Annotated in this window: 48 protein-coding genes (2 of these 48 only partly in view); 17 read left to right on the forward strand and 31 right to left on the reverse strand. The window is 61.1% G+C overall.

Going from position 1 to position 57,671, the window contains the following annotated elements:
- The 4 genes from PH603_RS15545 to PH603_RS15560 form a co-directional block, all read right to left on the reverse strand.
- Positions 1–563: the 5' portion of an efflux RND transporter periplasmic adaptor subunit gene (locus PH603_RS15545; protein WP_289503672.1), read on the reverse strand. The gene continues 508 nt to the left of window position 1, outside the view; only the first 563 of its 1,071 coding nucleotides appear in the window; its start codon is at positions 561–563; its stop codon lies beyond the left edge, outside the window.
- Between the two features lie 59 nt (positions 564–622).
- The gene (locus tag PH603_RS15550; protein WP_289503673.1) at positions 623–3,721 is read right to left on the reverse strand and encodes an efflux RND transporter permease subunit; all 3,099 of its coding nucleotides are present in this window, start codon (positions 3,719–3,721) and stop codon (positions 623–625) included.
- Between the two features lie 152 nt (positions 3,722–3,873).
- Positions 3,874–4,362, reverse strand: a complete 489-nt coding sequence (locus tag PH603_RS15555) for a hypothetical protein (protein ID WP_289503674.1) — start codon at positions 4,360–4,362, stop codon at positions 3,874–3,876.
- An 85-nt stretch (positions 4,363–4,447) separates the two neighbouring features.
- Positions 4,448–5,170 (reverse strand): hypothetical protein, encoded by a 723-nt coding sequence (locus PH603_RS15560; protein ID WP_289503675.1) that lies wholly within the window; start codon positions 5,168–5,170, stop codon positions 4,448–4,450.
- Between PH603_RS15560 and PH603_RS15565 the strand changes: the two genes are divergently transcribed.
- The gene (locus PH603_RS15565) at positions 5,129–5,719 is read left to right on the forward strand and encodes a PAS domain-containing protein (protein WP_289503676.1); all 591 of its coding nucleotides are present in this window, start codon (positions 5,129–5,131) and stop codon (positions 5,717–5,719) included. The two genes, PH603_RS15560 and PH603_RS15565, sit on opposite strands and share 42 nt — an antisense overlap.
- A 57-nt stretch (positions 5,720–5,776) precedes the next feature.
- On the opposite strand, the gene PH603_RS15570 is transcribed toward PH603_RS15565, so the two are convergent.
- The 3 genes from PH603_RS15570 to PH603_RS15580 are packed head-to-tail and all read right to left on the reverse strand — an operon-like array spanning position 5,777 to position 8,647.
- A complete protein-coding gene (locus PH603_RS15570) occupies positions 5,777–7,192 on the reverse strand; it encodes an NAD(P)(+) transhydrogenase (Re/Si-specific) subunit beta (protein ID WP_289503677.1) in 1,416 nt (471 codons plus the stop codon).
- Between the two features lie 13 nt (positions 7,193–7,205).
- Entirely contained in the window at positions 7,206–7,505 is a 300-nt protein-coding gene (locus tag PH603_RS15575; RefSeq protein ID WP_289503678.1) for an NAD(P) transhydrogenase subunit alpha part 2, read from the reverse strand.
- An 11-nt stretch (positions 7,506–7,516) separates the two neighbouring features.
- On the reverse strand, positions 7,517–8,647 hold the full coding sequence (locus PH603_RS15580) for a Re/Si-specific NAD(P)(+) transhydrogenase subunit alpha (RefSeq protein WP_289503679.1): 1,131 nt from the start codon (positions 8,645–8,647) through the stop codon (positions 7,517–7,519).
- 247 nt (positions 8,648–8,894) lie between these two features.
- On the opposite strand from PH603_RS15580, the gene PH603_RS15585 reads away from it, so the two are divergent.
- The 6 genes from PH603_RS15585 (at position 8,895) to PH603_RS15610 (ending at position 18,945) form a co-directional block, all read left to right on the forward strand.
- Positions 8,895–10,349 (forward strand): sigma-54-dependent transcriptional regulator, encoded by a 1,455-nt coding sequence (locus PH603_RS15585; protein ID WP_289503680.1) that lies wholly within the window; start codon positions 8,895–8,897, stop codon positions 10,347–10,349.
- A gap of 177 nt (positions 10,350–10,526) precedes the next feature.
- Entirely contained in the window at positions 10,527–13,628 is a 3,102-nt protein-coding gene (locus tag PH603_RS15590) for an autotransporter outer membrane beta-barrel domain-containing protein (protein ID WP_289503681.1), read from the forward strand.
- 121 nt (positions 13,629–13,749) lie between these two features.
- On the forward strand, positions 13,750–14,679 hold the full coding sequence (locus PH603_RS15595) for a DMT family transporter (protein WP_289503682.1): 930 nt from the start codon (positions 13,750–13,752) through the stop codon (positions 14,677–14,679).
- Positions 14,680–14,730: 51 nt separating this feature from the next.
- The gene (locus PH603_RS15600) at positions 14,731–15,603 is read left to right on the forward strand and encodes a glutamate racemase (protein WP_289503683.1); all 873 of its coding nucleotides are present in this window, start codon (positions 14,731–14,733) and stop codon (positions 15,601–15,603) included.
- 172 nt (positions 15,604–15,775) lie between these two features.
- Positions 15,776–17,899 (forward strand): TonB-dependent receptor, encoded by a 2,124-nt coding sequence (locus PH603_RS15605; protein WP_289503684.1) that lies wholly within the window; start codon positions 15,776–15,778, stop codon positions 17,897–17,899.
- A gap of 23 nt (positions 17,900–17,922) precedes the next feature.
- Positions 17,923–18,945, forward strand: coding sequence for a PepSY-associated TM helix domain-containing protein (locus PH603_RS15610; RefSeq protein WP_289503685.1), 1,023 nt, complete (start codon positions 17,923–17,925; stop codon positions 18,943–18,945).
- A gap of 5 nt (positions 18,946–18,950) precedes the next feature.
- On the opposite strand, the gene PH603_RS15615 is transcribed toward PH603_RS15610, so the two are convergent.
- Both PH603_RS15615 and PH603_RS15620 read right to left on the reverse strand, forming a co-directional pair.
- Positions 18,951–19,583: a hypothetical protein gene (locus PH603_RS15615; protein WP_289503686.1), complete on the reverse strand. Its 633-nt coding sequence runs from the start codon at positions 19,581–19,583 to the stop codon at positions 18,951–18,953.
- Between the two features lie 263 nt (positions 19,584–19,846).
- Entirely contained in the window at positions 19,847–20,434 is a 588-nt protein-coding gene (locus PH603_RS15620) for a TetR/AcrR family transcriptional regulator (RefSeq protein ID WP_289503687.1), read from the reverse strand.
- A gap of 145 nt (positions 20,435–20,579) precedes the next feature.
- On the opposite strand from PH603_RS15620, the gene PH603_RS15625 reads away from it, so the two are divergent.
- Both PH603_RS15625 and PH603_RS15630 read left to right on the forward strand, forming a co-directional pair.
- A complete protein-coding gene (locus tag PH603_RS15625; protein ID WP_289503688.1) occupies positions 20,580–21,128 on the forward strand; it encodes a carboxymuconolactone decarboxylase family protein in 549 nt (182 codons plus the stop codon).
- Between the two features lie 221 nt (positions 21,129–21,349).
- A complete protein-coding gene (locus tag PH603_RS15630; protein ID WP_289503689.1) occupies positions 21,350–23,509 on the forward strand; it encodes a TonB-dependent siderophore receptor in 2,160 nt (719 codons plus the stop codon).
- Between the two features lie 74 nt (positions 23,510–23,583).
- Here PH603_RS15630 and PH603_RS15635 read toward each other — a convergent pair whose 3' ends face one another.
- The 6 genes from PH603_RS15635 to PH603_RS15660 form a co-directional block, all read right to left on the reverse strand.
- Positions 23,584–23,859 carry a DUF3325 domain-containing protein gene (locus PH603_RS15635; protein WP_289503690.1) on the reverse strand — a complete coding sequence of 92 codons (276 nt, stop codon included), beginning with the start codon at positions 23,857–23,859 and terminating at the stop codon, positions 23,584–23,586.
- The gene (locus PH603_RS15640; protein WP_289503691.1) at positions 23,856–25,415 is read right to left on the reverse strand and encodes a PepSY-associated TM helix domain-containing protein; all 1,560 of its coding nucleotides are present in this window, start codon (positions 25,413–25,415) and stop codon (positions 23,856–23,858) included. The genes PH603_RS15635 and PH603_RS15640 overlap by 4 nt, the downstream gene beginning before the upstream one ends.
- Positions 25,412–25,738, reverse strand: coding sequence for a hypothetical protein (locus PH603_RS15645; protein WP_289503692.1), 327 nt, complete (start codon positions 25,736–25,738; stop codon positions 25,412–25,414). The genes PH603_RS15640 and PH603_RS15645 overlap by 4 nt, the downstream gene beginning before the upstream one ends.
- 155 nt (positions 25,739–25,893) lie before the next feature.
- Positions 25,894–26,205 carry a DUF2312 domain-containing protein gene (locus PH603_RS15650; RefSeq protein WP_289503693.1) on the reverse strand — a complete coding sequence of 104 codons (312 nt, stop codon included), beginning with the start codon at positions 26,203–26,205 and terminating at the stop codon, positions 25,894–25,896.
- 177 nt (positions 26,206–26,382) lie between these two features.
- Positions 26,383–26,706 (reverse strand): DUF1244 domain-containing protein, encoded by a 324-nt coding sequence (locus tag PH603_RS15655; protein WP_289503694.1) that lies wholly within the window; start codon positions 26,704–26,706, stop codon positions 26,383–26,385.
- Complete coding sequence (locus PH603_RS15660; protein ID WP_289503695.1) at positions 26,703–27,473, reverse strand: N-formylglutamate amidohydrolase; 771 nt, start codon at positions 27,471–27,473, stop codon at positions 26,703–26,705. Before PH603_RS15660 ends, PH603_RS15655 begins: the two co-directional genes overlap by 4 nt.
- 166 nt (positions 27,474–27,639) lie before the next feature.
- On the opposite strand from PH603_RS15660, the gene pyk reads away from it, so the two are divergent.
- On the forward strand, positions 27,640–29,103 hold the full coding sequence (pyk, locus tag PH603_RS15665) for a pyruvate kinase (RefSeq protein WP_289503696.1): 1,464 nt from the start codon (positions 27,640–27,642) through the stop codon (positions 29,101–29,103).
- A 20-nt stretch (positions 29,104–29,123) separates the two neighbouring features.
- Complete coding sequence (locus PH603_RS15670; RefSeq protein ID WP_289503697.1) at positions 29,124–29,888, forward strand: sulfotransferase domain-containing protein; 765 nt, start codon at positions 29,124–29,126, stop codon at positions 29,886–29,888.
- A gap of 5 nt (positions 29,889–29,893) precedes the next feature.
- Here PH603_RS15670 and PH603_RS15675 read toward each other — a convergent pair whose 3' ends face one another.
- Together PH603_RS15675 and ykgO are read right to left on the reverse strand one after the other, a co-directional pair.
- Positions 29,894–30,499 (reverse strand): HAD family hydrolase, encoded by a 606-nt coding sequence (locus PH603_RS15675; protein ID WP_289503698.1) that lies wholly within the window; start codon positions 30,497–30,499, stop codon positions 29,894–29,896.
- Positions 30,500–30,588: 89 nt separating this feature from the next.
- Entirely contained in the window at positions 30,589–30,714 is a 126-nt protein-coding gene (gene ykgO / locus PH603_RS15680) for a type B 50S ribosomal protein L36 (protein ID WP_121938607.1), read from the reverse strand.
- A gap of 425 nt (positions 30,715–31,139) precedes the next feature.
- On the opposite strand from ykgO, the gene PH603_RS15685 reads away from it, so the two are divergent.
- Positions 31,140–32,264 (forward strand): M14 family metallopeptidase, encoded by a 1,125-nt coding sequence (locus PH603_RS15685; protein WP_289503699.1) that lies wholly within the window; start codon positions 31,140–31,142, stop codon positions 32,262–32,264.
- Here PH603_RS15685 and PH603_RS15690 read toward each other — a convergent pair whose 3' ends face one another.
- From PH603_RS15690 to PH603_RS15735, 10 genes are all read right to left on the reverse strand, one after another.
- The gene (locus PH603_RS15690) at positions 32,265–32,921 is read right to left on the reverse strand and encodes an aquaporin (protein ID WP_289503700.1); all 657 of its coding nucleotides are present in this window, start codon (positions 32,919–32,921) and stop codon (positions 32,265–32,267) included.
- A gap of 4 nt (positions 32,922–32,925) precedes the next feature.
- Positions 32,926–33,423 (reverse strand): arsenate reductase ArsC, encoded by a 498-nt coding sequence (locus PH603_RS15695; RefSeq protein WP_289503701.1) that lies wholly within the window; start codon positions 33,421–33,423, stop codon positions 32,926–32,928.
- Between the two features lie 10 nt (positions 33,424–33,433).
- Positions 33,434–33,769 carry an ArsR/SmtB family transcription factor gene (locus tag PH603_RS15700; protein WP_289503702.1) on the reverse strand — a complete coding sequence of 112 codons (336 nt, stop codon included), beginning with the start codon at positions 33,767–33,769 and terminating at the stop codon, positions 33,434–33,436.
- Positions 33,770–33,851: 82 nt separating this feature from the next.
- Positions 33,852–34,841 carry a DUF2336 domain-containing protein gene (locus PH603_RS15705; protein WP_289503703.1) on the reverse strand — a complete coding sequence of 330 codons (990 nt, stop codon included), beginning with the start codon at positions 34,839–34,841 and terminating at the stop codon, positions 33,852–33,854.
- A gap of 179 nt (positions 34,842–35,020) precedes the next feature.
- Positions 35,021–37,543, reverse strand: coding sequence for an ABC transporter permease (locus PH603_RS15710; RefSeq protein ID WP_289503704.1), 2,523 nt, complete (start codon positions 37,541–37,543; stop codon positions 35,021–35,023).
- 30 nt (positions 37,544–37,573) lie between these two features.
- Positions 37,574–40,006: an ABC transporter permease gene (locus tag PH603_RS15715; protein WP_289503705.1), complete on the reverse strand. Its 2,433-nt coding sequence runs from the start codon at positions 40,004–40,006 to the stop codon at positions 37,574–37,576.
- Between the two features lie 13 nt (positions 40,007–40,019).
- Positions 40,020–42,452 (reverse strand): ABC transporter permease, encoded by a 2,433-nt coding sequence (locus tag PH603_RS15720; protein WP_289503706.1) that lies wholly within the window; start codon positions 42,450–42,452, stop codon positions 40,020–40,022.
- Positions 42,453–42,518: 66 nt separating this feature from the next.
- Positions 42,519–44,999: an ABC transporter permease gene (locus tag PH603_RS15725; protein ID WP_289503707.1), complete on the reverse strand. Its 2,481-nt coding sequence runs from the start codon at positions 44,997–44,999 to the stop codon at positions 42,519–42,521.
- A 60-nt stretch (positions 45,000–45,059) separates the two neighbouring features.
- Positions 45,060–45,740, reverse strand: coding sequence for an ABC transporter ATP-binding protein (locus PH603_RS15730; protein ID WP_289503708.1), 681 nt, complete (start codon positions 45,738–45,740; stop codon positions 45,060–45,062).
- Between the two features lie 68 nt (positions 45,741–45,808).
- On the reverse strand, positions 45,809–47,167 hold the full coding sequence (locus PH603_RS15735) for an efflux RND transporter periplasmic adaptor subunit (protein WP_289503709.1): 1,359 nt from the start codon (positions 47,165–47,167) through the stop codon (positions 45,809–45,811).
- A 207-nt stretch (positions 47,168–47,374) separates the two neighbouring features.
- Between PH603_RS15735 and PH603_RS15740 the strand changes: the two genes are divergently transcribed.
- A complete protein-coding gene (locus PH603_RS15740; protein ID WP_289503710.1) occupies positions 47,375–48,772 on the forward strand; it encodes a sigma-54-dependent transcriptional regulator in 1,398 nt (465 codons plus the stop codon).
- Positions 48,762–50,126 carry a sensor histidine kinase gene (locus PH603_RS15745; protein WP_289503711.1) on the forward strand — a complete coding sequence of 455 codons (1,365 nt, stop codon included), beginning with the start codon at positions 48,762–48,764 and terminating at the stop codon, positions 50,124–50,126. The genes PH603_RS15740 and PH603_RS15745 overlap by 11 nt, the downstream gene beginning before the upstream one ends.
- Here the strand turns inward: PH603_RS15745 and PH603_RS15750 are convergent, their stop codons facing one another.
- The 3 genes from PH603_RS15750 to PH603_RS15760 form a co-directional block, all read right to left on the reverse strand.
- On the reverse strand, positions 50,127–50,897 hold the full coding sequence (locus PH603_RS15750) for an isocitrate lyase/PEP mutase family protein (RefSeq protein WP_289503712.1): 771 nt from the start codon (positions 50,895–50,897) through the stop codon (positions 50,127–50,129).
- A 124-nt stretch (positions 50,898–51,021) separates the two neighbouring features.
- Positions 51,022–51,519, reverse strand: a complete 498-nt coding sequence (locus tag PH603_RS15755) for a glutathione peroxidase (protein ID WP_289503713.1) — start codon at positions 51,517–51,519, stop codon at positions 51,022–51,024.
- 319 nt (positions 51,520–51,838) lie between these two features.
- Positions 51,839–52,279: an Lrp/AsnC family transcriptional regulator gene (locus PH603_RS15760; protein ID WP_289503714.1), complete on the reverse strand. Its 441-nt coding sequence runs from the start codon at positions 52,277–52,279 to the stop codon at positions 51,839–51,841.
- 159 nt (positions 52,280–52,438) lie between these two features.
- On the opposite strand from PH603_RS15760, the gene PH603_RS15765 reads away from it, so the two are divergent.
- The 3 genes from PH603_RS15765 to amaB are packed head-to-tail and all read left to right on the forward strand — an operon-like array spanning position 52,439 to position 56,779.
- The gene (locus PH603_RS15765) at positions 52,439–53,533 is read left to right on the forward strand and encodes a saccharopine dehydrogenase family protein (protein ID WP_289503715.1); all 1,095 of its coding nucleotides are present in this window, start codon (positions 52,439–52,441) and stop codon (positions 53,531–53,533) included.
- A 32-nt stretch (positions 53,534–53,565) separates the two neighbouring features.
- A complete protein-coding gene (locus PH603_RS15770) occupies positions 53,566–55,245 on the forward strand; it encodes a thiamine pyrophosphate-binding protein (RefSeq protein ID WP_434783330.1) in 1,680 nt (559 codons plus the stop codon).
- A gap of 22 nt (positions 55,246–55,267) precedes the next feature.
- Positions 55,268–56,779, forward strand: coding sequence for an L-piperidine-6-carboxylate dehydrogenase (amaB, locus tag PH603_RS15775; protein ID WP_289503717.1), 1,512 nt, complete (start codon positions 55,268–55,270; stop codon positions 56,777–56,779).
- A 63-nt stretch (positions 56,780–56,842) separates the two neighbouring features.
- On the opposite strand, the gene PH603_RS15780 is transcribed toward amaB, so the two are convergent.
- A protein-coding gene (locus tag PH603_RS15780) for an MATE family efflux transporter (RefSeq protein WP_289503718.1) crosses the window boundary here: on the reverse strand, positions 56,843–57,671 show its 3' portion. The gene runs 572 nt beyond the window's last position; the window shows 829 of its 1,401 coding nt (coding positions 573–1,401); its start codon lies beyond the right edge, outside the window; it ends in the stop codon at positions 56,843–56,845.

Here is a 57,671-nt window from a genome sequence, read left to right on the forward strand (position 1 = left end):
GGGGTCGCATATTCGCCAACCTGGGCAAGGCGCGTCACCACCCGACCGGGGAACGGGGCGCGCACGCGGGTGCGGTCAAGGTCCACCTTCGTCTGGTCGCGCACGATCCGCGCTTCAGCCAGTTCCTGCTCCACCATCGCAAGGTTGCTGGTCGCTTCCTCGACCCGGCTTGTCGGCGTGTGGTTGGTGGTTGCCAGTTCGTGCAGACGGGCGAGATCAAGCTTCAGGTAGCCAAGGCGGGCTTCCAGCCGTTTCACCTGCGCCTCGTTGCGGCCAAGGGTGAGCGACAGGTTGCGGTCGTCGATGCGGGCAACCTCGTCACCCTTTTTCACGAGCGTGCCTTCAGGCGCCACCCAGGTGACCTTGCCGCTGATTTCGGCAGCGATGCGACTGTCACCAAGGCTGACGACCGTGCCCGGCACCGTGATCACCGGGGCCATCCGTTCCTCGGTCGCCGGGGCGACCTCGACAAGGGCGGGCGGCGGGCCGTTTTGCGCCATTGCGGCGGTCGGCACCAGGGCATGCATCAGTCCCACGATCAGGGGAATCCGGAAGTTGCGCATTTGTTTGTTCCTCGCTGTAGTCATTTCTGTGTCTGTTCTTTTTTGGGTGGGGATGCCGATCACTCGGCAGCCCCGTATGCTTCGCTGCGGCGGAACAGCCGCTTCAGGTTTCCGAGCCCTTCGAGCTTCAGGAGGCACGGCAACAGCACGAGCGTGAAGATCGCCGAGACCGCCATACCGCCCACAATCGTGGTGGCCATACCGCGGTAGATGGCACTGCCGGCACCGGGGAACAGCACGAGCGGCAGCATGCCCATGATGGTCGTCGAAGTGCTCATGAAGATAGGCCGCAGGCGCAGGGCAACCGCCTGCTCCACCGCTTCAACACGCGAAAGCCCTTCGGCCTCGCCCCGGCGGGTGCGGTCGACGAGCAGGATCGCGTTGTTCACGACAAGCCCCAGAAGGATGATGAAGCCGATCATGGTGAGAAGATCGAGGGGCGTGAAGGTGACGAGGTTCATCAGCTGCAGGGCCGCCACACCGCCGACGGTGGCGAGCGGAATGGTGATCACCACCATCACCGCATCCTTCGGCGAGCGGAAAAGACCGGCGAGGATCATGAACAGGAGGCCCAGCGCCAGCACGAAGTTCATGCTGAGCGAGGTCACCGCACGTTCCAGCGCGTCGGCACTGCCGCCATAGGTGATGGTTGCATCCGGCGGCAGGTAGGTCCGCAGGGCGGGCTCAACCTTGGTTTTCAGGATGTCGACCATGTCCTCAAGCGCCATACCGTCGGGCTGGCTGATGTTGAAGCTGACGCTGCGGCGGCCTTCGATCCGCTGGATGAAGGTGGGGCCGACACCGCGCTCGATATTCACCAGTTCGCCAAGGGGCACGGTGCCACCAAGCGGGGTGACAAGCGGGATGCTCATCAGGTCTTCGGGGCTCAGCTCATGGTCCGCTTTCAGGATCATGTCGACGCGTTTGTCGCCGTCGAAATGCTCGCCAAGCCACAGGCCGTCACCCAGTGCACGCACGATGGCGGCAAGATCATCCCGGCGCATGCCAACCTCGGCGAGGCGACGGTCGTTGGGCGATACTTTCAGCTCCGGCGTCACCACGTTCGGATCGGGGTTCGGCTGGGTTTGGGCACCCGGCAGATGTTCACTGATCAGCGCCATCGCCTGCGTGGTGGCTTCGCGGAGGCCATCGAGGTTACGGGACTGGATCGCCAGTTCCACCGCCCCGTCGCCACCGAAGCCGCCAAAAAGGTTACCCTGCTGGGCGAAGGCGAAGATATCCGGGAAGCCCGCGAGGATTTCGTTCTGCACGATTTCCTGCAGTTCCTTCACCTTGTTCTGGTCCTTGGCGCGCACACCAAGGGTGCCACCCTGCCCGTTCGGGAAGGTGATGATGTAATAATTACGCAGTGCCGGTTCTTTCTCGCCCTTCATATAGGGGTCGAGCCGCTCGACGATCACATCCACCACTTCCTTCTCGATCATTTCCTGATTGGCCCCGGAGGGGAACAGGATGAAGGCATCAACCGCATCGCGCTTGATCGGCGGCAGATAGTTGAGGTTCGGCAGCATCACCCATGAAAGGCCGAGTGATCCACCGATAAGGCCGACGATCACCACACCGCGGCGCAGCGGCGTGGACGAAAGCTTCATCAGCCGGTGCGAAAAGCGCTCTGCACGGGCCGAGCGTTCATCCGCCGGCGGCATTTTCTTGAGCCAGCGTTCAGCTGCAACCGGCAGCACGGTGACGGCAACGATAAGCGACAGGCCGACGCCGATGGCGATGGTGATGGCGAGGTCAGCGAAAAGCTGGCCTTCCACATCCTTCAGGAACAGGATCGGCACGAAGATCGCAACGGTGGTGGCAGTGGAGGCCAGCAGCGCCCCCCAAACCTGCTGGGCACCCAACAGCGAAGCAGCGGTCGGCTTCTCGCCTTTCTCGCGCAGCCGCACGATATTTTCGAGCACCACAATAGCGGCGTCCACCACCATGCCGGAGGCAAAGGCGAGGCCTGCAAGCGAGATCACATTCACCGACCGGCCAAAGAGGCCAAGCACGATCATGGTGGCCAGAAGACAGATCGGGATCGTCATGGCGATCACAAGTGTGGCGCGGATCTGGCGCAGGAACAGCCACAGGATGCCGATGGCCAGCATCGAGCCGACAAACAGGTTACCGCTGAGGAGATTGATCGCGCGGTTGATGAAGACGGACGGATCGAAGGACTTGGCAATCGTGATGCCTCTCTCCTTCAGCGGCCCGGCATTCATCTGGTCGAGCTTTTCGGTGAGCTTGTCGATGGTCGCGAGCACATTGGCGCCGGATTCACGGATGATCCGCATGCCGATGGCCGGGCGGCCGTTCTGGTAAACAACCTGGTTGGTGGGCGCCGGACCGGTTTTGACCGTGGCGATATCGCCAAGCCGCACCGGGCTGCCATCACGCCAGTCAAGGATAAGGGCGCGCAGTTCCTCGGGCTCATAGCGACCCTGGAAGTTGATCATATAGCGGCGACGGCCCACATCCATGAAACCGCCCGAGCTGTCAACCGTACGGCCAACGCGGGCCGCGATATTGCGGATATCGATACCAAGGGCAGCAGCGCGCTCGGGATCAAACTCGATCTGCAGCTGCTCGCCGAAGCCGGCGCCCGCTTCCACGGAAACGTTCGACACGCCTTCGACCGACACCAGTTCCGGCACCACATATTCATCGATGAAGCGGGTGTACTCGTCCGGCTTCAGGGTGCTTTCGTCGCTGAACTGGGTGAAAAGATAGATCAGCGTTTCGCCCGAGGGGTCACCGCCATTCATCAGCACTTGCGGGCGGTCGGCATCGGCCGGCAGCGGGGGCAAACGGTTGATGCGGCTGATCACTTCGATCAGCGCGCGGTCCATGTCGGCCTCCAGCGTGAAGGTCAGCGACACGAAGCCGAAGGTATTGTTGGAGAAGGTCCGCATTTCATCCAGCCCCGGCATGCCCTGCATGACGTCCTCGATCGGCTCGATGATTTCGGATTCGATTTCCGCCGGGCTCGCCCCGCGCCAGAAAACCTGAACGCCAAGCTGCGGCTGTTCGATATTCGGAAACAGCTGCACAGGCAACCGTGTCAGCATCAGGACGCCAAGGGCGGCAACCATTGCTGTGATCACGGCCAGAATGGCCGGATTCTTGAGACTCTTCTCCGTCAGATTCATAACGTTTCCCCTCGCTGCCCATGTCTCGGGCTTATGCGATGGGGTATGCGCGCAATGTGACGGGGATTACAGCCGATTGCGACAAAATGCTCGGCAGGTGCGACGGGCCGCCCCGTCGTGGAGCGGCGCGTTTAAAGGCTTATATCTGCGGTTTATTCGCTGGCGCTGCCTGTATCAACGCTGTCACCGGAATCCACCGTGCCATCCTCGGCCGGGGTTTCGCGGCGCTTCATCACCTGGAAATCTGCAAGACCGCAACTTGCCCAGTCGCGACCGAAACTGTCGATCACCGTGATGATGTCATGCGAACACAGCGAACCAAGCGAGGTCTTGTAGGCGAACCGTTCCTCGAACGCGAGGCGCGGGCAACGATTGTTCATTTCCACAAGATAGCCACGGGCATTGTTGGTGCGGAAGAAGATCGTTTTCTCGTCAAGGATCGACGACGACCGGAGTTCGCGCAGCGGTACGCAGCGCTTCACCTCTCCCGTCCGCTCATACTTTTCCATCACGGCCGCCTTGCGCTTTTCGAGCCGGGTCGGCGTGTTGTCATCATCAGCGCTCATCACGGGAGCAGTCATGGCAAAAGCGAGGGCCGACAGGGTGAACAGTCCAGTCACATTGCGGAACATTCGTTTCATCGGGAACAATCCTCTATAGCGAAGCTTGCACACAGATTATCGGGCCGCTCCTGAACCGTGGCTGAACATAATTGCAACATAATGATTAACAGACTTCCGATGTTAGCATGCGATCTGCCGCCGCATCCCGGCAAGCACGAAGTGCATTTTCGAGAAACGCGAGGGCCCGCCGCTCGCTCTCGCCAATCATGCTTGGCGCCCCCTCGAAGGCAAGTCCATGCACCTGCGCCAGCTGCACAAGATAGGCGATATAGGCGTCGCTGCGCGCTTCGATAATCCAGCGCGCTGACCGGCAGGACACGCTTTCTTTACGGCAGGCCGCAATGAACCGGCTGTAAAGCTCCGGCAGGAGGCTCGCACCCACATGGCGCAGGCCAGCGCAGAAAGCCTCGAAGGGTGGCATCGCGTCATTGGCCGCAGAAAGGCGAGGCTCGTCCTGCTGACAGGAGGCGATACGTTCCAGCTCACCGACCATTTCAACGAGCACGGCATCCATCTCTGCCGCCAGCCGCCCGGCCGAATCAGCATCGATCCCGCTTTCCATATCCATGGCATGGCTGGACGCGGCCTGCTTTTCCAGCCGCCGGGCTATCAGATCGATGATGTTGTCGGTTTCTTTCATCTGCTTCCTGTCCATGGAGAATCGCAGCATGCCCGGAACCGGCGCCGCTGAAAAGACCCCAAGCACGTTATAGTGCATCGCAATCGCTTGACCCGCCCCGGTAGCACTGTCACATTTTTCTACGTACGAATTGGGGAATTCGATTTGGAAATCGTCAGACGCGCGCCTGAGGATATCTTTGACCATTTTCTGAACGCCTGGCATGCATGGCCCAAGGCGCCGGAAAGTGGCGTTGCGTTTCGCTCTGCCCTCAATCCGATGCGACACAAGGATTACATCCCCTTTGTCAACCTGTGCGACTATGAAGGCGGCGGCTGCGTCCGCCTGCGCCTCGTTGGCACCGCCAATGTCGAATTCCTTGGCAGCGATCCGACAGGCACCTCGACCGCAGATCAGATCGTGGTAGGAAACCCGCAGGTCGCGCTGCATCGCAAGGTGGTCGCCAACATTTTCGACCATGGCTGTGGTGTCCACATGGTGCGACGGGTGCCCAACCAGTTTGCCCGCGAATGGATCTACGAAACGCTTTCCTTGCCGCTCGCGGACAAGGAAGGCTGCACCAATATGGTGATGATCGCCGCCCAGATCCGCACAACGGACGGCCAGCCCCACGAATATCTGCCCGGCTCCTTCCGGCTGAACGAGTCCCGCATCTGCAGCATCGATTATATCGATCTCGGTGCGGGGACACCTCCGCCCGAGGTCCTGCCGGCCGAGACCGAGGATGCTGCATAAGAAAAAAGGCCCGGCAGATCGCACCACCGGGCCTTTTGTTTTTGCTACGTCGAAGCCTCAGAGCGACTTGACGATTTCCTCGACCATCTTCTTGGCATCCGCAAACAGCATCATCGTGTTGTCGCGGAAGAAGAGCTCGTTTTCGACCCCGGCATAGCCCGAGCCCATCGAACGCTTGATGAAGAGAACGGTCTTGGCCTTCTCAACGTCCAGAACCGGCATGCCGAAGATCGGGCTGGCTGGATCGGTCTTGGCCGACGGGTTCGTCACATCGTTCGCGCCGATCACGAAGGCAACGTCGGCCTGCGCAAACTCGCTGTTGATGTCTTCAAGCTCGAAGACCTCGTCATAGGGCACGTTCGCCTCGGCCAGCAGCACGTTCATATGCCCGGGCATACGACCGGCCACCGGGTGAATGGCGTATTTGACCTCGACGCCTTCCTTTTTCAGCTCTTCGGCCATTTCCTTCAGCGCGTGCTGGGCCTGCGCCACCGCCATGCCGTAACCGGGCACGATGATGACCTTGGCCGCATTCTTCATGATGAAGGCCGCGTCCTCGGCCGAGCCCTGCTTCACCGGGCGGTCTTCGACCACACCGCCGGCGGCTGCCGCCGTGTCGCCGCCGAAGCCGCCAAGGATGACCGAGATGAAGCTGCGGTTCATGCCCTTGCACATGATGTAGGAAAGGATCGCCCCCGACGAGCCGACAAGCGCACCGGTTACAATAAGCGCGGTATTGGCAAGCGTGAAGCCGATGCCCGCCGCCGCCCAGCCGGAATAGCTGTTCAGCATCGAGACAACGACCGGCATGTCCGCCCCGCCAATCGGCACGATCAGCAGGAAGCCGATCAGGAACGACAGGCCGATGATCCACCACATCAGGTCGATCCCGAGCGCCGTTGTCTGGTCCGCCATCGAGAAGATGACGATACAGCCAACGATGCCAAGACCGATCGCGAGGTTGATCAGGTGCCGCATCGGCAACAGGATCGGCTTGCCCGACATATTGCCGTTGAGCTTGGCAAAGGCGATGAGCGAGCCCGAGAAGGTGATGGCCCCGATGGCGGCACCCAGGCTCATTTCCACCTTGCTGGCAGCAAAGATATGCCCTGCCGCATCGACAATGCCGAAGGACACAGGGTCAAGATAGGCGGCAGCCGCCACCATCACGGCGGCAAGGCCAACAAGCGAGTGGAAGGCGGCCACCAGCTGCGGCATTGCCGTCATGGCAATCTTGCGCGCAATCACGAAGCCGATGGCACCGCCGATGACAATCGCCCCGATGATCCATTCATAGGAAACGATGGTGGGGTTGAGGATGGTGGTGATGACGGCAATGGCCATACCGACCATGCCATAGATATTGCCCTTGCGGCTGGTCTCGGGGCTTGAAAGCCCGCGCAGGGACAGGATGAAAAGGACCGCGGCGACGAGATAGGCAACGGCGGTCATGTCCGCATAGAACTGGGTCATGGTTCAGCGCTCCCTATTTCTTTTTCTTTTTATACATGGCGAGCATGCGGGCGGTGACGGCGAAGCCGCCAAAGATATTGACCGCTGCAAGCGCAATTGCGATGGCACCAAGGACCTTGGCGGCAGAAATGCCTTCTGGCCCGGCGGCGATCAGGGCACCCACGATGATCACGCTCGAGATGGCGTTCGTCACGCTCATCAGCGGCGTGTGCAGCGCCGGGGTTACCGACCACACCACATAATAGCCGATGAAAATCGCCAGCAGGAAAACGCTGAACTGCTGGATGAACGGATTGACAATGATGTCATGCATATCAGCCTCCCTTAGCTGGCGGGCGCGAGGCGCGGGTTGACGATGGCGCCGTCTTTGGTGAGGAGGCTTTCCTTGATGATCTGGTCGTCCCAGTCAAAGGCAAGCACCCCGTCCTTCACGTGCGGCGTGATGAAATTGAGAAGGTTCTTGGCAAAGAGGAGCGACGCATCGGCCGCGAGGCGCGACGGCACATTCCTGTAGCCAACGATGGTGACACCACCGACCTCGACAATCTCGCCGGGCTTCGAAAGCTCGCAGTTGCCACCGGCTTCAACCGCCAGATCGACAATCACGCTGCCCGGCCGCATCGATTTCACCATTTCGGCGGTGATCAGGCGCGGGGCCGGACGGCCCGGGATAAGCGCCGTGGTGATGGCGATATCCTGCTTGGCAAGCGTTTCGGCAATCAGGGCCGCCTGCTTCGCCTTGTAGGCGTCGCTCATTTCCTTGGCATAGCCGCCCGAGGTTTCGGCCGCCTTGGCTTCCTCGTCGTCCACCATCACGAACTTGCCGCCCAGGCTTTCCACCTGTTCCTTGGCGGCAAGCCGCACATCGGTGGCGGAAACGATGGCACCAAGGCGCTTGGCGGTGGCAATGGCCTGCAGGCCCGCAACCCCTGCCCCCATGATCATGACCTTGGCGGGCGGCACGGTGCCGGCAGCCGTCATCATCATCGGGAAAGCGCGGCCATAGTGTGCCGCCGCATCAAGGACGGATTTGTAGCCGGCGAGGTTCGATTGCGACGACAGCACATCCATCGACTGGGCGCGGGTGATTCGCGGAACGAACTCCATTGCGAAGGCTGCGAGGCCTGCGTCGGCATAAGCCTGCACCCGTTCGGGCTCCGCAAAAGGGTTAACAAGCGACAATTGCGCCGCACCCTTTTTGGCGAGCTTGGCGTCCTTGGCTTCGACCCCCTGGACCGACAGAATGACATCGGCATCACCGATGGCGGCCTTCAGGTCTTTCGCGATGGTGGCGCCGGCGGCCTCCAACGCGCTGTCCGGCAAGGCAGCCGCTTCACCGGCCCCGGCCTCGATCACGACATCGAACCCTAAGCCCTTGTATTTCTTTATAGTATCTGGAGACGCAGCGACCCTTTTTTCGGCTTCGCGGCGCTCACGGATGACAGCAATCTTCATCCTGTTCCTCCTGACTGATGTCTGCAGGTCCGCAGCTTCTGATGGCCGCTGGATCAATGCCCCCGAACAGACCCGGCCCTTCCTTTGAAGGTGCATTGGAACTGTTACCGATCGGCTTTCAAGACTCAAGGCAAATACAAGGATTTAGAGACAATTTTATGCAATTTAGCAGGCAATTTTACCTTTAGGTTTCCATTAACCGGCGTCCCGAAATGATACACCCGACTCAGGACAGGAGTGTCTCGAAATGGGAATGAAACGTGTACTGCTGGTAGAAGACGAAGCCACCCAACTGCATCTGTTGCAGTCGATGGTTTCACGCGCCGGATACGAGATCGAAACAGCCACCAACGGGCAAGAGGCGGTCACCCGCCTGATGCGCGCTGATGCACCGAAGATCGATGTCGTACTCCTTGATCTTATGATGCCCGGCATGGACGGGATCGAGGTTCTGCAGAAGATCCGCCCCTCGATGCCCGGCATGCCCGTGGTGATGCTGACCGCACATTCCTCCATCAAGACGGTGGTGGAAGCGATGCGGGCCGGTGCCAACGACTTCATCTCGAAGCCGGCAAGCGCCGAACGCATCCGCACGGCCATCGCTGCTGCCATCGAAACCTCGTCGCTGGTTGGCGAGATTGCCCCGATGACGGCAAAGCTGAGCCGCCCCAAGGAAGGCTTCAAGAACCTGATCGGTGCCAGCCGCCCGATGCTCCATGCGGTGCATCTGGCCGAAAAGGCAGCCTCGGCCAGCATTCCGGTGCTGATTGACGGCGAATCCGGTGTCGGCAAGGAAGTCTTCGCCCGCGCCATTCATGAAGCAAGCGACCGCCAGAACGGTCCGTTCGTTGCCGTGAACTGCGGTGCTATCCCCGAGAATCTTGTGGAAAGCATTCTGTTCGGCCACGAGAAGGGCTCCTTCACCGGTGCGATCGAACGCCGTGTCGGCAAGTTCCAGGAAGCCGAAGGCGGCACCCTGTTCCTTGACGAAGTTGGCGAGCTGCCGCTCGACATGCAGGTGAAACTGCTGCGCGTGCTGCAGGAAAAGGAAATCGACCCCGTCGGCGGCCGTCAGCCTGTGAAACTGAATATCCGGGTGATCTCGGCCACCAACCGCAATCTGGCGGACCTCGTGGCGGCCGGCACCTTCCGTGAAGACCTTTACTATCGTCTGAATGTCTTCCCGATCAATCTGCCGTCCCTGCGCGAACGCATGAGTGACGTTCCGGCCCTGGTCGACCATTTCCTCGACCAGATTTCCGAAATGGAACAGATGCCGCGCAAGAATGTCTCGCCGTCAGCCCTTGAAATGCTTTCGGGCTACAACTGGCCGGGCAATATCCGCCAGCTGCAGAACGCCATCTTCCGCGCCGTTATCATGTCGGAAGGCAAGGAACTGCAGCCGGTTGACTTCGCCCACATGATCAATTCGCCGACCGAGATGAAGGGGGGCAACAATACCATCCCCTTCCCCGTCCGGCCGACCATTGCTCATTCCGGCCCCGGTGCTGGTGTCATCCTCGATATCGCGGGCGACGACGGCCACATCCGCAGCATGGCGGAAATCGAGGCCGAAGTGATTGCCGCCACCATCGACCGCTACAATGGCCGCATGGCTGAAGTAGCTCGCCGGCTGGGCATCGGTCGCTCGACCCTCTACCGCAAGGTTGCCGAATATCACATCGACCTTGCTGCTGAATAAGCACGAAACCCACTCCTGTTTCGAGACAATGCAAACGCGCGGATGGCACACGTCATCCGCGCGTTTTGTCCGTTAAGCGAACATTCATGTTGGGTGAGGCACGAAGGGCGCGCCTCTTTCTTGCCGTATTTACTGAATAACCGACGGTCCACCCGACCATACCTTGAAGGACTCCCCATGTTCGAATATCGCCGCATGGCCTCCCGGCCCTCGCTGATTGCGATCCTGACTGCTCTTGCCTCCGTTCCCGCCACTGCTACCGACAAGGAAATCACCGACGACCGCACGTCGAAGATTACTTCGACGACGGAGATCGGCACTGCTGCGGGCACGCTGACACTCGGCACGAACGGCAGCGTGGATGTCACCAGCGGCACGGCAATCGAGGTGAACGGCCCTCACCGTCTGGTTGTATTGGGTAACATCACAACGGACGGCAAGACCGACGGTCGCGGCATCTGGTTCAATTCGGCTGCAGGTCGCCAGAATGCCTCGCTGAGCCTAACCGGCGACCTCGTGATCGGCGATACCAGCACCGATTTCGATCTGGACGCGACCACCAATGTGCGGGGCCTTGAGCTCAGCGGCATGGGCTTCACCGGCGATTTCTCCATCAACAGCGGGTCGGCGATGACGGTCAACGGCGCCGACGGCCGCGGCGTGCTGATTGATGCGCCGCTGACGGGCAACTTTGTCAACAACGGCAGCATCAGCATGCAGGGCAACCGCGCTATCGCCATTGACGTCGTCGGCAATGTTTCGGGCAATGTGGAAAGCTGGGGCGCCGTAGCCGCGCGCTACGCCGACACCTATGGCATCCGTACGCTTGGTGAAATCGGTGGAGCCTTCACTGTTGGCGGTTCGGTGCAGGTTGGCCGCGCCTCCTATACTGACGAAGATGACGTTGTGCAGCCCGCGTCGGCGGCCAAGGCCGGCGTTTATGTCGGCAACAATGTGGACGGCGGTATCGTCTTCCAGGGGATCGGCGCCAACAACGACCTCGACTTCAATGACGACGGCACCAACGACATCACCGGCGATTCTGCTGTCATCACCACCGGCGGCACAGCAGCCCTCATCATCGAAAACACCCGTGCTGACAAAAGCGACCAGATCATCGGCCTGATCAACGGCGAGGACAATCTCAGCCTTGTGAACCGCGGCAACTTCAGCGTAACGGGCGGAAGCGCCGGGATCAGCGCCACTGGCATCATCCTCGGCTCGGCCGCATCAGGCGCCGGCAAGACTGTCTTCGAAGGCGAGATGGCCTTCGACCTCGGCACCCTTGCGGTGACTTCGCTCAATGGCAACGCCACCGGCATCCACCTGAAGGGTGGCGTCGACCTGCCGGGCTTCTTCAACAGCGGACAGATCGCGGCGGCCACCACCCGCAGCACGACGACGGCCACGGATGGCACCGTGACCTATGGTGCTGGCGGCAACGCAACCGCCATCCAGATCGACGCCGGCAACGACGTTTCCCGCATCTATAACTCGGGCCGCATCTCGGCCGATGCCGCCGGCGAAGGCAAGGTGGCAACCGCCATTCTCGACAAGTCCGGCACCATCACCACCTTCCAGAACGTCGGCACCATCACCGCCATTGCATCGAACGGCACCGCAAACGCCATCGACTTCCGAGCCAACACCACCGGTACCTGGCTGCGGAACGCGGGCACCATCACGGGGAACGTGCTCCTTGGCAGCGGCAACGACAGCGTGATCGTCGACGAAGGCACCATCGATGGCGACCTTTCGTTCGGTCTCGGCCGCGACAAGCTGCAGCTTCTGAACGGCGGCGAGATCTCCGGCTCGATCAACTATGAAGGCTCGCTTGCCTTTATCGTCGATAGTGGCGACCTCACCATTGGTGCGACATCGGTACTCAACGCCACCACCGCCGACTTCAAGGGCGAAGGCAATATTACCATCGCCGTTGACGCCGCAAACAACACCGCAGGCAAGATCGCGGTTTCCGATCTCATCAGCATCGGCAACAAGGTAACGATCACCCCCGAACTCGACTCGTTCGTGCGCGAAGACCGTTCGTTCAACCTGATCACCGCCGGCCGGATCGATTTTGCCGACGCTGGCGCCTCGCTTGAACTGGCCGAAACGCCTTACCTTTTCGACGTTGAACTTGATGCGACCGACACCTCGGTCACATTGAACCTCCGCCCCAAAACGGCCGAGGAACTCGGCCTGACGAACCAGCTGGCGATCATCCATTCGGAACTGTTGAGTGATACCGAATTTGACTCGTCGCTCGAAAGCTATGTCGCGAACCTGAAAACGGCAGGCGAGGTGAACAACACCTTCCGCGCCCTGATGCCCGACGTTTCGAACGACAGCTATAACATCCTCCTGATGTCGGAACGCCGCACCAGCCGCATGATCAGCGAGCGTCTGGAATCGGTCGGCACCACCCGCAACGACGATGGTTCTATCTGGGGCGCCCAGCATTTCGAGCGCCTGACTGCTGGTGATGACGGCGCGATGCTGCCGGGCACTGTCACCTCCACGGGCCTCACTTTCGGTATCGACCAGTCGGTCAGCGACAGCTGGCTCCTTGGTATTGCCGCCGGCTTCGTGCTTGACCAGACTGACCGCACGGAAGAGATCGGCAGCGAAATCTCGATGTTCTCGCCGTTCCTCACCGGTTACGCCCTTGCCCGCTATGGCAATGCCCACCTCGCCCTGAGCTCCAGTCTGCGCTACACCGATATCTCCCGCGAGCGCGACCTGATCCTCGATATCGAGGAACGCACCATTCAGGGTGACACCACGGGTCTTGGTATCAGCGGTTCGGCCGAGATTGGCTATGACCTGGCCCTTGGCAACTTCCACTTCAAGCCGACGGGCCTAGTCCGTGCCCTGCACTACAAGGAAAGCGGCTACACTGAAGAAGGCGGCTTCAGCGCCGGCTACGAGGTTGGCAAGCGCAGCATGAACCGCGTGGAAGGCGAACTTGGCGCCCGTCTGCAGTACGAGATCGAATGGCGGCGCGGCAATGGCGCAGTGAAGCTGGTGCCGGAACTGCGCGCCACCTACGCCAAGGCGATCAGCGGCGACGAATATACCGACATCTCGGCCCGCTTCGAGAATGCCGAGGAAGCCTTCATCATCCAGTCCGACAAGCTTTATGACAATCTCAAGAGCTTCGGTGGTGGTGTTGCCCTCTTTGGGAACGGCGCCACCGGCCGGATCGCCTATGACTACCGCGACTATGGCACCCTCACCGGCCATTCGGCGATGCTGACGGTATCGCTGTCCTTCTGATCCCTGCACTTTGCGCGGGCGGCTACGGCCGCTCGCGCTTCTCGGACTCGTGATCATTCGGCCCGTGCATCGCGCATGATGGCACGGCATAGTGGCCTCCCATCCCTGAGGTATCTTCACAATGTCCGCCCATCATCCTGTCATGTCCGCCCGTGAATGGGGCCTGCTTCTGGCCCTGTCCCTTGTCTGGGGCGGCTCTTTCTTCTTTGTCGAAATCGCCCTGCGTGACCTGCCGCCCTTCTCGATCGTCGCCGGGCGCGTCACCTGCGGCGCGCTGGCCATCCTTGTGATGCTGCGGATGATGGGCAAGCGCCTGCCGACCGGCCTTGGCGTCTGGCGCGATTTCCTCGCGATGGGCTTCATGAACAATTTCCTGCCCTTTTCGCTGCTTGTCTGGGGGCAAACGCAGATCGGCAGCGGGCTTGCCTCGATCCTCAATGCCACCACGCCGATTTTCGCGGTGGTGGTTGCCCACCTTTTCACCGCAGACGAGAAGATGACCGGCAATCGCCTCATTGGCGTGGTCGTCGGTTTCGCTGGGGTTGTTCTGATGATCGGGCCCGATGCCCTCAATGGCATCGGCGGCAATGTATGGGGACAGCTCGCGTGTGTGGGCGCCGCCATTTCCTATTCGTTTGCCGGCATATATGGCCGGCGCTTCAAAAAGGCAGGGATCGACCCGATGGTTGCCGCCGCCGGGCAGATCATTGGCTCGGGCATGCTCATCATCCCGATGATGCTGATCGTTGACCAGCCCTGGACGCTGCCAATGCCACATATGGCAACCTTCGGCGCTATCCTCTTCATCGGCATCTTCTCCACGGCACTTGCCTACACCGTCTATTTCCGGCTTCTGGCAAGTGCAGGCGCCACCAATGTGATGCTCGTGACCTTCCTTGTACCGGTCAGCGCCATTCTCTTGGGCACGATCTTCCTTGGGGAAAAGCTGGCGGGTGACGCCTTCCTCGGCCTCGCCTGTCTGGGTGTCGGACTGGCCGCCATCGACGGACGGGCCTTCTCATATTTCCGCCGCAAAGGCTGGTCAGGATAGGCCCCGGGCGCTAGAATGCCCGGCAATTAAAGATTTTGGGGAAATCCCGACATGATCGGCCTGTTCGATTCCGGTTCCGGTGGCGTAACGATCCTTGATACGCTTGTTAAACGCTTCCCGAAAGAGAAGTTCCTATACCTTGGCGATCACAAGAACGCCCCCTATGGCCACCGGTCCAACGCGCAGATTGTGGACCTGACCGAAGCCGCCGTGGCGCGGCTGATGGATGAAGGCTGCAGCCTTGTGATCCTCGCCTGCAACACGGCGGCGGCGGTGGCGCTGCGCACCCTGCAGAAAAGCTGGCTGCCTCATCATTATCCCGACCGCCGCATCCTTGGCGTGCTGGTGCCGATGGTGGAGGCCGTGACCGGCGTGCCATGGTCCGTGGAGGAAGCACCGGCCCATCAGCATCCGGCCCGCAAGGTTGCCCTTTTCGCCACCAAGAAAACGGTGGAAAGCGGCGCCTATGCAGAAGAAATCCGCAAGCGCGCCCCCCATCTGGCGCTGACACAAAAGCCCTGCCCCGGTCTTGTGGACGCTATCGAAGGCGGCGCCGGCAAGCGCCCGCTTGAAGGCATGATTGCCGGCTATGTGGCCGAAACGCTGGAAGCCACCGGCGGCGCCCCCGATGCCGCCATCCTTGGCTGCACGCATTTCCCGCTCGTGAAAGCCGCGTTCGAGGCTGCCCTGCCACCCGAGACAGAGATTTTCTCGCAGCCCGATATCGTTGCCGCCGCGCTTGAAGCCTATCTCGCCAACCATCCGGAGTTTCGCCTGAACGATGCCCCGATCCTTGGCGAGCGCGTCACGCTCTGGACCACCGGCGACGCGGAAACCGTCAACGGCCTTGCCGACTATCTGCCCGAAGGCCTGCGCCGGTTCGAACATATCCCGCCGCCGCCGCGATCCTTTGCAGTCGCCTGACCGATACACACACTGACAACTCGAAGGGCGCGGCCATTGGTCGCGCCCTTCGCATTTGTGATCCGATTTATATTGTGTCTGATAATCATTCTTATTAAAACGCCCTCAACCGATTCCCGAGACGGGCCCGCAAAAGAGGCACCGTGAATCATCGGCCCAGAGGAGTTTTCCAATGCCATTCCGTTCCCCCCTTATCCTGTCCCTTCTGGCTTCCGCCTGCATTGCGCCGATGGCCGCTGCCGACACGGCCGACGTGGAAGAGCTTTATGTCTCCGCCACTCGCACGCCGAAACCGGTAAGCGCCATCCCGAACATGGTCAGCGTGATCAGCACCGAAGACATCCAGGAGCAGATGACGGTCGCCACCGATATCTCCAGCTTCCTTGGCCAGCTGGTGCCGGGCTTCAGCCCCAGCCGCCAGAAGATGAGCGGCGTGGGTGAAAGCTTCCGGGGCCGCAAGCCCCTTTATCTGATCGACGGCGTGCCGCAATCGACCCCGCTACGAGATTCCAGCCGCGAGGGTTACACGATTGACCCGGCGGTGATCGAACGCATCGAAGTGATCCACGGCGCCAACGCCATCCAGGGCCTTGGCGCCACTGGCGGCATCATCAATTTCGTGACCAAGAAAGCCGACACAAGCGGCGACCTGCAGATCGGCGGTCGTGCCTCGATCACCGCAGCCGACGGCTTCAAGGACAAGGGCTTCGAGGAACAGATCGCTGTTTACGCCGGCCAGAAGGTTGGCAAGTTCGATTATCTGGCATCGGTCAGCTTCGTCAGCCGTGGCCTTTTCTATGACGGCGAAGGCCGCAGCATCGGCGTGGACGCGACGCAAGGCGACCTTTCGGACAGCGACAGCCGCGACTTCTTCGTCAAACTCGGCTTCGAGCCCGACGAGAACCAGCGCCTGCAGCTGATGGTCAACGACTATGAACTGGCAGGCGACGGCGACTATAGCACGCTCGCAGGCACCCGTGCGGACGGCATCCCCGCCACCGCCGTGAAAGGCGCGCCAGAAGGCGAGCCTGCCACCAACGATGTGACCACCGTTTCGCTCGACTACAGCAACAAGGCGGTTGCCGGCGGTACGCTGAGCCTGCAGCTTTACCTGCAGGATTTCCGCGCCAGCTTCGGCGGCGGCACGTTTGCCTCCTTCCAGGACCCGGCCATCGCCCCCGTCGGCACGCTTTTCGACCAGTCCGAAAACAATTCGGAAAAGAAAGGCGCGCGCCTGACCTGGGACCGCGTGGATGTGATCGTGCCCGGCCTGCACCTTTATGGCGGTGCCGACTATCTTGAAGACACCACCTACCAGCGCCTGCGCGAAACCGACCGCAACTGGGTGCCGGAAACCAAGTTCGAAAACATCGCCCCCTTCGTGCAAGGCGAATATGAGCTTGTAGACGGCCTCACCCTTTCGGGCGGCCTGCGCTACGAGAATGCCAAGCTGAGGGTCGATGACTATCAGACCCTTGCCGCCAACACGGCGGACTTCACGATCCTAACCGTTGGCGGCGGCTCGCCGTCCTTCAGCGACCTGATCATCAACGCTGGCATCGTGAACAAGATCAATGACAACTGGACCGTCTATGCCTCCTATTCGGAAGGCTTCACGATGCCGGATGTTGGCCGTGTGCTGCGCGGGATCAATGTGGCGAACAGCTCGGTTGACGACCTCTTTGATCTGGAGCCCGTGAAGGCCGACAATATCGAGATCGGCACCACCTTCACCTACGGTGTCTTCCATGCACAGGCGAGCTATTACGAATCCCGTTCGGACGCTGGTGTGCGTTACGTGGCCGACAGCGACGGCTTCCTGCGTGTTACCCGTGAAAAGACCCGCATCCGCGGCCTTGAAGCCATCCTTGAGGCCTCCATCACCGATGAACTTCGCCTTGGCGGTAACCTTGCCGTCCAGCGCGGCCGGGTGGATACGAACGGCGACGGTGATCTTGACGCCGATCTTGATGCCGCGAACATCGGTGCGGACCGCGCCAACCTGTTCGCAAGCTACCGGAGCGGCGACATTTCGGCCCGCGTGCAATGGTCGCATCTCTTCGACCGTGACTTCACGAATGCCGCCGATGCCATCGCCGCCGAGTTCAAGGGCTATGACACCGTCGACCTGTTCGCGAGCTACAAGCTTGAGGTTGGCACCATCAGCCTCGGCATCCAGAACCTGATGGACAAGACCTATATCACCTACTACGGGCAGGCCGGCTCCAACCGCGACGACCGCTATTTCGCCGGTCGCGGGCGGACCTTCACCCTCGCCTTCCAGACCGCCTTCTGAGGCGGCCTCGGGGATTGCCGACCATGCGCCCCCTGATCAGACAGCTTCACGAGGTCATCGGCCTCGTGATTGCCGTTTATATGATCCTGATGGGCGTCACCGGCACCCTCCTCACCTTCCGCGAGGATATCCTCGCCGCCAGCCTGCCGGGGCTTGACACCCCGGCAGCGGCAACCGATCAGGCGATGATCGACCGTATCGTGGCGACCTATGCAGATGCCGGCTTGCGCACGATCAAGCTGCCGAAAGACGGCTTCAATGCCTACCGCGTCTATCTGCCTGATCACCGCGAGCTATTGCTGGATAGCAGCACGCTTGCGCCCGTGGCGGACCCGCTGCATCTCGATGCTTTTTTCGTCACCCTCTTTGACCTCCATCACCGCCTGACCTTCGGCGAAGCGGGGGAAGAGGTGATCGGCATCCTTGGCCTCACCACGCTCTTCATCGCGGTCAGCGGCATCTATCTCTGGTGGTCGTGGCGGCGCGGTTTCAGCCTCGCCCGCATGCGCCCGAGCGGCGGTAATGCGGTGGCTTACCGGACAGCGCACCTGACAAGCGGCATCGTGATTGCCCCGTTCCTGCTTATGACCGTGATAACGGGCAGTGCGATGATCTATTCGACCGCCGTGCGCGACGGCCTCACTGCCCTGTTCGGCGGCGAACGGCCTGTGGCCTCCCTGCCCGCAAGGACGACCGGCGACCTGATTGCAGACGCGCCTACCGCCCTGCCCGACGGTCGTCCTGTTTTCTATATCCTGCCGCGCGGCAGCGCGACCGAGCCTTCCCTGCGCGTGAAGATGCCCGCCGAATGGCACCCGAACGGCCGGTCAACGCTTTCCAGCAATGACGGTGGAACCCTCGTAGCCTATGACGCCACCAAGGCGGGAACGGGCCACAGGATTGCGGACGCCGTCTATCCCCTGCATTCGGGCAAGGTCGGCGGCCTTGGCTACCGGCTGCTAGTGGGGGCAATTGGCCTAGGTATTGTCTATCTGAGCTATCTGGGGCTCGTCGCCTATATCCGGCGCTTCCGGAAGCGCCGCTGATAGTCTCAGTCACACGCCAGCAGCGGCAGGTCTTCCTGCGACACCGCGAGAAGGCGGTCGACCATCACCTTGTCTGCCGTTTTGTCGGCAACCAGATAGATGGCGGAAGAATCCTTCAGCCAGATTTCCCGGAAGGCCTCGGGGCCGTATCCAAGCCGTTTCAGGTTGGTTTTCGCAAAGCCGGGCGACTGGGCGAGGTAGCGGACCCGACCGGAGAGCAGCAGGCGTTCAATCTGCCCCTGTGCCCCTTGCGGCACCGCCATCAATTGCGAGGCCGGCACCCCGAGCCCCAGCATGAACTCGCATTCATAGCTTCTGAGATAGCAAGCAATCATGCCCTTTTTCGGTATGCCTTCCTTGACGGCTTCGGGGTCCCCCGTACGCGCATAAAGCGCCAGTTTCAACGGCTTGGTCAGTTGCAGGATCCAGTGATATTGATCTTCCATCCGCGGGCGGCGGCGCACCCCGAATACGAGGCTTCGCGGATCAACCGCAGCACGTTGCAGCGTTCGCCCGAGCGGCGCGACGATCTTTTCAGGGACAAGGCCAGCCCTCGCCAGAAAGGCGTCGGTGCGCGCCATCATCGGGGTCACGATCGGATCATTGGCATCCAGCATTTCGCGCGATTGCCCTGACATGTATAGGCGGATGTCTTCAGCGTGTGCAGTTGCCGGCCAAAGGGAGCCCAAAATCCCTATACACAATAAAAAGATTGGCGCACGCAACCGTTGCAAGACCATCTCCTGACTACGCAAAACAAGATTCCTTCCTAGCAGCAAGTGAAACGCGCGTCATCCCTCCTTTCGCGTATTTGGCGAAATCCAGAGACGCCAGCGGCGAGCACAGGGTGCCGTTACTGCATAGATTTTACTTGATTCTGACGTTGCGGGCGCGGCTGCACTCAGGCTTCGTTCGCTGAAGGGGCAGCCTTGAAATCCCGGTCAAGCAGTGCACGGGCCGCCTCGCGCGCCGCGATGGCAACGGTCGGGTCACGGCGGAAACGGCCATAGACAATGGCGCCTTCCAGAAGCACCACGATCTGACGGGCAAGGGCCGCGGGGTCCACGGCGCCGCCTTCGGTGCAAAGGCCGATGATCACGGCTTCAAGCTCGGCGAAGAAACTGTCGCAGGCTGCCTCGATCCCCGGTTCCTTGCCGTCATATTCGAGCCGCGCGTTGATCGCGAAACAGCCGCTGAAGTCGCCGGCGGCAATCGCCTCGCTCTTGATATCGAACATCGCAAGGATGCGGCCCTTGGGGTCTGTGGCGCGCTTCTCGATTTCGGCACCGATGCCTTCAAGTGCCGCCCGGCTGTAATAGTCCACCGCCGCCTCCACCAAAGCTTCCTTGGTACGGAAATATTTATAAAGCGTGCGCTTTGAAATGCCCGTATCCGCCAGCACCGCATCCACGGGCGTGGCCAGAAAACCCCTCGTATAGAAGGCGTTGAAGGCGCTGCGGACGATCTCGTCCCGCTTGGTTTCCAGCATGACAAACTCCTTTACTGAAAATTTTTATAGCAAAGCCTGTTGACAATGTAAACTGACGAGTTTACCTATGGCGATGTAAACCGAACAGTTTACCTGCAAACACAAACACTGACCCGATTCACAGACAGCTTGAAAGGAATTCAAAATGGCCCGTATCACCCCCGCACAGAACCCGTCGGAAAAATCCCAGGCGCTTCTTGCTGAAGTTAAAAAGAAACTCGGCGGTACGCCGAACCTCTTCACCACCCTTGCCCATTCGCCCGCAGCCCTCGGCTTCTATCTGGCCGGCGGCGGCGCCATCGGTGAAGCCAAGCTTTCGGCTTCGCTGCGTGAACAGCTTGCCCTTGCCATTGCCGGCGCGAACGGCTGTGACTATTGCGCCTCGGCCCACACCACCATCGGCAAGATGTTCAAACTGGAAGAAGCTGAGCTTGCCCGCAACCTGAACGCCGCTTCGTCGGACGCCAAGGTGAATGCTGCCCTCGTCTTCGCCCGCAATGTCACCCTCACCCGTGGCCGCGTGAGCGACGCCGAGCTTGCCGCTGTACGCAATGCCGGTTACAGCGATGGCGAAATCCTCGAGATCATCGCCGTTGTCGCGATCAACACCTTCACCAACTATGTGAACCATATCGCCGCGACCGAAGTGGACTTCCCGCTGGTGACGACCGAGGCCGCCAGCAAGGCTGCCTGATCGGCCTCCGCCCGATGCCCCGCCTTTGTGTCTCCTTCAAAGGCAAAAGCGCGCCCGACCCCTTCCCCCGGGGCCGGGCGCATCCTTTTTGGGGCCTGCCGCAAAACTGTCATGAAAGGACTGGACGCCTCTGATCTTCCCCTATAAGAATGCAAATCATTCTTAATATCTCATAAGGGCGCCCAATCCCCAAGGGTGCCACCCGGAGGAAAGGTCTGGTCATGTCTTCTCATATTATCCCCCATCAATCCCGCCGCGCGCTGATCCTGTCGCTGATGGCATCATCGGTACTCGTCGCAGCGCCTGCCGAGGCACAGGATGCTGCCGGCGCCGACGATGCCGGCATCGAGGAAATCATCGTCGAGGGCAGCTATACAACCAACGAACTGCTTGATTCCGCGACCGGCCTTGGCCTTTCGCCGCAGGATACGCCGCAGTCGGTGAGCGTGATGACCTACCAGCGCATCGCCGACCAGAATCTGGATTCGCTCACCGATATCGTCATGAATGCCGTCGGCGTTTCCGCAAAGGAACTGGACAGCACCCGCTTCAGCTTCTCGGCGCGTGGTTTCGCGATCCAGAATTACCAGCTGGACGGCGTGCCGCTGGCATGGAGCCCCGGCGGCGATTCCGGCGAAACCCAGATCGACACCGCCCTCTATGAACGGATCGAGATCGTGCGCGGCGCCACCGGCCTCCTTACCGGCGCTGGCGACCCGTCTGCCTCGATCAACCTTGTGCGCAAATCCGCCAGCGCGCGCGAATTTACCGGATTCGTATCGGTTGATGCCGGCAGCTGGGACACCTATGGCATCCTGGGCGATGTTGCCACGCCGCTGAACGAAGCCGGCAGCATCCGCGCCCGCGTCGTTGCGCGCTATCAGGATGGTGACTCGTTCCGCGAGCGGGGCAGCGACAAGAAAACCGTAGTGTATGGCACCATCGAGGCTGACCTTGCCGACAACCTGCTGCTGCGCGCCGGCGCCAGCTATCAGGACAACGACCCGCTTGGCTCTACCTGGGGCGGCCTTTCCACCTGGTATGCCGATGGCAGCCGCACCAACTGGGACCGCAAGAAATCCATCGCCCCCGACTGGTCCTTCTGGGCGTCGGAAAGAAGCAACTATTTCGCAGCGCTTGACTATGATTTCGCCCCGGACTGGAGCCTGAGGGTCAATTTCAACCGCAATGAAACCTCGGCCGATCTGAAGCTTCTGTATCTGTATGGTGTGCCGGACCGCGAAACGGGTGTCGGCCTTGGCGCTTCGCCCTACCGCGCCGATACGGAAAGCAACCAGGACAGCATCGACTTCCAGCTGCAAGGTGCCTTCAGCCTGTTTGGCCGCAAACATGAACTGGTGTTCGGCGGCCTGCACAGCAAGCAGGCCACCGAAGGCTATACCTACGCCGCCAGCAACGTTTCTGCGATTGGCAACTTCAATGAATGGGATGGTTCCTACGCTGAGCCGACCTGGGGCACTGAAGGCAGCCTCAGCGGCGACTATGATACCAAGCAAACCGGCTTCTATGCCGCGTCCCGCCTGAATGTGAGCGACGAATTCAAGATTGTTCTCGGCGGGCGTCTTTCTAAATGGACGCAGAAGGGCGTTCTTTATGGCTCGCCGCGCGACTATGGCGACAGCGGTGTCTTCATCCCCTATGTGGGCGCACTATATGACCTCACCGAAAATCATACGCTCTATGCCAGCTATACCGAGATTTTCGAGCCCCAGAACGCGCAGGACCGCAACGGCGACTTCCTGCCGCCCCTCGAGGGCAAGAACTATGAAATCGGCCTGAAAAGCACCTTCTTCGACGATAGGCTGCACACCACCGCAACCTTGTTCCTCGTGCAACAGGACAATCTGGCCCAGCCGGACCCCGGCCATCTGATCCCCGGCACCATTTTCGAAGCCTCCCGCGCCGCCATGGGCACCGAAAGCAAGGGCTTCGAGTTTGAAGCCGTGGGTGAACTGGCAGAAGGATGGAATGTCAGCCTCGGCTACACCCAGTTCAAGGCCGAGGATGCGGACGGCGTTGCGGTGAATACCTCGCAGCCGCGCAAGCTCCTGAAGGTCTTCTCCACCTACACCTTCCCCGGTGACTGGGACAAACTGACCATCGGCGGCGGCGTGAACTGGGAAGGCCGCAACTATACGGACACCACAAATCCGGTGACCGGCAATGCCGAGCGGCTGGTGCAGAAATCCTATGTGCTCGCCAACCTGATGGCCCGCTACGACATCTCGGAAGCGCTGTCGTTGCAGGCCAACGTCGAGAACCTGTTCGACAAGACCTATTACAGCCAGATCGGCTTCTACAGCCAGCTGGCTTACGGCGAACCCCGCCGCTTCACGGTCCGGGCGCGCTACTCCTTCTGAGGCGCCTGACACCAGAACAAAAAGCCCCGGCAAGTGCATGCTTGCCGGGGCTTTTCTTTTGGGCCTTTAGCGGTTCAGGCTCCGCGGGTTCGCCAGCTGACCAGCAGGATCAATATCCAGGCGGCGAGGCTCATGTGGCCGAGCCAGCTGATGGCCCCATAAGCCCAGCCCAGCCGAAACGATACCTGCAGCAAGGCGAGCATCAGCAGGCCATACCCGGCCATCTTCAGTGCCCTGCCCCTGCCATCCGCCAAAAACCGCCCCAGAAGGTCGCGTTGGTGACGCGGCATGGCGAGACAAAGGCAAACGAAGCCCGCGAACGAAAGGAGCGTACCAATCAGATGGCTCATGACATGGCCTCGGCTGGCCTGGCGCCACGGGCCCGTCGGGGGCGCTCCTTGGGTTTGTGGACCGCGAGCCTGTAGGCGGTGAAGCCGATAAGTGTCGCAAAGAACAGCATGCTGAGATCGAAGCCCGCGAACACCCAATCACCCTTCGCAAGGCTGGCGACCAGATGACGGCTTGTCGTCATCGCATTCACGAGCGGTACAGCGGCATAAAGGAAGGCGCCAGCCGCCAGCATCTCAACCCACGCCCGCTTCACCGGGCGCGCGATAGCCCATACAAGGCTTGCCCCCCACAGGATGAAAAGACAGTGGATTTCCCATTCGGCACGGGCTTCGAGGTCCAAGGGCAGCAGCCGGTTCGCAATGAAATAGCCCGCGACAGCTGCAGGCAGCCCGGCAACGGCCGCAACGTTCAGTCGCTCCACGAACAGGAAGCCGAAATGCGGCCGATCAGGGTCCGCGAGTTTCTGGCGGCGTTTGACGGTCCAGAGCACAAGGCCGCTGCCGACCATGATCGTGCCACCGACGCCTGACAGGAAATAGAGCCACCGCAGGGCCGGCCCGGCGAACCGGCCGGCATGCAGACCCACCATCACGCTTTCGGTTTCCCGCGCGGTGCCGCGCTCGGGCGGCGTCGACAGAAGCGCGCCCGTCACCCCGTCAAAGACCAGTCGTTCTGCACGTGTGCCAACGGTATCGCCCGGCGAGCGGAACACCATGATACGCGCAGCCGTATCGCCGGGATTGCTGACCTGTACGGTGCCGAGATGCCCGTCCGGCCAATAGGCAAGGGCGTCTTCCACCACCGGGCGCAGCGGCGTGAGCGGTGCAGCGATACCCGTTGCCTCCACAGTATCCTGCGGGAACAACGCCTCGAAATAGGTACCGCTGTCCGTATAGTTGGCCGCAATCGCCCAGGGCATGTAAAGCGTGGCAAGGGTGACGAGGCCGGTGTAGGTGATCATCAGATGGAACGGCAGCGCCATCACCGCCGTCACATTGTGGGCATCAAGCCAGCTGCGCTGCCCCTTTCCGAACCGCAACATGAAGAAGTCCGCGAAAATCTTCTTGTGGGTCACCACGCCGGAGAGAATGGCAATCAGCATGAACATGGCAGCCACACCGACCAGATACCGCGCCCAGATCACCGGCATATAATGAAGATCGAAATGGAACCGATACAGGAAATTGCCGCCCCGTGTATCGCGCAGGTCAACCTCCGCGCCCTGCCCGTCGAGCGTTGCGCTGCGACCGCGTCGCCCGCCCTCTTCACCCGGCGCCGGCCGCCAGAAGACAGTCGTCACCGCCTGCCGTTCGCTCGTCGGCGTGATGAACCAGAAAGGCGAGTTCGGGGCCTTTTCCTGCAAATAGGTGGCAGCACCGATCGCGGACTCGACAGGGTCGGCCTCACCCTCAATTTCCGGCTGCATCCAGCGCGTGATTTCGTCATTGAAAAAGGCGGCGGTACCAGTCAGGAACATGGCAAACAGAAGCCAGCCAAAGAGAAGCCCGGTCCAGGTATGCAGCCAGGCCATGGATTGCCGCAAACCCGCCTTCATAACCGCCCCCCCGCCTGGAGAGAGAGCCAGATGACAACACCGAGCAGAGCCGACCAGCCTGCCATCAGGACATAGACCCGAAGCACGGAGCGGGCCGCAAAAACCCACATGGCAATGAGTGCGAAGATCAGGAAGGAGGACAGCGTTGCCGTCATGCTTGCCTCACTCGGGGCAAGCGGCAAAAGGCGCGCCATCATGCCAGCAATGAGCGAGGTAAGGAGATAATTGCCGCCGGTCGCCGCAATCGTGCGCAGCACCACCTGCCAGATCGCCGACCTTCGCCCGACTGCAGGTTCCCTGCCCGACGCTGCTACCCCTGCCACCCTTGTTTGCTCCGTCCTTTCACACAATCGCGCCGACCATATAGTTACTGATAATCATTTGCAATATATGATCTGCCACACCTCGCAAGGACAAAACAAAAGGGGCACCCTAAGGCACCCCGGTTGATTCTCGGCTTTGCTGCCTGACAGACGGCTTATTCAGCCGCGTCGGCATCCATGTCCATGTCGTCAGGCTGCGAGGGCGCCGTACGGGTCGGCAGGTCGCCGCCTTCGATGGCATGCAGGTAAACGTCGATGAGCGATTCCTGCTCCTGACGGTCGGCCGCATCCATTTTGCGGATGGAAATCACCTTGCGCATGATCTTGGTATCGAAGCCCACGGCCTTGGCCTGTGCATAGACTTCCTTGATATCCTCGGCGATGCCCTTCTTCTCTTCTTCAAGGCGTTCGATGCGCTCGATATAGGAGCGGAGCTGTTCGCCCGCGACGCCGCCTGCTTGTACCATATTGATCTCCCGTCACTTTATGGGTCTTTTGTCCGTTCACCCTGAGGAGCGCGCCAGCGCGTCTCGAAGGGTGTTTTGTGGCGCGGTCTTCGAGACGAGGCTACGCCTCTCCTCAGACCGAACGGTAGCGTTTAGGCTACCACTTGGCGCGCACCATAGCGGGTGCCGGGATGGGCTTCAACGGCCTTCCCGCATCGCCTTGTTTTTAGCCACACTCTCGTCCATCAGGGCGAGCTGTTCGGGGGTGGCGGGCGTCTGGTAGGCAGCCTTGTAGGTGTCGTAGGGCATGCCATAGATGGCCTCGCGGGCCGTATCCTTGTCCATCGTCACACCCATGGCGTTCGCAGCCTCGGCGTACCAGTCGGACAGGCAGTTGCGGCAGAAGCCGGCGTGGCCCATCAGGTCGATATTCTGCACATCGGTGCGGACCGAGAGATGCTCGATCAACCGGCGGAACACGGCGGCTTCGATCGATTTCTGTTCATTCACGGTGGGCGTCATGGAAATACTTTCGGGGTGATGAGATCAGGGCGCGTCATGCACTCGTCCAGCAGGTCGGCAAGGAGCGCAGCCCACTGGTCGATCTCGTGTTCATTGGCCATCAGGTCCTGCCTGATTTCGATGGTTGTCTGCGCAAGGCCGCGGTCGGCGCCGTGGCGCTGCATTGTATAGTAAAGGGCCTTGCCGGAATAAGGTTCATTGTCGCCAACGATAAGCCCGGTTTCGCGCTCGCAAAGCCCGATCATGGCCTGCGCGAGGCGCGGGTCGCGGTTCCACAGGAAGCCGATGGCCCACGGCCGCGGCGCACCGTTCATTGCGGGCGTGAAACTGTGGATACCAACAACCAGCGGATTGATCCCTGCCTTCTGGTGCGCGTCGATCACGCTTTCGCAGGCTGCATGGAAGGGCCGCCAGTAGGCATCGATGCGGGCCGCACGGGCCACATCCGAAAGGCCTTGGTTGGCCGGCACCGGCACCTTGTCGCTGACCTCGGGGATCAGGCCGGCCTGATCCGTATCCCGGTTCACATCGATGACGAGCCGGCTGACTTTCTGGATGACGCCAGCCACCCCCATCATCTCGCACATCCGCCGCGTTACGGCCTCGGCGCCGATGTCCCACGCGATATGATCCTGCATGGCGGCCGCAGGTACGCCCAAATCGCCGATTTCTGCGGGTACTGCGTTTGATGCGTGGTCACATAGAAGCACCAGGGGCGCCTTCGCATCGAAGTTGAGGATTTCCGGGGAGATGGGGGTCAGTTGCATCAGGGCTTGTCCTGCAATTGGTCTTATTGTCACCCCTTAAGCCCCGGTGCTGACGCCAGAATTTCACTGGACCGACGGGGCGTTTGGCGGCAGCATAGCGGCCAAATTAGCCGGCTGATTCGGCAAGTCAACACCCGCCCCTTCTGCCGGCCTTTCCGGAGGCCATATGTCAGCGATCACACCCCTTATCCGCCGCCAGCGCAAGACCCGCATTGTCGCCACGCTCGGCCCGGCATCATCAAGCCTCGAGCGCATCCGTGCCCTGTTCCTTGCAGGCGTCGATGTGTTCCGGCTGAACATGAGCCACGGCGAGCATGAGGACAAGATCAAGCTGATCGACGCGATCCGCACGGTAGAGACCGAGTTTTCACACCCCATCGCCATTCTGGCGGACCTCCAAGGCCCGAAACTCAGGATCGGTTCCTTCGCAGGCGGCAAGGCGATGATCGAGGAAGGATCAAACTTCCGTCTCGACCTCGATACCGACAAGCCGGGCGACGCCACCCGCGTGAGCCTGCCCCACCGCGAGATTTTCGAGGCCATCAAGGTCGGCACCCATATCCTGCTGGATGACGGCAAGGTGCGCCTTGAGGTGAAGGACGTGCTGCCGGATCATGCCAATTGCCGCGTGCTTGTGGGCGGCCAGCTTTCCGACCGCAAGGGCGTGAATGTGCCGAACGCCATCCTGCCGCTCGCTGCCCTCACCGACAAGGACCGCCGCGACCTCGCATTCGCGCTGAAGCATGGCTGCGACTGGATTGCCCTTTCCTTCGTGCAGCGCGCTGATGACGTGGCCGAGGCCAAGAAGCTGGTGGGCCGCAAGGCTGCCGTGATGGCCAAGATCGAAAAGCCCGCTGCTGTCACCTCCCTTGACGACATCCTCGATCTCGCCGACGGCGTGATGGTGGCACGGGGTGACCTTGGCGTTGAAGAACCCGCCGAGAATGTGCCGGGCATCCAGAAGCGCATCGTGAAAGCCGCCCGCCTTGCCGGCAAGCCGGTGGTGGTGGCAACCCAGATGCTCGAATCCATGATCAAGTCGCCAGTACCGACCCGCGCCGAGGTTTCGGACGTGGCAACCGCCGTGGCGGACGGCGCCGACGCCGTGATGCTGTCGGCAGAATCGGCGGTCGGCGATTACGGCGACGAAGCCGTGCGCGTGATGGACCGCGTGGCCCGCAAGGTGGAAGGCGAAGCTGATTACATGAACAGCCCGTCGGACCTTCGGATGAACCCGAATTCAACGAGCGAGGACGCGATCACCGCAGCCGCGCGGCAGGTGGCCCGCACCGTGGGCGCCAAGGCTATTGTGACCTTCACCTCGTCGGGCGCCACCGCGCTCCGTGCTGCTCGCGAACGTCCGAGCGTCCCGATCCTGACCCTGACCCCGAAGATCCAGACCGCGCGCCGGCTGGCCATCGGCTGGGGCCTGCACTGCGTGAAGACGCAGGATGTGGACACGTTCGAAGAAATGATCGGCAAGTCGAAGCGCATGGCGCTGAGGCACGATCTCGCCCAGCCGGGAGACCGGATCGTGGTGACCGCCGGCGTGCCCTTCGGCACCCCCGGCGCCACCAACGTGCTGCATATCGCCTGGGTCGGCCATGACGAGCTGAAGGGCCGCAAGTAATCGCACCCGGCGCTGCATCCATGATCAACCGCAACCTCATCCGCTGTGTCGGCACGTATCACAAGGCCGGCACGGTCTGGATGCGTGCCGTGTTTTCCGAGATCGCAGCAAGGCTCGGGCTCGACTTCGTCAACACGCCCACAAATGCCTTCAACGCCGTCACGCCAAAGCCGGGCACGATCTATTTCCAGTGGGACAGTCGCTTCTCCCCGGCGTTCGACCGGGAAGATGTAAGGGGCTTCCGGATCGTGCGCGACCCTCGCGACATCGTCATCTCGGGCGCGCACTATCACATGAAGGCAACCGAGCCGTGGCTGCAGGTGAAGAAGGATCGCTTCGGCGGCCTCTCCTACCAGGAAATGATCAACAGCCTTGACGGCCTTGACGCGCGCTACCGGTTCGAGATGGAGAATTTCAGCCGCGGCACCATCCGCAGCATGACCGTCTCACGCGGCAACAGGGCTATGCGGGACCTTATCGAGCGGCGTTTCCTGATGGTACGCTACGAGACGCTGATCGAGGACGTTGAGACAACCATGTTCCGCAGCATCTGCGATCATCTCGACCTGCCCTTCGAACTCTGCGCGCCGATCTTTGTGGAAAATTCCCTGTTCGGGCAAAGCGTCCGGAAGGACCATGTGCGCTCGGGCAAGAAGGAACAATGGACGGACGCCTTCAGCCGCGCATTCGCCCGCGAGTTTGCAGCGACGCACCAGCGGGCGCTTGAAAAGCTCGGCTATGAAGAAAACAGGGACTGGATAGAACGCTGCGCCGAGAGGGCCTGACGCGTCTAGATGAGCCCTGCTGCCCCAAGGGCAGCTTCCAGCCCCTCAGGCCCCGTGAAGACATGCCCCCGGAAGCCGAGCGCTTCGGCTGCCTTCACATTTTCGTCCCGGTCATCGATGAAAAGCGTTTCGGCAGGGTTCAGGCCATAGCGGATGGCGAGCCGTTCAAAGATCGCCGGATCAGGCTTCACGAGGCGTTCCTCGCCCGAGACGACCACACCATCGAAGAGCTTCACGAAGGCATAATCGCGGGCGAACGGCACCCATTTCTCGGCCGAGAAATTGGTGAGGCCGTAAAGCGGCACGCCGTTCGTCTTCAGGCGTTCCATCAGGGCCACTGTGCCACCGATCACCGGCCCGATTGTCTCGTCCCAGCGTTCATCAAAAGCGCGAATGAGGTCAGCATATTCGGGATGCTCCGCTGACAGCAGACGCACGCCTTCAGCGAAGGGGCGGCCCTTGTCGTGGTGCGTGTGCCATTCCAGCGTGACGATATCGGTAAGGAACCGGTCAAGCTCCGCCGCATCGGGAATCAGTTTGGAATACAGGAGACGCGGATCCCAGCGGACCAGCACATTGCCGATATCGAAAACAACAGCGGTGATTCGCACGCCTCAAGCCCCCTCAAATGACGACGCCGCGCGACTCGGGTGAGACGCACGGCGCGAAAACCTGCCAGCAAAAAGCTGGCGGCCTCGGCTCAGCCCTGACGGGCTTTGAAGCGACGCTGGGTCTTGTTGATAACGTAGATGCGGCCTTTACGGCGGATCACGCGGTTGTCGCGGTGACGGCCTTTCAGCGACTTCAGGCTGTTACGGATCTTCATAATGTATCTCTCTAACTCTGCAGTTGACAGAACCTTCTGAACCACCGCCGCTTTCGGCCGCTATCCGGAAGGCAGGACCTGCATTGCTGCCGATCCTCGAATCCATTGGCGGCGGACCATATAGGCGAGCCCCGGTACTGTCAAGGGTCGGAACCGGTGAAAAATGACTGCTGGCACACGGGCTTCATCCCGCTGCCGGCACCCGGACAAAATGGAGGCGTCCCCCATGCCCGGCAGGACGCCCCAATTCCCCCGTTCAGATAGCGGGGGTGTCCGCTCACGCCTTAGCGTCAGTAACCCTGATAGTACCAGAGTGGCCCTAACGAGTCACGGCCTTTCGCCCGGAATTCTGCGCCTTTCGGCGATTGACGGCAGCGGCGCGGCAGGGTAGCAAAGCGCAACGGACAGAAGAAAAGGAACGGTCCATGATCATCACGAGCGCCTTCGATAGCGGCAATATCGAGGTCATTCAGGCAGATAGCCCCTCGAACATCCGTCTTGCGATCCGCAAAGACCATATGTCCGATTTCCAGCAATGGTTCCATTTCCGCCTGTCCGGCGTTGCCGAAACGCCGTGCAAACTGGTGATCGAAAATGCGGGTGATTCCGCCTATCCTGAAGGTTGGCCCGACTATCAGGCGCGCGCGTCCTACGACCGCGAAACCTGGTTCCAGATTCCGACAAGCTATGCAAACGGCAAACTGACCTTCGAGATCGAACCCGATCAGGACAGCGTCTGGTTCGCCTATTTCGCCCCCTATTCGATGGAACGCCACGCTGACCTCATCGCCGAGGCCGCCCAGTCGCCGCTCGTGAAGACGCATGTTCTGGGCCATACGCTGGACGGTCAGGCGATGGACCTGATCGAGCTCGGCCACGGGCCCGAGGGCCGGAAGAAGGTGTGGCTGATCGCCCGCCAGCACCCCGGCGAGACAATGGCTGAATGGTGGATGGAAGGGGCGCTTGATGTGCTTCTCGATCCCGACAATCCGGTTGCCGCAAAGCTCCTGCAGAAAGCGCATTTCTATATCGTGCCGAACATGTGCCCGGATGGATCGAAGCGCGGCCACCTGCGCACCAACGCAGCAGGCGTGAACCTCAACCGTGCCTGGGCGGAGCCCGACATGGAAACGAGCCCCGAGGTTTATCTGGTGCGCCAGAAGATGCTGGAGACGGGCGTGGATATCCATATGGACGTTCACGGCGACGAGGCCCTGCCGGTGAACTTCCTGGCGGGTTATGAGACGATCCCGAACCTTGATCCCGCGCACTATCAGAAGTTCCTCGATTTCGAGGAAAGCCTTTGCCGCATCTCCCCCGATTTCCAGCGCGAGCGCGGCTACGGCAAAGGGGAGGCCAATTCGAGCGACCTGAAGAAATGCACCGACTGGACGGCGCACCAGTTCAAGGCGCTCGCCATGACGCTTGAAATGCCCTTCAAGGACAACGACCTGCTGCCGAACCCCGACGAGGGCTGGAGCCCGACCCGCGCCATCGCGCTTGGCCGGTCCTGCATGTCAGCGGTTCTCGAGGCCGTGGAACGGGGCTGATCAGCCCCGCTCACCCGCCAGCCTGAACACGCCCAGCGCCAGAAACGCGCCCACAAGCTGGGCGGCGATGAAGGGGATCACGCCGCCTTCAGCGATGCCTGAGAAGGTGTCGGTGAAGCTGCGGGCGATCGTGACGGCAGGGTTCGCGAAGCTTGTGGATGCGGTGAACCAGTAGCCGGCGGTGATATAAAGCCCGACGGCATAGGGCACGGCTTCCACTTTCGAACGCGCGACCCAGAGGATGGTGGACAGAAGCCCGAAGGTCGCCACCGCCTCGCTCAGCCACTGGGCGGGGCCGTAGCGCACATGCTGGCTAGCCTGCAGCAGGGGCAGCTCAAACATGGCATGCGCCAGCACCACACCCGCGACGGCAGCGATCACCTGCACGAACAGGTAACCCGCCATCTCCGCCCGGCCGATTTCGCCCCGCGCCCGCATCACCAGCGTGACCGCCGGGTTGAAATGTGCGCCCGACACCGGCCCGAACATCAGGATCAGCACCACAAGGATGGCGCCCGTGGCAATCGTGTTGCCAAGGAGGGCAATCGCGTCGTTTCCGTCCGCCATGCGCTCCCCCATGATGCCGGAGCCGACAACGGTGGCGAGGAGCAAGGCGGTGCCGACGGCCTCCGCCGTCAGTTTGCGGGCAAGCGTCATCGGGTCAGCCCTCCACCGGTGCAAGCTTCACCAGAAGGTCGCGGCGTTCGGTGGCACTCATGCCTTCAAGCGGGTGCGACAGCAGCTCTGCCACACGGCCCGAGAAATCTTTGTAAAGCGCATCGAAGGCCGCCGCCTTTTCGGCCGGGTCCGGGATATGGGCGGGATCCGGATATCCCCAGTGCGCCCGCACGGGGGCGCCGGGCCACACCGGGCAGGCTTCACCCGCTGCCGACGAGCAAACGGTGATCACCATATCCATTTGGGGGGCACCCGCGCCCGCGAACTCGTCCCAGCTTTTGGACCGAAAAGCGGAGGTATCGATCCCCGCTTCCATGAGGCGCGCGATGGCCGCCGGGTTCGGCCTGCCGGTCGGCTGGCTGCCGGCGCTATAGGCCCGGATGCGGCCCTGCCCCAGATGGTTGAAAACCGCTTCGCCCACGATCGAGCGGGCGGAATTCCCGGTGCACAGCACAAGGACATTGAGCATCTTTTCGGTCACGATGGTTCCCTCACGGACAATGGCAGGCAAGCGTATCGATAACGGGCTGGCAGAGCTCCGGCTTGCCGCCGCAGCATTCCTCCATCAGGAAGCCCAAGAGCCCCCTCACCCCGTCAAAATCGGCAAAATAGCGGATCGCCCGGCCTTCCCGCTCGTTGCGGATCAGCCCGGCGCGCAACAGGATATTCAGGTTGGTGGACATGGTGTTCTGGCGCACGCCCAGCCTGTCGGCTACCTCGCCCGCCAGCATGCCTGTGCCCCCCGCCTGCACCAGCAAGCGGAAGACCTCCAGCCGGGTTTCCTGGCTGAGGGCGGCGAAAGCGGAAAGGCTCTGATTAATATCCATATATCAAGATATATAGATATTAATGACAAAGGCAAGCGCCTTCCGGGGCAAGGCTGCGGCGTATCACTTGGTGAGGCGGAGATCAGCCTTCGCCGGCAAGACCCGCAGACGGCGCAGCATTGTCGTTGGTGCCGTGGGCGCCTTCGACATAGAGCTTGCGGGCGATATTGAGGAACCGCGGCGCCATCGCCTTCGAAACGCCGATCCGCTTCATCAGGTCCACAAAATCCTGCGCCTTCTTCAGGTTCAGGGCCTCGCGTACCTGGATGATCGGCAGGCCGGCCTCCAGCGCGAAGGAACTTTCAAGGAAGGACGCACTGCCACGCTCGGCCATTTCGGCGACCAGAAGGTGGGTCAGGCGCTTTTGCTTGCGCATGTCGTTGACGAGCGCATGCACCTGCTGCGGGGCGGCGTTCGCGATCTGCTGCCACAGGGCCTCGATACGGCTGCCGCCGGCGATCTTCTCGGCGAGCGTGCCATCAACGGCATAATGCTGCATCAGCGTATCACGGCAGTGATCCGAAACCTTGTCGATGATCTGCTCGACCACAACGAGCGGCAGGTCGGCGCGTGCCGAAAGCTGGTCCATCAGGCGGCGATCGTCGCCAAAGCGGCCAACCACAGCATCGCAGGCTTCCTGGCTGAGGCCGACGCTGTCGTTGCGCACCAGCGTGGTCACACCCGGCGCCTCGGAATGCTCGGCCAGTGCCTTGACGGCAAGGCCGCCAAGATCGGGCCGACGGGCAATCGTCACACGGGCATGCTCGGCCAGCGACGGAATGAGTGCGGCGAGCGTTTCATCGTTGAAAGCATGGGTCGAGGAAAGGAAAGGCGAAGCCACATCTTCCACATCGCGGGCAATTTTTTCAGCAAGATCAGACGGCAGAACATCGCAGTGACGCAGTTCGAACGCCAGCACTTCACGCACCTGCGTGGAAAGATCGCGGGCCAGAAGGCGTGCCACATCCTCAACGGCAATGCGGTCATCATCGGACTGCGAACCATTGAGGAATTTGGCCACACGCTTGGCCAGCATCATTTTTTCAAGCTTGACGGAATCGATAAGCATCATCCTGCACCGTTCTAAAGTTCGCCAATTTTTGCCTGAAATAGCGCTTTGCGCTGTTCTATTTCGGGACACATAGTGGCACAGGGAAATTAATATTTCGCGTACAGGTCGATAAAAAACGAAGAAAAAACCGGCGACCAGTTGTGGCCGCCGGCAAGTGGGCGAACCCAGCTACGGAAACGTCATTCGTAGCGGAGTGCGTGGATAGGCTTTGCGCTGGCCACACGGATGGCGCGTCCGGCCACCGTGCCCCAGGCGATGATGAGCGCGACGAGACCGGCCACCACGGCAGCCACGAAGATGTAGCCATGCCCCAGCCGGTATTCGAAGCCCTGCAGCCAGTCGACCATCAGATACCAGGCAACGGGCCAGGCGATCAGGTTTGCAACCACAACGGGCTTCGAAAGCTGCCAGACAAGCAGCCGGACGATATCCCGCGTGCGAGCGCCCATCACTTTGCGGATGCCGATCTCCTTGGTGCGGCGTTCGGCGGTGAAATGAGCAAGGCCATAAAGCCCGAGGCAAGCCACAAGGATCGCGAGGCCCGAGAAGGCGGCGAAGAGCGTGCCCTGTGCCACGTCGTCGGCATACTGTGCGGCGATCATGTCATTCAGGAAGCTCATCCCCATCGGCACGTTCGGAGCAAGCCGCCGCCACGCGCCACCGATGGCCGTGACAAGCGCCGGCAGATCGCTGGTACGGTAGGTAACGGTCGCCACGTCCATATTGGTCGGCTGAACGAAATAGACGCTCGGCTGCTTGCCGAACCGGATGGAGCGGAAATGCACGTCCGGCACAACACCAACGATGGTGAGGTCATAGGGACCGGCGCGATAGATACCTGCCCGCAGGACACGACCCACAGCATCAGCTGCATTGCTGAAACCGAGATTGCGGGCGGCCATTTCGTTGATGACCACGGACGCCGAGCGGCGGATGCTATTGTCCTCAAGCGGTGCCTCGATCACCTCATTCCCGCGGGAGCGATCAAAGGTGCGGCCAGCAACCGGATCGATGCCATAGGCTTCGAAGAAGCCGAAATCGACCGAGAAATAGTTGATGATCCGCTGCTCGGTATTGGCCGAAGCATCACCTGCCGATGAAAGAAGCTGGAAGCCCGTGTTGTTCTCGTTGTCGTCGGTCGGCACTTCTGACGAGAAGACGACACTCTCAACACCGGGGATAGTTGCCAGTTCGCGGCCAATCGATTCCCGCTGTTCAGCAATCGGCGCTGCCCGGAAGTTGCGCATCACGATCTTGCCTTCGGTTTCAAAGCCGAGATCCATCTTCTGCGCATACATCGACTGGCCGTAAACAACTGCTGTGCAGATAGCGAGGCCGATCGAGACCGCAAACTGGATGACAACAAGCAGCGACCGCAGGCGGCCCGAGCCTTCCGCGTCCGACGATTTGTTGGCTTTCAGGATACGGGCCGGGGCAAAGCGCGACAGGACGAGGGCCGGATAGCTGCCCGCGATCACGCCCACAAATACCGCCACACTCACAGCGAGGGCCAAGAGGCCAGTGTTCGAGGTGATCGTCATTTCAAGCGAACGGCCAAGCACATCATTATAGGCCGGCAGGACCATCTCGACGCCCATCAGGCCGAGCATAAGGGCGAGGAGCGACAGCATCACTGCCTCCCCCAGGAACTGCAGGGCCACCTGTGTGCGCGAGGCGCCCAGCACCTTCCTGAGCGCCACTTCACGTGCCCGCTGGGTTGCCCGTGCGGTCGACAGGTTCATGAAGTTGATGCAGGCGATGGCAAGGATCAGGATCGCCACGGCCGAGAAGGTATAGACGAAGCGGATATCGCCCATCGGCCGCATGTCGCCAAAGTTGCCAGCATCCGGCCGGGCATAAAGGTGCAGGTCCGGCACCGCCATCACATTGGGGCGCAGGAAATCGCTCGGCTGGCCGGTCATCCCCGCATCCGCCCCCATCTTCAGGAACGGGCTTTCGCGGTTCAGCCATTCATAGACACGGGTCTTGAAGCCCTCGACGGTCGCGCCTTCCTTCAGCTTGAAATAGGTGAGGGTGTTCACGCTCGTCCATGTTTTCAGGATATTCGGGGCGAAGTCGAAAATGGAGGGCTCAAGATAGACCAGCATATCGATGTCGAGGTGGCTGTTTCTCGGGATGTCTTTCAGCACCCCGGCAACCCTCACCTCCATCTGGCGTTCCTCCGCGCAGCAAACCGTGAGCGTTTCACCGATCACATCGGTGCGGCCGAAATATTTGAGCGCCATCTCCTCACTGATCAGCAGATCAAGCGGCTTGGCGAAGGAGCTCTGGGCATCGCCCGCTACAAAAGGCAGCTTGAAGATATCGAAGAAGGTGCCATCAGCGAACGTGATCTGCTCATCAAAGACCTTGTCGTCCTTGATCACGGTCTGGCCGACGCGCACAAGGCGCACCGCCGTTTCAACGTCTGCCGCAGCATAGGCCGAAAGGGCATCCATCCAGAAGCCGGGTGCCGAAACCGTACGGAACGCCGGCCGGTCGGGCGACAGGAAGGCGCTGTGCAGCCGCACGATACGGTCGCCTTCCGGCAGCCAGTCATCGTAGGAAAGCTCGTCTTCCACAAAGAGGAAGATCAGCATGCAGCTCATCAGGCCAATCGCGAGGCCGAAGATATTGATGAAGGAAAACAGCCTGTTCTTGAACACATGCCGCCAGGCGGTCAGGAAATAGTTGCGAAACATCGTTTCTTCTCCTCGCTTCTCTGGTCAGTCTTATTCGTAACGCAGTGCGTTGATCGGCTTGGCGCGGGCCACCAGATATGCCCGCCCGGCAACCGTCGCCCAGGCAATCAGGAACGCAGCCAGCCCCGCCGCCATGCAGGCGGGCAGCATCAGCCAGCTGTCGATCCGGTTCGGATATTGCTCCAGCCACGCCGACATGGTGAAGAAAGCCACCGGCCATGCGATAAGATTGGCAACAATCACGGGCCGCGAGAATTGCCACACCATCATCATCACGATGTCACGCACCCGCGCACCCAGCACCTTGCGGATACCGATCTCCTTGGTGCGCCGCTCGGCCGAAACCGCGGCAAGGCCATAAAGCCCCATGCTGGCGATCAGCACGGCAAGGCCGGAGAAGAAGGTCAGGATTCTGGACATCTGCACTTCTTCCTCGAACTCTTCCGCCACCGCGTCATCGACAAAGGTGAAGACGAACGGGGTGAAGGGCGCGAGCTCCATCCAGACCTTGCGGACAGCTTCCACAACCTCGCTGGGTGATCCGCCGAAACGGACGGTGAGATTGTAGCCCCTGTCCCGTGTGAAATAGTAGACTTCCGCACGCTGCGGATCATTGATGTCCTGCAGGCGGGCATTCTTCGCCACCCCGATCACCCTCAGCGGACGCGTGCCATTATAGACAAGTGCACCGATGGCTGCTTCCGGCGACGAGAAGCCCATCTGTTCAGCTGCGAAAGCATTCAGCATGACCCGGTTTTCGACCGGATTTTCGTCGTCATCATTGTCCTGAAACTCGTCAGCTTCATTCGCGCCCGAGAAATTTCGCCCCGCCGCAATCTCGACCTTGTAAGTATCGAAGAAGGCGTCATCTATCCAGATCTCGCCCATGTTGATCTGTTCGTCCCTGACCGGGGTCGGGCCGAAATTGCCGCCGCTGTTGTTGCCATCCGATGGCGTTTCCGACGACATGCTCGCCCCGCGCGCCATCGGAAGGTTCCGCGCCTTGTCCCGTAGGGTCGCCCGCTTGTCCTTCATGTCGCCGCGATCAACGCCCTGCACAACCAAAAGGTTGTTGCGGTCATAGCCTGGGTCCATGTTGGTCACGAACCAGGTCTGGCCATAGATGATGATCGTGGACACGATCAGGATCACCGACACCGCGAACTGGAATGTCACCAGCACCTGGCGAAGGATGATGGTCCCCCGGCTTTCCGACGACTTGTTGGCCATCAGAATTCGGCCCGGGCGGCTGCCGCTGATTGCGAAAGCCGGATAGAAACCGGCGAGACCGCCGACCAGCAGCACGATCACAACGAGCGACGCCCAGAAGACGCCATCGTCATAGGAAAGCTTCAGCGGCGCATCCAGAAACTCCGCAAAGCTCGGCAGGCTGAATTCCAGCAGAACGACTGCCAGCATTGCCGCGATCAATGTGATCAGGACCGATTCCGTGAGGAACTGGACGATCAGTTGCGGACGTCCGGCGCCCAGCACCTTGCGCAGTGCCACTTCACGCGTCCGGCGGATCGCCTGCGCGGTCGCCAGATTGACAAAGTTGATGGCACCGACGAGCACAAGGACAATCGCAATGGCAATCAGTATCTGCATCTTGGCCATCACCGACATCTCGTCGAGGACAACAAAGTCTGCGTGATAATCCGAGAATTTCATGCCATCCATGGCAAGGTATGCCGACCCGTTGGAAGACCGGCTTTCGACAAATTTGTCGAGAAGTGCCGGCATGCCAGCCTGAATGGTCGACCATGAAGCACCGGGCTTCAGAAGCACATATTGCTCGACGCTCGTGGATCCCCAGTTCCGAAGCAGCCAATGCGGCTCGGAGAAGGCTTCCTCGTCCATCAGGGCGACAGCGGGAATGTTCAGCTCGCTGTTTCTCGGCAAGTCCTCATAGACAGCGACGATGCGATAGTCGCGGTCCAGATTATAGATTTTCAGATTCAGCACGCGGCCCAAGGGGTCGGCGTCACCGAAATGGTTTTCAGCAAAGGTACGGCTGATGGCGAGGCTGGATTTATCGGCAAAGGCAGCGCCTATGTCGCCTTTCAGGACCTTGAACTGGAAGATTTTCAGAAGATCGGGATCGGCCCATTGCACGAATTCGTCGCTGACCTTGTCACCGTCACGAACTGTCGGCTCCAGCGCGCGGAGGCGCGTGGCGGCCTCGATCTCTTCCGGGAAGGTGCTCAGCATCGCTGACTGCAGTTGGCCGCTGAGCCGGCGCAGCCGTGCCTTCGGCTCGGGGCCTGTCAGGAAGCTTGTGTCCATCCGGTACAGCTGGTCTGCATTCGCCCAGTTCTTGTCGTAGGAAAGTTCGAACCGGACAAACAAGAGGATCAGGAACGCCGCCATCAGGCCAACGGCCAGGCCGCCGATATTGATGACGCTATAAAGCCGTTCCTTGGCAATGTTCCGAAGGGCGCTACGAAGATAGTTGGCAATCATGATAGCGTCCCTTTCACTCGTACCGGAGGGCGTTGATGGGGTTGGCGCGGGCAACCATGAAGGCGCGCCCGGCAACGGTGATCCAGCCGATCAGCAGCGCCGCCAGTGCAGCCATCACGAACGGCAACGGGCTGAGCGCCACCCGGTAGGCGAAGCCGTCAAGCCAGCCCGACAGGAAATAGAAAGCCACAGGCCAGGCAATCAGGTTGGCAATCAGGATCGGCTTCGAGAATTGCCACAGGAACAGCGTGACGATGTCCATGAGGCTCGCCCCCAGTACCTTGCGGATGCCGATTTCCCGCGTGCGGCGTTCGGCGGTGAAGGACGCAAGGCCGTAAAGCCCCATGGCCGAGATCGTTACCGCCAGCAGCGTGAAGATGGTGAGCATGTCACCGAGCCGGTTATCGGTCTGGTATTGAAGCTCGACCAGTTCCGCCATCGAACGATAATCGAGGATGTTCCCCGGGTAGGTTTCCCGCCAAGCATCCCGAATGGCCTCGAGGGCCGCATCGCGGTTCGTACCATCAATGCGCACCGACATGTCGGACTGGCGCTGCTCGTCCACATAATAGATGCCGGGGCGGATCACATCGCGGGCGCTGTCGAAATGGAAATCATCCACGACACCGACGATGGTTGCATCGATCAGCAGGTCGCTTGTCAGATGCACCGTCGCCTGCCGGCCGATGGCTGCGTCCGGCCCTGTGAAGCCCAGCAGCTTGGCAGCTGACGCATTGATCACGATGTTACCCGTCTGCTTGTAGGTGGCCTCGTCAGCACGAGCCCGCATGACATCGGCCTCTGCCGGGGACAGATAGCGGCCGGCCAAAAGGTCAATCTCGTAAGCCTTGAAGAAATCCGGGCCGATCGTCAGGCCATCAAGCGTGACGAGATCACCCCCCGTCACGGGGCGCATCTGCAGCCGGTCCTCGCTGCCTTCGGTCGGCACGTCCGACGAACGACCGACGGCTTTGATATGGGGGCTGGCGAGCAGGCGGTTTTTGAGTGTCTCGGACTGCTCGTTATTGGTACCCGCGACAACGATCAGATTGTCCGGATTGAAGCCGAGATCAAGCGCCTGCATATATTGCGTCTGCTTGTTCACGAAGAAGGCGATGATCATCAGTGCCGCCGAAATGGAGAACTGCGCAACCACCAGAAGCTGGCGCAAGCGGCCGGTGCCATTGTCGGCGCTGGTGCTGCTATAAAGCACATCGTGCGGGCGCAGCATGGCGAAATAGGCCGCCTGGAAACTGCCGGCACTGATCCCGACACCAAGGCCGAGCACCAGAAGCAGCAGAAGTACCGCTGGCTCCCGCACCAGATCAAGCTCCACGACCGACGACAGGAAGGCGTTATAGTGCGGCAGCGCCACTTCAACGAGCGCGAGTGCGATCGTCAGGGCCACGAATGCCAGAAGGATTGATTCCCCGAGGAACTGCTGCACGATCTGCCGGCGCGCAGCACCGAGCACCTTACGCATCGCCACTTCGCGCGCCCGGTGCGCCGTCCGCGCCATCGACAGGTTGAGGAAATTGACAACCGCGATGATGAGGATAAGAAGCGCCACACCAAGGAAGCCGTAAAGCACGTCAATATCACCGGCAGCATTGGCGCCTTCCAGATGCACCTTGCCAAGCGGGACAAGGTTTGTTTTCACCGACCATCTGGTGCCGGTCTCCATGCCATCGCCGCTCGCATGCATATGGCGCTCCACAAGGGCGGGCAAATCGTTGCGGATCAAGTCCACATCAGTGCCCGGCGCGACGCGCATGAAAGTGCTGCGATAAGCAAATCGCCAGTCCTCGCTGAACCAGCGGGCGGCAAGGAAATAGTCGCGGACGAAGGGGACGATAAAATCTGACTGAACCGTGGTATCGACCACCGGATCCTCGATCACACCGCTGACCTTGAAATCGACAAACTGACCGGCAAGGCGGATCGGCAGCACCTTGCCGAGGGCCGGTGCGTCGCCGAAGTATTTCTGCGCGGTGCGGTGGCTGAGAACGATGCTGCGCGGGTCGTCAAAGGCCGTCGCCACATCGCCTTCAAGGAACCGGAACTGGAAGAAGGAGAGGAAATTCTCGTCCGCCGCCACAACTTGCTGGGCGTAGAGATCATCATGATACTGGATCGTCACATCGGCCGAAATATAGCGGGTGATATCCTCGACCTCGGGATAGGTATCCAACATCAGGTCCTTCAGGGGATCGACCGCATTCGGGGTGCGCCGGTCGGGGTGGCCCGCCAGCACATAGGTGTTTTCGATGCGATACAGGTCATCGGCGCGCGCCCAATGATCGTCCCACGAGAATTCATCGCGCACGAACAGCACGATCAGGATGAAGGCCGCAAGCCCGATGGCGAGCCCGGCGATATTGATCACCGAGAAAAGCTTGTTCCGCATCAGATTGCGCAGCGCGGTCTTTATATAATTCTGAAGCATGATGCCTCCACTCCCTGCTGTCGTTTGATCGGGGCCGGATGCATTGCCCGGCCCCGTTTGCTCTGGTTATTCGTAGCGCAGCGCCTTGATCGGGTTGGAGCGGGCAACCTGGGCCGCGTTACCGCCAACTGTTGCCCACGCGATGCCAAGCGCGATCAGGCCGGCGATCAGGCAAAGCGGCCCCAGCACCCAGGCTTCCATCCGGTAGGGGAAGTTTTCGAGCCACGAAAGCATGCCCCAGACCGCGATCGGCCAGGCGATCAGGTTGGCGATGATGACGGGCTTCGAGAACTGCCACAGCAGCAGGCGGACAATATCGGTCACGGTCGCCCCCATCACCTTGCGGATGCCGATTTCCTTGGTGCGGCGTTCAGCGGTGAAGGCGGCAAGACCATAGAGACCGAGGCAGGCGACGAACACGGCGAGCCCGGCAAACAGCGCCAGCATGGTGGCCGTTGCCTCTTCCTGATCGAATTCCTCAGCCAGCGCCTCATCCACGAATTCGTAGGAGAAAGGCACCTCGGTGACGATGGACGACCAGATGCGCTCGACGCTTGCGACCAGTGCTTTCGGATCACCCGAGAAGCGAACAGTCAGGTTGCCGTAGTTATCGGAGTCGAGCAGATACATCTCCGGCCGCTTCAAGGTCTTCAGCGACTGGAAATTGATATCCGCCACAACACCCACGATGGTCAGGTAGTTTTTGACACCGTTGCCGCGACCGATCACGAAGACCTTGCCAAGGGCTTCCTCGGGCGTACCGAAACCAAGGCGGGTCAACACGCTTTCGTTGACGATGATGTTGCTGTTGACGATGTCGCCTTCCTTCAGCCCTTCAACGCTCGGCTTGGTGTCGCCCGCATACTGGCGATCATAATCACGGCCAGCGATCATCGGGATCTGGTAGGTCTTGAAGAAGTCATGATCCACATCCTGCACACCGATAAGGATGGTGCCGGTGTTTTCCTGACCCGGAATTTCGACAGACGTGTTGTTTTCGTCCGAGCTGCCCGGCGTATCGCCCGAGAAGGCTGCCGATACAACACCCGGCAGGCGCACGATTTCAGCCTTGATGGCGTCGCGCCGCTCTTCCACACCTTTCCGGTCGGTCCGGTGCAGGACAAACATGTTTTCCTTGGTGTAGCCAGGGTCCATGGTCGTGGCGTACTTCAGCTGGCCGTACACGCCGGAGGTGCCCACGATCAGCGCGATCGAAACCGCAAACTGGAAGATCACAAGACCGCTGCGCAGGGCTGCCGAACCCGACGATTCCGCCGACTTGTTGGCTTTCAGGACCCAGGCAGGACGGAAGCCCGACAGGATGACCGCCGGATAGACGCCGCCCACGATGCCGACCGTGGCCACAAGGCCTGCAAGAATCGCAAGCGTCATGCCGTCGGTATAATCGAAGCTGAGGTCACGACCGATGAAATCGCTGTAGAAGGGCAGTGCCGCTTCAACAATCATGACACCGGCGATCAGACCAATCAGGGCGATCAGCACCGATTCCCCGATGAACTGGACGATCAGCTGGCCGCGGCCCGCGCCCAGCACTTTCCGGAGCGCCACTTCACGCGCACGTTGGGTCGATTTGGCGGTCGCCAGGTTCATGAAGTTGATGCAGGCGATCACAAGGATCAGGCCGGCGATCGAAGCAAAGATGATGACGGTGGTGATATTGCCCGTGGGCTTCATCTCGCCAAGGCCCGCCGGATGCAGCTGGGCGTCCACAAGCTTGGTGGTGCCGAATTGCACAAAGGCCGACGCGCCCTTGCCATCTGAAATCTGGGACGGGATCTCGATGCTGTCGTCAGCGAAGGCGTTGAAACGGCTGCTGACCGTATCAATCGCCACACCCGGCTTCAGCGTGAAGAGGACCGTGTTGTTCACCGAGAACCAGCTGTCAAACAGGAACGGCTGGGTGTGCCAGTCATTCTCGTCGATCATAGCCAGCATTTCGACGGCGAGCACCGTATTGTGCGGCAGGTCCTTGAAGACGGCAGCAACGCGGTAGTCGCGCTTCAGGTCATAGTTGGTGATGGTCATCACCTGCCCGACCGCCGGCTTGTCGCCGAAATATTTGTGGGCCATTTTCTCAGAGAGCGCGATCGCGCTGTTGTCGGTCAGGGCCGTTTTCATGTCCCCTGAAACAACATCGAAATCGAGGATGCTCCCTACATTCGTGTCGGCGAAAATCATTTCGTCGGTATAAAGCGCGTTGCCGATCTGGACGACCGGGTTCAGCGACTGAAGCCGGGCGACCTGATCGATCTCCTCGGCGTAAAAACGCTCCAGCGCGCCTTTCGACGGTCCGGGCGACACCACGGTCACGAAAGGCTCGCGTCCCGGAATGGCGAAGGTGGTGTTCAGGCGGTAAAGGCGGTCGGCCTTTGTCCAGAACTGGTCGTAGGAAAGCTCATCGCGCACGAAAAGCGTGATGAGGATACAGGCCGCAAGGCCGATGGCCAGACCGACGATATTGATGGCGCTATAGAGCTTGTTTTTCACAAGGTTCCGGAGCGCGACGCTGACATAATTGCTGAACATGGGATGCCTCCCCGCTGTCGTGTTCGTTTTTGTTTGTTATTTGTCAGTCGGCTGCGCGCCTTATGCGGCGCGCAGGTTTTCCGTTACCACCTGGCCATCGAACAGGTTGATGGTGCGGCGGGCATAGTCGGCATGGGCCGGGCTGTGGGTCACCATCACGATGGTGGTGCCTTCTTCATTCAGGCCCTGCAGCATTTCCATGACCTCCTGGCCGTGGGCGCTGTCGAGGTTACCGGTCGGCTCATCCGCGAGGATCATCGACTGGTTGCCGACAACCGCACGGGCAACGGCCACACGCTGCTGCTGACCGCCCGAAAGCTGGCTCGGCATATGCTTGGCGCGGTGGGCGATGCCAACCTTGTCCATCACGGCGGCCACACGGTCACGGCGTTCGCTGGCAGCGATATCGTGGTAGAGAAGTGCGAGCTCGATATTCTCGGCGACCGTCAGTTCATCGATCAGGTTGAACGACTGGAAGATGAAGCCGATGTGGCGCTTGCGGATGTTCGCCAGCTTGGCTTCCGAGTAGCGGGCCACGTCCTCGCCGAGGAAGACATATTCACCTTCCGACGGGTTATCGAGCATGCCGACGATGTTGAGAAGCGTCGACTTGCCGCAACCCGACGGCCCCATGATGGCGACGAATTCGCCAGAGTTGATTTCGATATTCACATTGTTGAGGGCGATGGTCTCGACCTCGTCGGTGCGGTAGATTTTCGAAAGATTGTGCATCTTGAGCATGGTATTTCCTTCCCGTTTATCGCTGTCGTCACTCTGGCCGATATGGCCGTTTTCTCGCTGTTCAGACCTTATTTTTCACCAAGCTTCAGGCGGTCCATGTCCTTGAAGTTCGTATAGGGCGACGTGATCACCTTCTCGCCAAGGTCGAGGCCATCAAGGACTTCGATATGGCGGGTGTTGCGGCGGCCGAGGCGCACGTTGCGCTTCACGGCTTCCGTACCGTCGGACGAGACGACGAAGACCCAGTGACCGCCGGTATCCTGGAAGAAGGCACCGTTCGGAATAAGGCGGGCTTCGCTGGCATCGCCGAGCGTCAGTTTCAGCTGGATCGTCTGGCCGCGGCGGATGGCTTTGGCTTCCTCGCCGTCGAACACCAGATCGACCGTGAAGAGACCACCGGTGACCTGCGGATAGATCTTGGCGATCTGCAGGGCATAGTCGCTGCCGCCCTGTTCGAACGTCGCGATCTGGCCAAGGTCCACGCGGTTCAGGTAAAATTCGTCAATCTCGGCTTCGAGCTTGAAGCGGTTCGGATCGTCGATCTGGCCAAGGCGGCCGCCGCGTTCGATGCTCTGGCCGATTTCCACGTTGAAACCCGAAAGCTTGCCGTCGACCGGCGCTTTCACTTCAAGGGCTTCAAGGTTGCCGCGGGCGAACTCGAGGCTCTTTTCAAGCTGGCCGCCGGCTTTCTGCAGGAAATCAAGCTGCTGCTTCTGCATCCGCATGTCGGTCGCCTGGCTTTCCACCGTCACATCGCGCTTGGCGATATAATAGGCGAGCGCATCTTCGGTATCATCGAGCTTGGCCTGCGATACCGCACCCGTCTTGATCAGGTCGCGCTCGCGCTCGGCCTGACGCGACAGCCGCGTGATCTCGTAATTGATTTCAACAAGGTTGCGCTTGTGGTCCAGCCGGTTGCGCTCCAGCCCGAGTTCGGTGGTGCGCAGGTTATTCAGTTGCTCGGTGACGAGCGCTTCGTTCTGGATCACTTCAAGCTGCAGGCCGGCGTTCGACAGTTCGACGATCGGCTGCCCCGCCTTGACGATGGCGCCGTCTTCCACCAGCACGCGTTCCACCCGGCCGCCTTCGATGGCGTCAAGGAACACAGTCTTCAAAGGCGTCACGCGGGCACGAACGGGGATGAAATCCTCGAACGTGCCGCTTTGCACTTCGGAAATCTCCAGCCGGTCCTTGCCGACCTTGAGCGAGCGGCCACCGGTCGCCTGCATGGCAAGCGCTGAGGCAACCGCCACAAACAGGACACCGCCACCGATCCAGCCGATCTTTTTGAGCGGCAGTTTCTTTTTCTCCACACGGCGGTCCATGCCGGACCCCGATACGGCACCCGAATGCGGCCTCCCTGAGCCCGGGTTCGGATTGTTCTTCGGCTGTTTCGACGGATTATCCATATTCGTGACAGTACCCATTGCTGTTTCCGTTCGTGCTATGCCCCGTTTTGTTTTTTGGGGTCCTCGCTGTCGTGACACCCCCTTATCCGCAAGGGCCGTGCCAGTTTATAAACCCGCAGATTTCTGCGGCTTTGATAGGCCGGTGTTCGATATCGAACATTTTTGTGTGTACGATATCGAACAGTTGCGATAGGCTCCGCCCGAACTGGCAAAGGGGCGAAAAGCGTGGCGGAAAAGGCAGGCAGCATTCTGATTGTGGACGATGACGAGGATATCCTTGTCGCCGGACGGCTGCTGCTGAAACGCCATTTCAACCGGGTGACCACGACCAACCGCCCCGCCGACATCCGCGAGCTTCTGGCTCGCGAAAAGTTCGATGCCATCCTCCTTGATATGAATTTCGGCCCCGGCGAATCGTCAGGGGAAGAGGGATTCGCCTGGCTCCAGGTGATTCTGGAGCTGGACCCCGAAGCGGTCGTCGTGATGATCACGGCCCATGGCGGCGTGGATACCGCGGTTGAAGCCATGAAGCAGGGCGCCACCGACTTCATCGCCAAGCCGTGGCAGAACGAAAAGGTGGTCGCGACCCTTTCGGCGGCTGTGAAGCTTGGCCAGAGCCGGGACGAAACCGCCCGCCTGAAGGGCGCCAACAAAACGCTCGCCGCCGCCAGTGTGGGCAGCGCCCCGACCATCATCGGCGACGCACCGCCGATGCAGGAACTGATGCGGCTGATCGCACGCGCCGCGCCCACCGACGCCAACGTGATGATTCTCGGTGAAAACGGCACCGGCAAGGAGTTGGTGGCACGCGAACTTCATAGGCAATCGAGGCGTTCCAGTGCTGTCTTCATGGGGGTCGATCTCGGCAGCATCGCGGAGTCGCTATTCGAGTCGGAGCTGTTCGGCCACAAGAAGGGCGCCTTCACGGACGCGAAGGAAGACCGCACCGGGCGGTTCGTGGCGGCCTCGGGCGGCACCCTGTTCCTCGACGAGATCGGCAACCTGCCCCTGCATCTGCAAGCCAAGCTCCTGACCGTGCTGGAGCGCCGCGAGGTGACCCCGGTTGGCGCCACACGGCCTGTACCCATCGATGTGCGGGTGATCGCCGCCACCAATATCGCGCTCGACCAGCTGCATGATGAAGCCCGCTTCCGGCAGGATTTGCTGTTCCGCCTGAATACGGTGACACTGACCCTGCCGCCCCTGCGCGACCGGCGCGAGGATATCCCGGCCCTTGCCACCCATTACGCGGCTTTCTATGCCCGTAAATATGGCAAGGCGGAAAAGCCTTTCTCGCCCGACGCGCTGGCCGCCCTCGCCGCGCTGGACTGGCCCGGCAACGTGCGGGCACTGCGCCACGCCATCGAGCGGGCGACAATCCTTTCGGATACGGAACGGTTTGAGGCGCGCGACTTCGCGGATGGTGCCGCCGCTGCCCCCGCCGCCCCGGTGAACGGCGACGCCGCTGCCCCGGCGCTGGATGACCTGAACCTCGAGCGGCTGGAGCTTGCCGCCATCAGCACCGCGCTCAAGAAGCATCGCTACAATATCAGCCACGCGGCGAAGGACCTGGGCCTGACCCGCGCCGCGCTCTATCGCCGGATGGAAAAACATGGGCTTTAAACGTTTCAGCCTCTATCTCGTCCTGCGGCTTGGCCTTATCGCCCTGCTGCTTGCGGCCTTTGTCGCACTCCTCATTGCACCCGGCTATCAGGTCGCGACGCTTGTGGCGCTGGCGTCGGCCGGGCTTGCTACCATGGAAACGCACCGCTTCATCAGCCGCACGAATGCCGAGCTGAACCGCTTCCTTGATGCAGCCCGCTACGGCGATTATGGCCAGCGCTTCAACCTCACCGCGCTTGGCGCAGGCTTCGGCGAACTGGGCGAAACCTTCACTGCGATCCTTGACCGCTTCCGCGCCGAGCGCACGGGGCAGGAAGAAGAACTGCGCCATCACAAGGCACTGATCGAGCATGTGCCCGTACCGCTCATTTCGGTGCACGGCGACGGGCTCGTCACCGTCTGGAACAATGCTGCCCGCCGCCTGTTCGGCAGCCATCACCCGCGCCGCATTTCGGACCTCGCCATCTTCGGGGATGAGTTCAAGCGGCAGGTGACGGTGATCGAACCCGGCCAGCGTACGCTGGCGCCCTTCAATGCTGACGGCGCCGAGGGGCAAGTGGCGATTGCCGCCACGCAGATCATGATCGGCGGCAGGCCCGAGCGGATCGTCAGCCTGCAGGATATCGGCAGCGAACTGGATCAGGCCCAGCTTGAAGCCTGGCAATCGCTCGTCCGCGTGCTGACGCATGAAATCATGAATTCGATCACACCAGTTGCCTCCCTCGCCAAAACAGCGGCGGACTTGGTGGAGGATGCGGCGGCCAAGGTGACAGACCACCCCGAAGCCGTGGCCGAGCTTGAAGACGTGCTTGATGCCGTCAACACCGTGGCGCGCCGCTCGGACGGGCTGATGCAGTTCGTGCAAAGCTATCGGCGCCTCACCCGCCTGCCCCCGCCCGAGAAAGCCCGCCTTTCGGTCAAAATGCTTCTGGAGGAAGCCGCACGGCTGGCGACCCACGATTGGGAAGCCCGCAAGATCGGCCTGCTGATCGATGTGGAGCCCACGTCGCTTGAGGTCATGGCAGACCACGACATGCTGATGCAGGTATTGATCAACCTGATGCAGAACGCCGCACAGGCGCTGGCGGGCGAAGGTGGCCCGAAAGAGGGAGCGGAAGTCACACTATCGGCCCGGCTCAACCGGCGCGGCCGTGTGGTTGTCGAGGTGGCGGACAATGGCCCCGGCATCCCGGATGCCATTGCCCGGCAGGTTTTTGTGCCCTTCTACACCACCAAACGGGATGGGTCGGGCGTTGGCCTGGCGCTCACCCGGCAGGTGATGATCGCCCATGGCGGCGGGGTGTCGCTCGCCACCCGCGAAGGCGGCGGCGCGCTTTTCACCCTCACCTTCTAATCAGGCAGCAAGCTCGGCCTTGAAACGTTCCTTCAGGCCGGCCATCGCCTCGCGGTAGGGCCGCGGGCCATAGCTCGCCCGCGCAACGCCGAGCGATGCCATCTCGGCAACCGTGCCAATGCCGCCGAACATCATCACATTCACCGGCAGGGCAACCGCCCCGCACACCGCGCGGATCAGGGCATGGTCCGCAAGTGCCGGCACGAAGAAGCCATCGGCCCCCGCTGCCTTGTAGGCTTCGGCGCGGATCACGGCCTCGGCGATCAGGCCCTGATGTTTGGCGCGGTCGCCTTCCTGCAGGAACAGGTCAGTGCGGGCATTGATGAAAAGGTCGATACCTTCGGCGTCTGCCGCTGCACGCACCGCCCTGATGCGGGCCGCTTGTGCCTCGACCGGATGGACACCACTGCCGCCCACCACCTGATCCTCGAAATTGATGCCGACAATGCCAGTCTGGACCGCGCGGCGCACGTTCGCCGTCACGCCCGCCGGGTCTTCAGCATAGCCACCTTCGAAATCGAGCGTGAAGGGCACGTCCACCGTACCGGCGATCCGCCCGGCGATGGCAAGGACCGTATCCAGCGGGATATCCTCCCCGTCCTTGTAGCCCTGCGCATCGGCAACCGACCAGCTGCCGGTCGCCACCGCCTTGGCGCCAGCCTCGGCAATGGCGCGCGCACTGCCCGCGTCCCAGATATTATAAAGCACCACGGGATCGCCCGCCTTGTGCAGGCTGCGGAATAGCCGGGCGCGGTCCTGTTGGGTTTGCATCTTTGTCCTCCTGTCCGTTTTTGTTTTGGGTATCCCTTCATAACGGAGAAGGCCGCAGGCACGCAGGCGGAAATCGGACATCAATATGATTTGATGTCCGACCCGCCAGCCTGCATGCGAAAGATCAGACCGGCGCAGTTACTTTCGCCAGCTCTTCCTCGATCCGGTCGGTGATCAGCTTGTTGTCTGGCCCTACGATCGAGGGCCAGAAGCCCACAAGCTTGCCGTCCATGCCGATCAGATATTTGTGGAAGTTCCAGCGCGGCGGAGCATTCACGCCGCCCTCCTCCGCCAGCCATTTGAACAGCGGGATCGCCGCATCCCCAGCCACATGCGCCTTCGCAGCCATGGGGAAGGACACGCCGTAATTCACCATGCAGAACTGGGCGATCTGGTCGGCCAGCGCAAATTCCTGCTTGGCGAAATCGTCGGACGGCACACCGATCAGCGCGAGGCCGGCCTGGCGGTATTTTTCATACAGCGCCTGCAGGCCTTCATACTGGTTCGTGAAGCGGCATTTGGAAGCGGTGTTGATCACCAGCACGGGCCGCCCGCGATAATCGGAAAGGCGGATGGGGGCAGCCCCGGTAAGCGGGGACAGGGAAAACTGATAGGCACTCATAACATATTCCTTCTGGTTGCCTTGTAGGTCGGCCCAGGCAGGAAAGCAGAAGCGCGTGATCGGGTGAAACGAACAAAGCCGATATCTCTGTTCGCTTCACACGTTTAAAATTTTAGCGAAGTGGCCTCAGCCCTTGGCGGCCTTCTTGGCGGCCTTGGCTGCTTTCTTCTCCTTGGGCGAAAGCAGCGGCTTCTTCTTTTCTTCTTTCTTGGAGTCTTGTGATTTGCTCATGGCTCATCTCCTTGATCCGAGCAGATTGCACATTTGAATATAATGGCCCCCGCGAATCGCCGGAAGACCCTGCAAGCACAAGCTTTTCTTATCGTTCCACTTTGGTGGAAAGGATAACCGCCGACTGGGTCCGCTCCACACCTTTGAGCCGCCCCAGCGCATCCAGCGCCTGATCGAGCGCGGCGGTTGTCTCCGCCCGCAGGATGGCGGCGAGGTCAAACTCGCCCGAGATCGTGTAAAGCGACAGCAGCTCCTTCAGCTTCTTCGCCTGCGCCACCACCTCGTCCTGCGCCTTCGGCACGATCTTCAGGAACACATGGGCGCGCACATCGCGTTCCGTCATCTGCTCATTCAGGCGCACCGTATAGCCCGCGATCACGCCGCGCCCCTCAAGGCGCGACAGCCTGTCCTGCACCGTGGATCGCGACACGCCCATGCGGCGGGCCAGCTCGGACAGTGGCAGGCGGGCGTCCGCCCGAAGCAGGTCGATCAGGGCGCGGTCGGTATCATCCAGCAGATGGATAGGCATATTCACGAAAACTCCGTTAAATCGCACAATAATATCGGTCGAATTGGGCAGCCTGTCCATTTATTTCGGCGGATTGCCCCCCTATCCTGAAAGGCGAAGGGTGGGGACCCGGACAGACCGTGCGACCTCGCCAGAAATCCGTTTGGAGGGATACTCAAAATGAAAAACATTCTTCTCATGGGCGCCGGCAAGATCGGCGAGATGATTTCCACGATGCTCGCCATTTCGGGCGACTATCATGTGACCGTGGCCGACCGCGACGACGCGGCCCTCGCCCGTATGCCGAAGCATGACGGCATCTCGACGCTGAAGCTCGATGCCACCGATGCAGGCGCCATGGACGCCGCCCTCAAGGGCAAGTTCGCCGTTCTCTCGGCCTGCCCCTACACCATGACGAAGATCATCGCACCCGCCGCCAAGAAGGCCGGCGTGCATTATCTCGACCTCACCGAAGACGTCGCCTCGACCCGCCTTGTGAAAGAGCTGGCCGAAGGTGCGAATTCGGCCTTCATCCCCCAATGTGGACTGGCGCCGGGCTTCATCTCCATCGTCGCTTACGACATGGCGAAGAAGTTCGACAAACTGCGCAACGTCCACATGCGCGTTGGCGCGCTCCCCAAGTATCCGTCCAACGCGCTCAAATATAACCTGACCTGGTCGACCGATGGCCTCATCAACGAATATTGCAATCCTTGCGAAGCCATCGTGAACGGCCGGCTCACGGAAGTACCGCCCCTCGAGGAAGTCGAGCATTTCTCGCTCGACGGTATGGAATATGAAGCCTTCAACACCTCGGGCGGCCTTGGCACCCTTTGTGAAACGCTTTCGGGCAAGGTTGATAACCTCAACTACCGCACCGTGCGTTACCCCGGCCACCGCGACATCCTGAAGCTGCTCCTTCAGGACCTGCGTCTCTCCGAGCGTCAGGACCTGATGAAGGACATCTTCGAGCATGCCCTGCCGATCACCCTGCAGGATGTGGTGCTGGTGTTCGTCACCGTGACCGGCATGAAAGACGGCCGTTTCACGCAGGAAACCTATGCCCACAAGGTTTACGCCAAGGATATCGGCGGCAAGCGATTCTCGGCGATCCAGATCACCACATCGGCCGGTATCTGCACCGTGCTTGACCTTCTGGCGAACGGCAAACTGCCGCAAAAAGGCTTCGTGCGTCAGGAAGACGTCAACTTCGACGATTTCATTGTAAACCGTTTCGGTTCGGCCTATGCACAAGCGGTCGAGGTGGGCGCCTGAGGCGCCCATCCACCACATTTAAGCGACGCGAACTGGGGAACGGGGACGGTATGAGCGACGGGATGGTGACGGGTGGTCAGGCGCTGATCGAGGCGCTGATTGCCAATGGTGCGGATCTGGCCTTCGGGGTGCCGGGCGAGAGCTATCTTGCAGCCCTCGATGCCATGCATGAAGTGGGCGACAAGTTCCGCTTCATCACCACCCGCCACGAGGCCGGTGCCGCCAACATGGCGGAAGCTTATGGCAAGCTGACCGGTCGTCCCGGCATCTGCTTTGTCACCCGTGGCCCCGGCGCCACCCACGCCACCATCGGCCTCCACACCGCCTTCCAGGACAGCACGCCCATGATCATGTTGATCGGGCAGGTGGCGGCCGATCAGGTGGAACGCGAAGCCTTCCAGGAAATCGACTATCGTCGCTTCCTTTCGGAAGTGACCAAATGGACGGCCGAGATCAACGATGCTTCGCGCATTGCCGAATATGTGGGCCGCGCCTTCCGCGTTGCCACGTCCGGTCGCCCCGGCCCGGTTGCGCTGGCGCTGCCTGAAGATATGCTGACGCATCTTGTGAAGGCGCAGCCCTCGGTACCCTACACGCCCGCGAAGGCGCATCCGGGCGCTGCCGACATGGCAGAACTGAAACGCCTTCTGGACGGCGCCAAAAAGCCCTTCGTGCTGCTGGGCGGTTCGGGCTGGACGCAGGAAGCTGTAACCGAGGTTGAGACCTTCGCGGCGGCCAACAACCTGCCGGTCAGCGTTTCCTTCCGCTGCCAAGACCGGTTCAATAACGATCACCCGAACTATGTGGGCGATATGGGCATCGGCGCGAATCCCGCGCTTGTGAAGCGCATGACGGACGCCGACGTGATCCTCTGCCTCGGCCCCCGCCTTGGCGAGATGACGACCGGCGGCTACACCCGCCTTTCGGTGCCGGTGCCGACCCAGACGCTGATCCATGTGCATCAGGGCGCCGAGGAGCTTGGCCGGGTTTACCAGCCGGCGCTTGGTATCAACGCCACGCCGACGACGATCGCACCCTTGCTTGCCACCATGAAGCTCGCGAATGCAGCTGACTGGGCGGCGGATACGAAAGAGTGTCGCGCGTCTTATGAGAAGTGGCAGCAGCCGACCGCGATCCCCGGCAATGTGCAACTTGCCGAGCTGTACCTGCATATGCGCGAAAAGCTCGCCGCTGACACCATCTACTGCAACGGCGCCGGCAACTATGCGATTTGGCTGCACCGGTTCAACCGCTGGCGCACCTTCCCCTCGCAGCTGGCCCCGACCTCGGGCGCCATGGGTTACGGCGTCCCCGCCGGAATCGCCGCCAAGATCATGTATCCCGAGCGCACGGTGATTGCAGCCGGCGGCGACGGCTGCTTCATGATGAGCGCCATGGAGCTTGCCACCGCAGCGCGCTACAACGCCGCTGTCATTTTCCTCGTGTTCAATAACTCGATGCTCGGCACCATCCGCATGCATCAGGAACGCGACTATCCGGGGCATATCTCCGGGACCGGCCTCACGAACCCCGATTTCGTGAAGTTCGCCGAGAGCTTCGGCGCCCATGCCGCGCGTGTGGAAAGGACGGAGGATTTCGCCCCCGCCCTTGACGCCGCCATCGCATCGGGCAAGCCGGCGCTGATTGAAATCATGGTCGAGCAGGAAGCGATCACGCCGGTGGCGACGCTTTCCTCGCTTGGCAAACGCTGAAGTACAAGAACAGGAGTTTTCCATGCAGGCTCGCGTTAACGACCTTCTGAAAGAACTGGGCATCGATCCGGCCACCATGCATGGCGGCGACCTCGAGGTCTTTTCGCCCATCGACGGCAGCCTGATGGGCGCCGTGAAGACCGACCGCAAGGAACAGGTCGACGCCAAGATCGCCGCCGCCCACGAGGCTTACCTCAAGTGGCGCACCGTGCCGGCCCCGCGCCGGGGCGAGCTCGTCCGCCTGCTTGGTGAAGAACTGCGCAAGCACAAGGATGCTCTTGGCGCCCTCGTCACTGCCGAGTGCGGCAAGATCCTCGAGGAAGGCAAAGGCGAAGTGCAGGAAATGATCGACATCTGCGATTTCGCGGTCGGCCTTTCCCGCCAGCTGTACGGCCTCACCATCGTGTCCGAGCGTCCAGGCCACCATATGCGTGAATATTGGCAGCCCATCGGCCCTGTCGGCATCATCTCGGCCTTCAACTTCCCGGTTGCTGTATGGGCTTGGAACGCCGCCCTCGCGCTTGTTTGCGGCGACAGCATCATCTGGAAGCCCAGCGAGAAGACCCCGATGGTCGCGCTTGTCTGCCAGGCGATCCTCGAATCCGCCATCAAGAAATTCGGCACCGACGCGCCCGAGGGCCTGTCGTCCGTGATCATCGGCTTCGCTGACGTTGGCGAGCAACTGGTGGACGACCACCGCGTACCGCTCATCTCGGCTACCGGCTCCACCCGCATGGGCCGCGCCGTTGGCCCGCGTGTGGCCCAGCGCTTTGGCAAATCGATCCTCGAGCTTGGCGGCAACAACGCCATCATCGTGGCACCGTCGGCTGATCTCAATCTCGCCGTCCCCGGCATCGTGTTCGGTGCGGTCGGCACCTGCGGCCAGCGCTGCACCACCACGCGCCGCGTGATCGTGCATGAAAGCCTGAAGGACACGCTCGTCGAGAAGCTGAAGAAAGCCTATTCGGGCATCCGCCTTGGCGATCCGCTTGAAAAAGGCACGCTCGTTGGTCCGCTGATCGACGAAGCTGCTTTCAACGGCATGGAGCATGCCATCGGCAAAGCCAAGGCTGAAGGCGGCAAGGTCACCGGCGGTGGCCGCGCGCTTGCCGACAAGTTCCCCGGCGGCTTCTATGTGAACCCGGCGATTGTCGAGATGCCGGCCCAGACCGACGCCGTGAAGGAAGAAACCTTCGCGCCGATCCTTTACATCCTTACCTACAAGACGTTTGACGAAGCGATGGCGCTGCAGAACGGCGTGCCGCAAGGCCTGTCGTCATCGATCTTCACCACCGACATCCGCGAAGCAGAATCCTTCATCGCAACGTCCGGTTCGGATTGCGGTATCGCCAACGTCAATATCGGCACCTCGGGCGCTGAAATCGGCGGCGCCTTCGGCGGCGAGAAAGAAACCGGCGGCGGCCGCGAGAGCGGGTCGGATGCCTGGAAGGCCTATATGCGCCGCCAGACCTCGACCGTGAACTTCAGCCGCGAACTGCCGCTCGCCCAGGGCATCAAGTTCGACCTGAACTAAGCTCGGGTCAAACAGCGAAATATGAAAAGGCCGGCTCCCATGGGGCCGGCCTTTCTCTTTGTGTCAGGCTTCTGCCGGTGTGTGCCGGAACAGGCCGAAACGGGCGCCGGTGCGCTTGCCAATGCGGGTCAGCACGAAAATGGCGATCAGCGTCAGCGCCACATCGCCGACCGGCGACGAGAGCCAGATGCCACGCTCACCAAGCGCGAAGGGCAGCAAGAGAATGAGCGGCAGCGAGAAGAGATACGGTTTGGCGAGCCCCATGAAAGCCGCCATGCGCGCGTCCCCGAGCGCCTGGAAATAGCCCGAAAGGATGAAGCACGGCCCGAAGATGAAGAAGGTGAGCATCATCAGCGGCATGATCCGGCCGACTTCGTTGATCACCGCAGCGTCCGACACAAAGATGCTGCCGATCCACGGCGCACCCGCGATCATCACGCCTTCCATGAGCGCGCAGTAAAGCAGTGCCGACGCCAGCGCCACGCGCAGCGCCCCGTCAGAGCGGTCATAGCGTTCCGCCCCGAAGTTGTTGCCGACAATGGCCTGCGCGGCCATCGAAAGCCCCAGAAGCGGCAGGAAGGTGAAGCCCGAGATGCGGGTGATCACTCCGTAGGCCGCGACACTGGTGCCATAGCCATCCCCGGCCCAGCCCTGCAGCGTGAAGATCACAAGGCCGGAGACAAGGCTGACACCAAGGAAGCTGAGGGAAGGCGGCAGGCCGAGCGCGAGGATACGCTTCCAGAGGCCGAGCACGTCGCCGTGCGGTACGGCAATGAAGGGCAGCTTCATGTTGCCGCGCTTGCGCAGGATATAAACGAGCACAAAGGCCACGCCCTGCGCCATCAGCGTACCGATGGCCGAGCCGAACACGCCCATCTGCAACTGCACGATC

Source organism: Gimibacter soli (genome assembly GCF_028463845.1).
GTDB lineage: Bacteria > Pseudomonadota > Alphaproteobacteria > Sphingomonadales > Kordiimonadaceae > Gimibacter > Gimibacter soli.

Coding starts and splice junctions, on each gene's coding strand:
- PH603_RS15550 (WP_289503673.1), bottom strand. CDS start 3,721: ATGAATCTGACGGAGAAGAGTCTCAAGAATCCGGCCATTCTGGCCGTG.
- PH603_RS15555 (WP_289503674.1), bottom strand. CDS start 4,362: ATGAAACGAATGTTCCGCAATGTGACTGGACTGTTCACCCTGTCGGCC.
- PH603_RS15560 (WP_289503675.1), bottom strand. CDS start 5,170: ATGGTCAAAGATATCCTCAGGCGCGCGTCTGACGATTTCCAAATCGAA.
- PH603_RS15570 (WP_289503677.1), bottom strand. CDS start 7,192: ATGACCCAGTTCTATGCGGACATGACCGCCGTTGCCTATCTCGTCGCC.
- PH603_RS15575 (WP_289503678.1), bottom strand. CDS start 7,505: ATGCATGACATCATTGTCAATCCGTTCATCCAGCAGTTCAGCGTTTTC.
- PH603_RS15580 (WP_289503679.1), bottom strand. CDS start 8,647: ATGAAGATTGCTGTCATCCGTGAGCGCCGCGAAGCCGAAAAAAGGGTC.
- PH603_RS15585 (WP_289503680.1), top strand. CDS start 8,895: ATGGGAATGAAACGTGTACTGCTGGTAGAAGACGAAGCCACCCAACTG.
- PH603_RS15590 (WP_289503681.1), top strand. CDS start 10,527: ATGTTCGAATATCGCCGCATGGCCTCCCGGCCCTCGCTGATTGCGATC.
- PH603_RS15595 (WP_289503682.1), top strand. CDS start 13,750: ATGTCCGCCCATCATCCTGTCATGTCCGCCCGTGAATGGGGCCTGCTT.
- PH603_RS15600 (WP_289503683.1), top strand. CDS start 14,731: ATGATCGGCCTGTTCGATTCCGGTTCCGGTGGCGTAACGATCCTTGAT.
- PH603_RS15605 (WP_289503684.1), top strand. CDS start 15,776: ATGCCATTCCGTTCCCCCCTTATCCTGTCCCTTCTGGCTTCCGCCTGC.
- PH603_RS15610 (WP_289503685.1), top strand. CDS start 17,923: ATGCGCCCCCTGATCAGACAGCTTCACGAGGTCATCGGCCTCGTGATT.
- PH603_RS15615 (WP_289503686.1), bottom strand. CDS start 19,583: ATGTCAGGGCAATCGCGCGAAATGCTGGATGCCAATGATCCGATCGTG.
- PH603_RS15620 (WP_289503687.1), bottom strand. CDS start 20,434: ATGCTGGAAACCAAGCGGGACGAGATCGTCCGCAGCGCCTTCAACGCC.
- PH603_RS15625 (WP_289503688.1), top strand. CDS start 20,580: ATGGCCCGTATCACCCCCGCACAGAACCCGTCGGAAAAATCCCAGGCG.
- PH603_RS15630 (WP_289503689.1), top strand. CDS start 21,350: ATGTCTTCTCATATTATCCCCCATCAATCCCGCCGCGCGCTGATCCTG.
- PH603_RS15635 (WP_289503690.1), bottom strand. CDS start 23,859: ATGAGCCATCTGATTGGTACGCTCCTTTCGTTCGCGGGCTTCGTTTGC.
- PH603_RS15640 (WP_289503691.1), bottom strand. CDS start 25,415: ATGAAGGCGGGTTTGCGGCAATCCATGGCCTGGCTGCATACCTGGACC.
- PH603_RS15650 (WP_289503693.1), bottom strand. CDS start 26,205: ATGGTACAAGCAGGCGGCGTCGCGGGCGAACAGCTCCGCTCCTATATC.
- PH603_RS15655 (WP_289503694.1), bottom strand. CDS start 26,706: ATGACGCCCACCGTGAATGAACAGAAATCGATCGAAGCCGCCGTGTTC.
- PH603_RS15660 (WP_289503695.1), bottom strand. CDS start 27,473: ATGCAACTGACCCCCATCTCCCCGGAAATCCTCAACTTCGATGCGAAG.
- pyk (WP_289503696.1), top strand. CDS start 27,640: ATGTCAGCGATCACACCCCTTATCCGCCGCCAGCGCAAGACCCGCATT.
- PH603_RS15670 (WP_289503697.1), top strand. CDS start 29,124: ATGATCAACCGCAACCTCATCCGCTGTGTCGGCACGTATCACAAGGCC.
- ykgO (WP_121938607.1), bottom strand. CDS start 30,714: ATGAAGATCCGTAACAGCCTGAAGTCGCTGAAAGGCCGTCACCGCGAC.
- PH603_RS15685 (WP_289503699.1), top strand. CDS start 31,140: ATGATCATCACGAGCGCCTTCGATAGCGGCAATATCGAGGTCATTCAG.
- PH603_RS15690 (WP_289503700.1), bottom strand. CDS start 32,921: ATGACGCTTGCCCGCAAACTGACGGCGGAGGCCGTCGGCACCGCCTTG.
- PH603_RS15700 (WP_289503702.1), bottom strand. CDS start 33,769: ATGGATATTAATCAGAGCCTTTCCGCTTTCGCCGCCCTCAGCCAGGAA.
- PH603_RS15705 (WP_289503703.1), bottom strand. CDS start 34,841: ATGATGCTTATCGATTCCGTCAAGCTTGAAAAAATGATGCTGGCCAAG.
- PH603_RS15710 (WP_289503704.1), bottom strand. CDS start 37,543: ATGTTTCGCAACTATTTCCTGACCGCCTGGCGGCATGTGTTCAAGAAC.
- PH603_RS15715 (WP_289503705.1), bottom strand. CDS start 40,006: ATGATTGCCAACTATCTTCGTAGCGCCCTTCGGAACATTGCCAAGGAA.
- PH603_RS15720 (WP_289503706.1), bottom strand. CDS start 42,452: ATGCTTCAGAATTATATAAAGACCGCGCTGCGCAATCTGATGCGGAAC.
- PH603_RS15725 (WP_289503707.1), bottom strand. CDS start 44,999: ATGTTCAGCAATTATGTCAGCGTCGCGCTCCGGAACCTTGTGAAAAAC.
- PH603_RS15730 (WP_289503708.1), bottom strand. CDS start 45,740: ATGCTCAAGATGCACAATCTTTCGAAAATCTACCGCACCGACGAGGTC.
- PH603_RS15735 (WP_289503709.1), bottom strand. CDS start 47,167: ATGGGTACTGTCACGAATATGGATAATCCGTCGAAACAGCCGAAGAAC.
- PH603_RS15745 (WP_289503711.1), top strand. CDS start 48,762: ATGGGCTTTAAACGTTTCAGCCTCTATCTCGTCCTGCGGCTTGGCCTT.
- PH603_RS15750 (WP_289503712.1), bottom strand. CDS start 50,897: ATGCAAACCCAACAGGACCGCGCCCGGCTATTCCGCAGCCTGCACAAG.
- PH603_RS15755 (WP_289503713.1), bottom strand. CDS start 51,519: ATGAGTGCCTATCAGTTTTCCCTGTCCCCGCTTACCGGGGCTGCCCCC.
- PH603_RS15760 (WP_289503714.1), bottom strand. CDS start 52,279: ATGCCTATCCATCTGCTGGATGATACCGACCGCGCCCTGATCGACCTG.
- PH603_RS15765 (WP_289503715.1), top strand. CDS start 52,439: ATGAAAAACATTCTTCTCATGGGCGCCGGCAAGATCGGCGAGATGATT.
- amaB (WP_289503717.1), top strand. CDS start 55,268: ATGCAGGCTCGCGTTAACGACCTTCTGAAAGAACTGGGCATCGATCCG.